This is a genomic window from Pseudomonas prosekii, assembly GCF_900105155.1.
Taxonomy (GTDB): domain Bacteria; phylum Pseudomonadota; class Gammaproteobacteria; order Pseudomonadales; family Pseudomonadaceae; genus Aquipseudomonas; species Aquipseudomonas prosekii.
This window is the reverse complement of sequence record NZ_LT629762.1, coordinates 114779-170725: the sequence shown is the minus strand read 5'-3', so window position 1 is coordinate 170725 and position 55947 is coordinate 114779. Positions and strand designations below refer to the sequence as shown.

Annotated in this window: 55 protein-coding genes (2 of these 55 only partly in view); 27 read left to right on the top strand and 28 right to left on the bottom strand. The window is 60.7% G+C overall.

Annotation, left to right across the window (positions count from 1 at the left end):
• The 3 genes from BLU01_RS00785 to BLU01_RS27715 form a co-directional block, all read left to right on the top strand.
• Positions 1-520 carry the 3' portion of an AzlC family ABC transporter permease gene (locus tag BLU01_RS00785; protein WP_092269484.1) on the top strand. 179 nt of this gene lie to the left of the window's left edge, so 520 of the gene's 699 nt are visible here — the last part of the coding sequence; its start codon lies beyond the left edge, outside the window; it ends in the stop codon at positions 518-520.
• Positions 517-831 carry an AzlD domain-containing protein gene (locus BLU01_RS00780; protein ID WP_092269481.1) on the top strand — a complete coding sequence of 105 codons (315 nt, stop codon included), beginning with the start codon at positions 517-519 and terminating at the stop codon, positions 829-831. Before BLU01_RS00785 ends, BLU01_RS00780 begins: the two co-directional genes overlap by 4 nt.
• Positions 832-895: 64 nt before the next feature.
• Complete coding sequence (locus BLU01_RS27715) at positions 896-1054, top strand: hypothetical protein (RefSeq protein WP_167370413.1); 159 nt, start codon at positions 896-898, stop codon at positions 1052-1054.
• Positions 1055-1474: 420 nt separating this feature from the next.
• Here BLU01_RS27715 and BLU01_RS00775 read toward each other — a convergent pair whose 3' ends face one another.
• From BLU01_RS00775 to BLU01_RS00755, 5 genes are all read right to left on the bottom strand, one after another.
• The gene (locus BLU01_RS00775) at positions 1475-1747 is read right to left on the bottom strand and encodes a hypothetical protein (RefSeq protein ID WP_092269478.1); all 273 of its coding nucleotides are present in this window, start codon (positions 1745-1747) and stop codon (positions 1475-1477) included.
• Between the two features lie 274 nt (positions 1748-2021).
• Positions 2022-2702 (bottom strand): SOS response-associated peptidase family protein, encoded by a 681-nt coding sequence (locus BLU01_RS00770; protein ID WP_092269475.1) that lies wholly within the window; start codon positions 2700-2702, stop codon positions 2022-2024.
• Positions 2703-2731: 29 nt separating this feature from the next.
• Positions 2732-3490: an ABC transporter ATP-binding protein gene (locus BLU01_RS00765; protein WP_092269473.1), complete on the bottom strand. Its 759-nt coding sequence runs from the start codon at positions 3488-3490 to the stop codon at positions 2732-2734.
• A 3-nt stretch (positions 3491-3493) separates the two neighbouring features.
• Positions 3494-4330, bottom strand: a complete 837-nt coding sequence (locus BLU01_RS00760) for an ABC transporter permease (protein WP_092269470.1) — start codon at positions 4328-4330, stop codon at positions 3494-3496.
• A gap of 132 nt (positions 4331-4462) precedes the next feature.
• On the bottom strand, positions 4463-5449 hold the full coding sequence (locus tag BLU01_RS00755; RefSeq protein WP_092269467.1) for an aliphatic sulfonate ABC transporter substrate-binding protein: 987 nt from the start codon (positions 5447-5449) through the stop codon (positions 4463-4465).
• Positions 5450-5746: 297 nt separating this feature from the next.
• Here BLU01_RS00755 and BLU01_RS00750 point away from each other — a divergent pair, with 297 nt between their 5' ends.
• Both BLU01_RS00750 and BLU01_RS00745 read left to right on the top strand, forming a co-directional pair.
• A complete protein-coding gene (locus BLU01_RS00750) occupies positions 5747-6706 on the top strand; it encodes an ABC transporter substrate-binding protein (RefSeq protein WP_092269464.1) in 960 nt (319 codons plus the stop codon).
• Positions 6707-6845: 139 nt separating this feature from the next.
• On the top strand, positions 6846-7745 hold the full coding sequence (locus BLU01_RS00745) for a polysaccharide deacetylase family protein (protein WP_092269462.1): 900 nt from the start codon (positions 6846-6848) through the stop codon (positions 7743-7745).
• 120 nt (positions 7746-7865) lie between these two features.
• On the opposite strand, the gene BLU01_RS00740 is transcribed toward BLU01_RS00745, so the two are convergent.
• On the bottom strand, positions 7866-8750 hold the full coding sequence (locus tag BLU01_RS00740; protein ID WP_092269459.1) for a LysR family transcriptional regulator: 885 nt from the start codon (positions 8748-8750) through the stop codon (positions 7866-7868).
• A gap of 219 nt (positions 8751-8969) precedes the next feature.
• Here BLU01_RS00740 and catA point away from each other — a divergent pair, with 219 nt between their 5' ends.
• The 6 genes from catA (at position 8970) to BLU01_RS00705 (ending at position 15038) form a co-directional block, all read left to right on the top strand.
• The gene (gene catA, locus BLU01_RS00730) at positions 8970-9899 is read left to right on the top strand and encodes a catechol 1,2-dioxygenase (protein ID WP_092269453.1); all 930 of its coding nucleotides are present in this window, start codon (positions 8970-8972) and stop codon (positions 9897-9899) included.
• Between the two features lie 168 nt (positions 9900-10067).
• Positions 10068-11024, top strand: coding sequence for an AraC family transcriptional regulator (locus BLU01_RS00725; protein WP_092269450.1), 957 nt, complete (start codon positions 10068-10070; stop codon positions 11022-11024).
• Positions 11025-11219: 195 nt separating this feature from the next.
• The gene (gene benA, locus BLU01_RS00720) at positions 11220-12581 is read left to right on the top strand and encodes a benzoate 1,2-dioxygenase large subunit (RefSeq protein WP_092269447.1); all 1362 of its coding nucleotides are present in this window, start codon (positions 11220-11222) and stop codon (positions 12579-12581) included.
• Entirely contained in the window at positions 12581-13069 is a 489-nt protein-coding gene (gene benB, locus BLU01_RS00715; protein ID WP_092269444.1) for a benzoate 1,2-dioxygenase small subunit, read from the top strand. Before benA ends, benB begins: the two co-directional genes overlap by 1 nt.
• A gap of 10 nt (positions 13070-13079) precedes the next feature.
• Complete coding sequence (benC, locus tag BLU01_RS00710; protein WP_092269441.1) at positions 13080-14093, top strand: benzoate 1,2-dioxygenase electron transfer component BenC; 1014 nt, start codon at positions 13080-13082, stop codon at positions 14091-14093.
• A gap of 171 nt (positions 14094-14264) precedes the next feature.
• The gene (locus BLU01_RS00705; protein ID WP_092269438.1) at positions 14265-15038 is read left to right on the top strand and encodes a 1,6-dihydroxycyclohexa-2,4-diene-1-carboxylate dehydrogenase; all 774 of its coding nucleotides are present in this window, start codon (positions 14265-14267) and stop codon (positions 15036-15038) included.
• A gap of 6 nt (positions 15039-15044) precedes the next feature.
• On the opposite strand, the gene BLU01_RS00700 is transcribed toward BLU01_RS00705, so the two are convergent.
• Positions 15045-15407, bottom strand: a complete 363-nt coding sequence (locus tag BLU01_RS00700) for an NUDIX hydrolase (protein WP_092269435.1) — start codon at positions 15405-15407, stop codon at positions 15045-15047.
• A gap of 223 nt (positions 15408-15630) precedes the next feature.
• On the opposite strand from BLU01_RS00700, the gene BLU01_RS00695 reads away from it, so the two are divergent.
• Together BLU01_RS00695 and BLU01_RS00690 are read left to right on the top strand one after the other, a co-directional pair.
• Positions 15631-15822: a DUF2188 domain-containing protein gene (locus BLU01_RS00695; protein WP_092269432.1), complete on the top strand. Its 192-nt coding sequence runs from the start codon at positions 15631-15633 to the stop codon at positions 15820-15822.
• A gap of 174 nt (positions 15823-15996) precedes the next feature.
• Positions 15997-16332 carry a hypothetical protein gene (locus BLU01_RS00690; RefSeq protein ID WP_092269429.1) on the top strand — a complete coding sequence of 112 codons (336 nt, stop codon included), beginning with the start codon at positions 15997-15999 and terminating at the stop codon, positions 16330-16332.
• A gap of 76 nt (positions 16333-16408) precedes the next feature.
• Here BLU01_RS00690 and BLU01_RS00685 read toward each other — a convergent pair whose 3' ends face one another.
• The gene (locus tag BLU01_RS00685) at positions 16409-16966 is read right to left on the bottom strand and encodes an RrF2 family transcriptional regulator (protein ID WP_092269426.1); all 558 of its coding nucleotides are present in this window, start codon (positions 16964-16966) and stop codon (positions 16409-16411) included.
• A gap of 275 nt (positions 16967-17241) precedes the next feature.
• Here BLU01_RS00685 and BLU01_RS00680 point away from each other — a divergent pair, with 275 nt between their 5' ends.
• Positions 17242-18444, top strand: coding sequence for an NAD(P)/FAD-dependent oxidoreductase (locus tag BLU01_RS00680; protein WP_092269423.1), 1203 nt, complete (start codon positions 17242-17244; stop codon positions 18442-18444).
• 342 nt (positions 18445-18786) lie between these two features.
• Positions 18787-19002 (top strand): TOBE domain-containing protein, encoded by a 216-nt coding sequence (locus tag BLU01_RS00675; RefSeq protein WP_059404251.1) that lies wholly within the window; start codon positions 18787-18789, stop codon positions 19000-19002.
• A 15-nt stretch (positions 19003-19017) separates the two neighbouring features.
• On the opposite strand, the gene BLU01_RS00670 is transcribed toward BLU01_RS00675, so the two are convergent.
• The gene (locus BLU01_RS00670; RefSeq protein ID WP_092269420.1) at positions 19018-19650 is read right to left on the bottom strand and encodes a response regulator; all 633 of its coding nucleotides are present in this window, start codon (positions 19648-19650) and stop codon (positions 19018-19020) included.
• Positions 19651-19689: 39 nt separating this feature from the next.
• Positions 19690-21045, bottom strand: coding sequence for a cache domain-containing protein (locus tag BLU01_RS00665; protein WP_092269417.1), 1356 nt, complete (start codon positions 21043-21045; stop codon positions 19690-19692).
• A 270-nt stretch (positions 21046-21315) separates the two neighbouring features.
• Here BLU01_RS00665 and BLU01_RS00660 point away from each other — a divergent pair, with 270 nt between their 5' ends.
• From BLU01_RS00660 to BLU01_RS00635, 6 genes are all read left to right on the top strand, one after another.
• Positions 21316-23373 carry a carbon starvation CstA family protein gene (locus BLU01_RS00660; RefSeq protein WP_092269414.1) on the top strand — a complete coding sequence of 686 codons (2058 nt, stop codon included), beginning with the start codon at positions 21316-21318 and terminating at the stop codon, positions 23371-23373.
• 15 nt (positions 23374-23388) lie between these two features.
• Positions 23389-23586: a YbdD/YjiX family protein gene (locus tag BLU01_RS00655; protein WP_092269411.1), complete on the top strand. Its 198-nt coding sequence runs from the start codon at positions 23389-23391 to the stop codon at positions 23584-23586.
• A 255-nt stretch (positions 23587-23841) separates the two neighbouring features.
• Entirely contained in the window at positions 23842-24459 is a 618-nt protein-coding gene (gene lexA / locus BLU01_RS00650; RefSeq protein WP_092269407.1) for a transcriptional repressor LexA, read from the top strand.
• Positions 24459-25076, top strand: coding sequence for a translesion DNA synthesis-associated protein ImuA (gene imuA / locus BLU01_RS00645; RefSeq protein WP_092269404.1), 618 nt, complete (start codon positions 24459-24461; stop codon positions 25074-25076). Before lexA ends, imuA begins: the two co-directional genes overlap by 1 nt.
• Before the next feature lie 7 nt (positions 25077-25083).
• The gene (locus BLU01_RS00640) at positions 25084-26499 is read left to right on the top strand and encodes a Y-family DNA polymerase (RefSeq protein ID WP_092269402.1); all 1416 of its coding nucleotides are present in this window, start codon (positions 25084-25086) and stop codon (positions 26497-26499) included.
• On the top strand, positions 26496-29600 hold the full coding sequence (locus BLU01_RS00635; RefSeq protein ID WP_092269399.1) for an error-prone DNA polymerase: 3105 nt from the start codon (positions 26496-26498) through the stop codon (positions 29598-29600). The genes BLU01_RS00640 and BLU01_RS00635 overlap by 4 nt, the downstream gene beginning before the upstream one ends.
• A gap of 42 nt (positions 29601-29642) precedes the next feature.
• On the opposite strand, the gene BLU01_RS00630 is transcribed toward BLU01_RS00635, so the two are convergent.
• From BLU01_RS00630 to BLU01_RS00600, 7 genes are all read right to left on the bottom strand, one after another.
• Complete coding sequence (locus BLU01_RS00630) at positions 29643-30305, bottom strand: flavin reductase family protein (protein ID WP_092269396.1); 663 nt, start codon at positions 30303-30305, stop codon at positions 29643-29645.
• Between the two features lie 56 nt (positions 30306-30361).
• Positions 30362-31849 carry an amidohydrolase family protein gene (locus tag BLU01_RS00625; protein ID WP_092269393.1) on the bottom strand — a complete coding sequence of 496 codons (1488 nt, stop codon included), beginning with the start codon at positions 31847-31849 and terminating at the stop codon, positions 30362-30364.
• Positions 31846-33033 (bottom strand): amidohydrolase family protein, encoded by a 1188-nt coding sequence (locus BLU01_RS00620; protein ID WP_092269390.1) that lies wholly within the window; start codon positions 33031-33033, stop codon positions 31846-31848. The genes BLU01_RS00625 and BLU01_RS00620 overlap by 4 nt, the downstream gene beginning before the upstream one ends.
• 280 nt (positions 33034-33313) lie before the next feature.
• A complete protein-coding gene (locus BLU01_RS00615) occupies positions 33314-34366 on the bottom strand; it encodes an extracellular solute-binding protein (protein WP_092269387.1) in 1053 nt (350 codons plus the stop codon).
• A 17-nt stretch (positions 34367-34383) separates the two neighbouring features.
• Positions 34384-35172, bottom strand: coding sequence for an ABC transporter permease (locus BLU01_RS00610; RefSeq protein ID WP_092269384.1), 789 nt, complete (start codon positions 35170-35172; stop codon positions 34384-34386).
• Entirely contained in the window at positions 35169-36086 is a 918-nt protein-coding gene (locus BLU01_RS00605) for an ABC transporter permease (RefSeq protein WP_092269382.1), read from the bottom strand. The genes BLU01_RS00610 and BLU01_RS00605 overlap by 4 nt, the downstream gene beginning before the upstream one ends.
• A gap of 1 nt (position 36087) precedes the next feature.
• Entirely contained in the window at positions 36088-37173 is a 1086-nt protein-coding gene (locus BLU01_RS00600) for an ABC transporter ATP-binding protein (RefSeq protein WP_092269379.1), read from the bottom strand.
• A gap of 140 nt (positions 37174-37313) precedes the next feature.
• Here BLU01_RS00600 and BLU01_RS00595 point away from each other — a divergent pair, with 140 nt between their 5' ends.
• The 3 genes from BLU01_RS00595 to BLU01_RS00585 all read left to right on the top strand — a co-directional run bounded on the left by BLU01_RS00595 (position 37314) and on the right by BLU01_RS00585 (position 43155).
• A complete protein-coding gene (locus BLU01_RS00595) occupies positions 37314-38003 on the top strand; it encodes a GntR family transcriptional regulator (protein ID WP_092269376.1) in 690 nt (229 codons plus the stop codon).
• 181 nt (positions 38004-38184) lie between these two features.
• Positions 38185-40296 carry a hybrid sensor histidine kinase/response regulator gene (locus tag BLU01_RS00590; protein ID WP_092269373.1) on the top strand — a complete coding sequence of 704 codons (2112 nt, stop codon included), beginning with the start codon at positions 38185-38187 and terminating at the stop codon, positions 40294-40296.
• Between the two features lie 228 nt (positions 40297-40524).
• Complete coding sequence (locus BLU01_RS00585; RefSeq protein WP_092269370.1) at positions 40525-43155, top strand: excinuclease ABC subunit UvrA; 2631 nt, start codon at positions 40525-40527, stop codon at positions 43153-43155.
• A gap of 410 nt (positions 43156-43565) precedes the next feature.
• Here BLU01_RS00585 and BLU01_RS00580 read toward each other — a convergent pair whose 3' ends face one another.
• From BLU01_RS00580 to BLU01_RS00555, 6 genes are read right to left on the bottom strand one after another with little or no spacing between them, the layout of a single operon-like run.
• Positions 43566-45509, bottom strand: a complete 1944-nt coding sequence (locus BLU01_RS00580; protein WP_092269367.1) for a response regulator — start codon at positions 45507-45509, stop codon at positions 43566-43568.
• Complete coding sequence (locus tag BLU01_RS00575; RefSeq protein ID WP_092269364.1) at positions 45499-46386, bottom strand: sensor histidine kinase; 888 nt, start codon at positions 46384-46386, stop codon at positions 45499-45501. The genes BLU01_RS00580 and BLU01_RS00575 overlap by 11 nt, the downstream gene beginning before the upstream one ends.
• Complete coding sequence (locus BLU01_RS00570) at positions 46379-47383, bottom strand: ATP-binding protein (protein WP_092281396.1); 1005 nt, start codon at positions 47381-47383, stop codon at positions 46379-46381. Before BLU01_RS00570 ends, BLU01_RS00575 begins: the two co-directional genes overlap by 8 nt.
• Positions 47380-47784, bottom strand: a complete 405-nt coding sequence (locus BLU01_RS00565; RefSeq protein ID WP_092269361.1) for an anti-sigma regulatory factor — start codon at positions 47782-47784, stop codon at positions 47380-47382. Before BLU01_RS00565 ends, BLU01_RS00570 begins: the two co-directional genes overlap by 4 nt.
• Positions 47781-48143 (bottom strand): STAS domain-containing protein, encoded by a 363-nt coding sequence (locus BLU01_RS00560; protein WP_092269358.1) that lies wholly within the window; start codon positions 48141-48143, stop codon positions 47781-47783. Before BLU01_RS00560 ends, BLU01_RS00565 begins: the two co-directional genes overlap by 4 nt.
• 4 nt (positions 48144-48147) lie before the next feature.
• Complete coding sequence (locus BLU01_RS00555) at positions 48148-48999, bottom strand: STAS domain-containing protein (protein ID WP_092269354.1); 852 nt, start codon at positions 48997-48999, stop codon at positions 48148-48150.
• 266 nt (positions 49000-49265) lie between these two features.
• On the opposite strand from BLU01_RS00555, the gene BLU01_RS00550 reads away from it, so the two are divergent.
• The gene (locus BLU01_RS00550; protein ID WP_092269351.1) at positions 49266-49577 is read left to right on the top strand and encodes a hypothetical protein; all 312 of its coding nucleotides are present in this window, start codon (positions 49266-49268) and stop codon (positions 49575-49577) included.
• 73 nt (positions 49578-49650) lie between these two features.
• Here BLU01_RS00550 and BLU01_RS00545 read toward each other — a convergent pair whose 3' ends face one another.
• The gene (locus BLU01_RS00545) at positions 49651-50172 is read right to left on the bottom strand and encodes a DUF4142 domain-containing protein (protein WP_092269348.1); all 522 of its coding nucleotides are present in this window, start codon (positions 50170-50172) and stop codon (positions 49651-49653) included.
• A 216-nt stretch (positions 50173-50388) separates the two neighbouring features.
• Between BLU01_RS00545 and BLU01_RS00540 the strand changes: the two genes are divergently transcribed.
• Together BLU01_RS00540 and BLU01_RS00535 are read left to right on the top strand one after the other, a co-directional pair.
• On the top strand, positions 50389-50631 hold the full coding sequence (locus BLU01_RS00540) for a DUF465 domain-containing protein (RefSeq protein ID WP_092269345.1): 243 nt from the start codon (positions 50389-50391) through the stop codon (positions 50629-50631).
• 103 nt (positions 50632-50734) lie between these two features.
• Positions 50735-50992, top strand: coding sequence for a hypothetical protein (locus BLU01_RS00535; protein ID WP_092269342.1), 258 nt, complete (start codon positions 50735-50737; stop codon positions 50990-50992).
• Between the two features lie 162 nt (positions 50993-51154).
• Here the strand turns inward: BLU01_RS00535 and BLU01_RS00530 are convergent, their stop codons facing one another.
• The 4 genes from BLU01_RS00530 to BLU01_RS00515 all read right to left on the bottom strand — a co-directional run.
• On the bottom strand, positions 51155-52234 hold the full coding sequence (locus BLU01_RS00530) for an SMP-30/gluconolactonase/LRE family protein (RefSeq protein ID WP_092269340.1): 1080 nt from the start codon (positions 52232-52234) through the stop codon (positions 51155-51157).
• Positions 52231-53376, bottom strand: coding sequence for a sterol desaturase/SRPBCC family protein (locus BLU01_RS00525; protein ID WP_092269337.1), 1146 nt, complete (start codon positions 53374-53376; stop codon positions 52231-52233). Before BLU01_RS00525 ends, BLU01_RS00530 begins: the two co-directional genes overlap by 4 nt.
• 116 nt (positions 53377-53492) lie before the next feature.
• Complete coding sequence (locus tag BLU01_RS00520) at positions 53493-54356, bottom strand: LysR family transcriptional regulator (protein ID WP_092269334.1); 864 nt, start codon at positions 54354-54356, stop codon at positions 53493-53495.
• 527 nt (positions 54357-54883) lie between these two features.
• Positions 54884-55947, bottom strand: the 3' portion of a protein-coding gene (locus tag BLU01_RS00515; RefSeq protein ID WP_092269331.1) for a hydrogenase maturation protein. The gene runs 655 nt beyond the window's last position; only the last 1064 of its 1719 coding nucleotides appear in the window; its start codon lies off the right edge, out of view; the stop codon is at positions 54884-54886.

Below are 55947 nucleotides of genomic sequence, written 5' to 3'. Positions count from 1 at the left end.
GGTCGCGATCGGCATGCTCAAGGGCGGCGCCGGGGTCTTTTCGATTCTGCTGACGACGTTGCTACTGACCTCGCAGCATTTGCTCTACGGCATGAGCATGCGTTCAGTGATTTCGCCGCTGCCGGGGCGCTGGCGGGTGGGATTGGGCTTTTTGCTCACTGATGAGTTGTTTGCGTTGACCAGTCAGCACGACAAACAGCAGTTCAATCGCTGGTATGCGCTGGGCGTCGGCCTGACGTTTTATATCGCCTGGAACCTCTTCACCCTGGCCGGGATCGTCCTCGGCAGCAGCATTCCGGGGCTTGAACATCTGGGCCTGGATTTCTCGATTGCCGCGACGTTTATCGCGCTGATCACGCCGGTGGTGCGCAACGTGCCAACGGTGGTCTGCGTGGCGGTGTCGCTGTTCTGCTCGGTGTTGTTCAGTTATTGGCAATGGGGCTCGGCGCTGGTGCTGTCAGGGCTGGCCGGGATGACCGCCGGGTTTATCTGCAACAAACTGTATTTGGAGCGCACATGATGGTCTGGGCGGTGATTATCGGCATGGGCGTGTTGGTATTTCTCAACCGCTACGTGTTCCTCGAACCACGCTTGCCGCTGCGCTTGAGCAGCAACGCGCGGCAATTTCTCGGTTTCGCGGTGCCGGGCATGCTCACGGCGATTTGCGGGCCGATTGTGTTTATGCCGGAGAAACAGCTGAACTTGCAGTGGGACAACCCGTATTTGCTCAGCTCGCTGGTGGCCGTGGGCCTGGTGATCTGGACCCGCAGTACGCTGATCAGCATGTTGCTGAGCATGGGATTCTTCTTTTTGCTGCGCTGGTGGCTGTGAGCCGCAAGCGCGCCGGTGAACTACGCTTGGAGGAGATTTGATCCCTTGAACAAGCGAGGTGCGCATGGCCAATGAACCCGGGCAACCGGATCTGCAAGAAGACACCGACCAACCCAGCCACGAAGAAATCGAGCGCCAGCGCCGTTCGAGGCCAGACTGGAAACACCCCGATGACGGCAAAGAACTGTCCGACCGCGACATCGAAATCCCGCTGAAACCCTGAGCACCACAAATCCCCTGTGGGAGCCGAGCTTGCTCGCGATAGCGGTCGTTCAGTCGCTGAAGATGTCGCGTCAACCGGCCCCTTCGCGAGCAAGCTCAGCTCCTACAGTTCCGGTGGCGTGCCCGGATGTTGTGACCACCACAACTCCCCTGTGGGAGCCGAGCTTGCTCGCGATAGCGGTCGTCCAGGCGTGAAGATGTCGCGGCTGCTGGCCTCTTCGCGAGCAAGCTCAGCTCCTACAGTTTCGGGGGCGTGCCCGGATGTTGTGATCACCACAACTCCCCTGTGGGAGCCGAGCTTGCTCGCGATAGCGGTCGTCCAGGCGTGAAGATGTCGCGGCTGCCGGCCCCATCGCGAGCAAGCTCAGCTCCCACAGTTTCGGGGGCGTGCCCGGATGTTGTGACCACCACAACACGTCTTTCAGGCATCTTCCATCTGCGGGAAATCCGGATGCGCGGTGCGGTAGCCGAGGGTCTTGTCGATCCACGCGTTGACTTCATTGACCATCACTGGCGCTTTGCCCGGATAGTTTTTCAGCGTGGCCCGCAGAACATTCTCGATATCCGCGACTGAGTGCAGGTTTCGGGTTTTTATGTAATTGCCGATAAAACAATTGAGTTGCAAGTGTTCTGTCATTGAAAGATAGACACACTCCAGCCCATCGACTTGATTGTTTGCAAAATCGTCGCGCAACTTAGTTCTCTGCAGGTGTGTAAAAGTTGTAGGAATTTCCTTGATTGTTGACTCATCGGTCAACTGGGAATGCTTATGGAAATGCGGCGCGCATGCTAGCTGTAGCGGGGCGAAATGTATGTATGACGATCGGAATGTCAGACAAGCGGTTGTGCGGCAAACAGCCGCACTAAAATAAGTGTCTCGCGCTTGAAACACTGTATGTAACGTTTGCGCGGTGAAGTTGTATAGGCAACTTGTTGATGTGGGTAATAGTTAAATCAGGGCGCGCGCGTCAAAGTAAGGGCTCAATAATACTGGCACCTTGGTTTCGGACATTTCCTACAGCTTTGCCTACTTTGTACCACTCAAAACATTCGCTGCTTTCGCCCTCAAACAAAACCATTTGCTCGGCGCGCTCCTTGGGCGTCGCCGGGTCGAGCCATTCGCGGGCCAACTCCGCCGACAGCACCACCGGCCGCCGATCATGCACATCAAGCAAGCCTCCGGCAGCGTCCGCGGTAATGATCACAAAACCATCACCGTCCCGTGGCTCGCCACCCGCCACAGGAAATTGCCCAATCGCCGCGCAATAAATCGGCGTGTGATCGCGGTGCCGAATCAGCCACGGCTGGCGCGTCGAATCGCCGGCGTCGACCCATTCAAACCAATTATCGACAGGACAGATCGCCCGGTTCGGCCATATCGAGCGGAAAAAAGCCCCCTGCGCGACTTTCTCGACCCGCGCATTGATCGGCGCTGCGCGATCCTTGGCCCAGTGCGGTCGCCAGCCCCACCGCACGTTGTCGGCATGCAAGCCGTCATTTTGCTGATGAAACAGCGCCAGTTGCGTAGTCGGCGCGGCGTTGTAGCGGGCCAACGTCTGATCGCCAACGTGATTGATCAGCGCGTCGGGAATGCTCAACACCGCGACAAAATCGTGAATACCCCGGTACTGCGTCAGTCGTCCACACATTGGCGAAATCTCCCACAAGAGATTTCAGCTTAGATGACATGTGCGCGTTGCAATTCGGTCAGCGACAAAGCCTTGAGTCGCGCGAGCAACGGATCGCGGCGATCGCGCGGATGCGCCAGTTGCACCGCCAATTCCTGGCGAATGCTGCTCGGGCGGTTGTCCATTACCAGCACGCGGTCGCTGAGGTACAGCGCTTCATCGACATCGTGGGTGACCAGCAGTAATGCGATTGCGTGGCGCTCGGCCAGTTGCAGCAACAAGTCCTGGAGTTTCATCCGTGTGAAGGCGTCCACCGCGCTGAACGGTTCATCGAGCAGCAACACCTGCGGCCGCGAATATAAACCGCGCGCAATCGCCACCCGTTGCGCCATGCCGCCGGACAAGGCTTTCGGCAGCGCCTGGGCAAAACCGCCGAGGCCAACTTCGTCGATCAATTGCGCGACCCAGTCCTTGTCGTACTGCTTGTCGGCGCTGAAACCGATGTTTTGCTCGACCGTCAGCCACGGCATCAGGCGCGGTTCCTGAAACACAAACGCGACTTCGCCGGCATGGTTGTTCAGTTCGCCCTGAAAGTCCTTTTCCAGCCCGGCGACAATTCGCAGCAAGGTGCTTTTGCCACAACCGCTGGGGCCGAGCAGGCTCACGGTTTCGCGGGGTTTGAGCTGCAGATGAATGTTGTTGAGAACAACGTTGTTGAGGGCAGTGTTGTTGAGAGCACTGTTGTTGAGGTCGGTGGCGCTGGCGAAGCTTTTGCGCTCCACGCGGATGTCCAGCAAGTGTGCGGTCATGGCTTATTCCCCTGTATTTTGGCCGTTGAAGGTGTCGCGCCAGGCGAGGAAACGTCTTTCCAGGCTGGCGAGAATGCCGTCGCTGAATTTGCCGAGAATCGCCAGCACGATGATCGCCGCCAACACGATGTCCGGACGCGAAGTCTCGCGGCCGTCGCTGAGCAAATAGCCGAGGCCTTTGGTGGCGGCGATGAGTTCGGCGGCCACCAGAAACATCCACGCCAGGCTCATGCCGCTGCGCAGCCCGGTGAACAGGCCGGGCAGGGCGGCGGGCAGGAGGATGCGGCGGACCAGCCGCGCTCGGCTGAATCCGTACATTTGCCCGACTTCCACCAGTTTGCGGTCGATGTCACGAATCGCCGCGACGCCGTTGAGGTACACCGGGAAAAACGCGCCGATGGCAATCAGGACGATTTTCGAGGTTTCGTCGATGCCCAGCCACAGCAGCAATAGCGGCACCCACGCCAGGCTCGGGATCGAGCGCAGGCCGGCGAATGTCGGTTCCAGATAGGCTTCGGCCTCCCGGCTCAAACCGACCCACGCGGCGAATACCAGCGCCAGGCTGGCGCCGATGGCAAAACCGAGCAAAACCCGCAACAGACTGGCGCTGATGTGTTTCCACAGCGCGCCGTCGGCCAGTTCGCCGAGGGTCAGCGCCACTTCGCTGGGGGCGGGCATTTGGTAGGACGGCAGCCAGCCGATGCGTACGACAAATTCCAGCACGAGGACGATCGCAAGCGGCAGGGCCAGGCCTTTGAGGCGCAATTTCCAGGCATTGCTCAGGCGTTTGGGCGCGGGGAGTGCGAGGTGGGCGGGCAGGGATTTGCTTTTGCTGGTCATGAGTCCTCCACATCAATGCCCCTTTTGTGTAGGAGCGAGGCTTGCCCGCGAAGAACGATTACATGGTCTTTCAGCAAGACCGATCTGAATTCTTCGCGGGCGAGCCTCGCTCCTACGGGGGTGTGGTGTTTGTTATTGACGGGCGACGGTTTGTTTAAAGCCGGTGTCGATCAGTTGATCGATCACCTGATCGACATTCACCCCGCGCCGCACCAGTTCTTCGGACACCAGGATCGGCGCCGCAGCCTTGGACGCGAGCACGTCCTTGGCGCTCAATTGCGGGGTGCTGAGGTCAGTGCGCGACAATTGCAGCTTGGCCACTTCGAGCGGCAAGCCGGATTCGGTGGCGAGCAGTTTTGCCAGTTCTTCCGGGTTCTTCACCGCCCATTCCCGCGCCTGTTCGTAGGCGTTGAGCACGGTTTCGATGGTTTTCGGATGCTCCTTGGCATAGCTGTCGGTGACGCTGACCACGCCGTAGCTGTTGAAATCGGTGTTGCGGTAAAGCAAACGCGAACCGGCCTGGACCTGGCTCGCCGCCATGTGCGGATCCAGTCCGGCCCAGGCATCGACATCACCTTTTTCCAGCGCGGTGCGGCCGTCCGGGTGTTGCAGGTGCACCAGTTCGACGTCGTCCTTGCTCAGGCCGGCCTGTTGCAGACTACGCAAAGTAAACAGGTACGGATCGGTGCCTTTGGTCGCGGCGATTTTCTTGCCCTTCAGGTCGGCCACGGTTTTGTACGGTGAATCCTTGCGCACGACCAACGCGGTCCATTCGGCGCGGCTGTAGACGTAAACGGACTTGATCGGGCTGCCATTGGCGCGGCTCAGCACCGCGGCGAGGCTGGCGGAAGAGGCAAAATCGACGCCGCCACTGTTCAGGTATTCCAGCGAGCGGTTGCTGCCCTGGCTCAACACCCAGCCGACTTTCGTCTGCGGCAGGGCTTTTTCGAGGAAGCCGAAATGCTTGAGCACCAGGCTCACCGGCGAGTAATAGGCGTAATCCAGATGCACTTCGGCCGGCGCGGTGTCGGCGGCATGGGCCAAGGGTTGCAGGCTGAAAGCGATGGCGACGGCGCTGAGCAAGTGCCTGACGTTAGGAAAACGGAAGAAGGATTTCATGAGCACAGCTCCAGGCAAGGCGATTAGATTCTTATGTCCTGATGAATGGTTGTTAACGATGCGTCCTGCATAAAAGGAATATTGCAGGCTCTGTGCCATGTCCGCTGAATCCAGCGTTTTCCACACTTCAGGCCTTTGGAAAACGGATGCCGATGAACACAGACAAACAGTCTGTTGAACCGCTGTTGCCAAGCAAACAGTGACCGCAGCCGATCATTAGCTTATGCATAAAAAGAATTTAAAAGCTGTCCAGTAAGAGCGTTATGGTCTATCGAAATAACACCCCCGGAGCTTTCGATGAACCTGTCCCGATCCCTGCGCAGTCTGCTGAGCTGCGCCTTGTTTTCTGCGACGTTGCTTGCACCCTTCGCCTACGCGGCTGAATCGGTAGTCCTGCACGTTGGCGATCAGAATTACTACAACGTGCGCGCCTCGGTGGAAGCGTCGGGCGTGCTCGAAGGCGCGCCTTACACCGTCGACTGGAAACACTTCCAGGCCGCCGCGCCATTGGCCGAAGCGCTGAATACGGGCGCACTGGATTTGGGTTTTCTCGGCGATTCGGGTTTTCTGTTCCTCGCCGCCAAGCAGGCGCCGGTGAAGCTGGTCGGCGTGTCGCGGCAAAACCCCGACACCATTGCGTTGCTGGTGCCCAAGGATTCACCGGTGAAAACCATTGCCGATTTGCAGGGTAAAAAGGTCGCTTACTGGCCCGGTGCATGGAGTCAGCAATTGACCTTGCGTGCATTGGAGCAGGCCGGGTTGCCGGAGGACTACGTCGACTTCATCAAGTTGATGCCGATTGATGCTGCGGCGGCCTTACCGCAGGGCAGCATCGACGCGTTCCCGGTGTGGGAACCGTACATCTCGCAACAAATCCTCTTTTCCGGCGCCCGACCGATTCTTACCGCGAAGAACCTGATGCCTGGTCTCAGCGCGATTGCTGCTTCAACGCCGGCAATCGACAGCAAACGTGAAGCCATCGCCGACTTTCTCGGGCGCCTTAAAAAGGCCCGCGCCTGGGTCGATACCCACACCGATGAATACGCCGACCTCTGGGCGAAGAAGGCCAACCTCGATCAGAATGTTTCGCGCCACTGGTTGCGCCAGGCGCACATGACCGTCGGCCCGGTGGATCAGCAAGCCGCCGCCGATCTGCAAAGCACTGCGGATTTCCTGTTCAAGGTCAAGGCACTGCCGGCGGCGTTGGCCACCGCGCCGATCATCGATCACTCGTTCGAACAGGCGCTGACACACTAATCCGGGAGCGCGCGACGCCAACACTGTGTAACCTTGCCCGACTTTGCGCGCGCAACGACATGCGGGCCGAGTGGAGGATCACCGGGCGAGGGTTTTGCCATTAACGTGATGACCGCAATGGTCGGGCCCAAGGCAAAACATGACACAGCTGTTCAGGATTCTCTCGCTGCTCGCGGTGACTATCGGACTGACCGGTTGCATCTCGGCGCCGATCGAAATGACCGCGCAGACCCAGCAACGCTTGCAGGCACAGGCGCCGATTCGGTTTCTGCTGACGTTCGACGACGGCCCCAGTGCCTCAAGTTTCTGGAACCCGACCGAGACCGTGCTGGACGGCCTTGCCGAGAATCCGCTGCAAGCGAACATCAAAGCGGTATTTTTCGTCCAGACCGGCGCGCCGCGTGCCGGCGACAGCGACATTGGCCGGCGCGTCATGCAGCGCGAGCATGCCGAGGGCCACATCCTCGGTTTTCACACCGCCACCCATTGGCACACCAACCATCGCTGGCTCAGCCCGCAAGACCTCGAACAGACTTTAAGCCAAGGCGCGGCGGCTATCGCCGCGATCAGTGGCACGCCGCCGACTCTGCTGCGGCCGCCGTTCTGGAATTACGACGCGCGCACTTTCGCCGCGTATAAGCGCCACGGCATGCACGTGCTGCTGACCGACGTCAGCGCCAATGACGGCAAGATCTGGGGTTTCAACGCCAGTCCACGACGCCGGGCCAACATGTTGCTGCAATTATCGGAAGTCCGCGAACGCATCGCCCGCGGCGAATTACCCACGGTCGACGGCGTGATTCCGGTGGTGGTGACCTTCCACGACCTCAATCGCTACACCGCCCGGCACACCCGCGAATACCTGCAAATCCTCCTCGACAGCGCCCGCGAGACCGGGGTCAAAACTGCGCCAAAGCCGTTTTACGACGATCAGCAGCAATTGATTAAAGCGGCGCTGGCCCGCACCGTCAGCGAAAGCGCGGAGCCGGTGCAATTGCCGGGGATCTGGAACTGGCTGTGGGATGGCGATTCCCACTGACTGAAACACAAAACCTGTGGAAGCGAGCCTGCTCGTGATGGTTGTTCAGCATCCAATATCAGCGTTGGCTGACAGTGCGCAATCGCGAGCAGGCTCACTCCTGCAAGGGCTGCGGCGTGATCATGCGTGAGGCAGCAACTCTTCAATCATCCGCAAACAATGGCTCAACCCCGGCGACACATCGCCGACCCGGCGGCTGAGGATGATCGGCGAAGTGGCGTTTTCTTCCAGCAGCGGGGTGAAACCGATGTCGTCGCGGTGCAGCAGTTGCACCGAGGCTGGCACCAGGGTGACGCCGATGCCGGCGCCGACCAGACCGATCGCGGTTTGCAGTTCGTTGGTCCACTGCGCGACATGGATGCTCACGCCGCAGGATTCGAACAGCGCAATAACGTGGTCGGCGTAGCTCGGGCGCGGGTTGCCGGGGTACAGCACAAAAGGCTCTTTCGCCAGTTCACGCAGGCTGATCGGCCCGGCCAGCAGCGGATGCCCGGCGGGCAGGGCGGCGACCAGGCGGTCCTCGGTCAAAACTGTCTGGATGATCGCCGGGTCGTCGATGCGAATGCGCCCGAACCCGATATCGATGCGTCCGGCCTTCAACGCTTGCACTTGTTGCAGCGTGGTCATTTCCGACAAGCCCAGTTCCAGCTCAAGGTGTTCGGGATTGCGTAAACGGCGGATCAGTTCCGGCAGCACGCCGTACAGCGTCGACGGCGCAAAACCGATGCCGAGCCAGGTCTTTTCGCCGAGGCCGATGCGGCGGGTGTTGTCGCAGACCTTGGCCAGTTGCTCGAGCAGCGCGCTCGAATGCTCATGAAAAAACCGTCCGGCCTCGGTCAACTTCAGCGGCCGCCCGCGTTCCAGTAACTGCACGCCGAGTTCGTCTTCCAATTGCTGGATCTGCCGACTCAGCGGCGGCTGCGCAATGTGCAGTTGTTCAGCGGCACGGGTGAAGTTGAGGGTGCGGGCCACTACCTGAAAATAACGCAGGTGACGCAGTTCCATGAAACCTCCAGATACTGATTCGGTAGATACCTTTAAGGTATCAAGCCAGACCAATTCTATATTGGCCGCCCGGAAAAAGCCGTATGAGAATCGGTTGCAGAAGTTCAAGAACCTGAGGGGTATCGACAGGCGTGAATTATGGCTTCGATTCGCGAGGATGACCGCTGAACCCAGCCTGTCCAGTTCGCCACCATAATAAAGACAAGATGAGGAAACCTGATGAACGTGAAAATTTCCCACACTGCCAGCGCCCAGAAGTTTCTCGAAGAGGCCAGCGGCCTGCTCAACGAGGCCGGTGATCCACGGGTCAAGTCGCTGGTTTACCGGATCCTGCGTGATTCGGTGAACATCATCGAAGACCTCGCGGTAACCCCGGAAGAGTTCTGGAAAGCGGTGAATTATTTGAACGTGCTCGGCGCGCGTCAGGAAGCCGGATTGCTGGTTGCCGGGATCGGCCTGGAACATTATCTCGACCTGTTGATGGACGCCGAAGACGAGCAGGCCGGCAAGGCTGAAGGCACGCCGCGGACCATCGAAGGGCCGCTGTACGTGGCGGGCGCGCCGCTGGTTGAAGGCGAGGCGCGACTCGATGATGGCGTTGATCCGGGCGTGGTGCTGTTCATGCAGGGCCAGGTGCGCAACACCGCCGGCGAGCCACTCGCCGGGGCGGTGGTGGATGTCTGGCACGCCAATACCGGCGGCACTTATTCGTATTTCGATACCACGCAATCGGAGTTCAACCTGCGTCGGCGCATTGTCACCGATGCCGATGGCCGTTACCGCTTCCGCAGCATTGTGCCGTCGGGCTACGGTTGCCCGCCGGATGGTCCGACCCAGCAACTGCTCGATCAGCTCGGCCGTCACGGTCAGCGCCCGGCGCATATTCACTTCTTCATTTCGGCGGCGGATCATCGGCACCTGACCACGCAGATCAACCTCGACGGCGACCAATACCTGCACGACGATTTCGCCTACGCGACTCGCGACGAACTGATCGCCCACATCACTTTCAGCGACGACCAGCAGCGCGCGGCGGCGCACGGCGTCAGCGGCCGGTTTGCCGAAATCGACTTCGATTTCACCCTGCAAACTTCCGCGCAACCGCAAGAGCAAGAGCGCCCCGAGCGCGTTCGCGCCCTCGAAGACTGATCCACATCACCCTGTAGGAGTGAGCCTGCTCGCGATGACGTATTCAGCTTCAACATCACCGCTGACTGACACACCGCTATCGCGAGCAAGCTCACTCCTACAAGGGTTGTGGTGGGTCAGGGTTTTGCCATGATGTGACCCCATAAAAACAATGAGAGTGACGCGACCATGCAAGCGCAACTGTTGAGTCAGCGCAGCCGAGTGTTCGAGCAGGCCGACCCTTACGCGGTGTCGGGCTACGTCAATCAGCATGTCGGCAATCATTGCCTGCTGATGCCGCGCGCCGGGCGGCCGCTGGCCAGTCTCGACCACCGCAAATTCGCCAGCCTCGACCTGTGCCGGATCAGTTACGGCGCCAGCGTGCGCGTGACCTCCGGCGCGCTGGAAAGCGTTTATCACCTGCAAGTGCTGCTGCGCGGCCACTGCCTGTGGCGCGGGCACGGCGATGAACATTACTTCGAGCCCGGCGAGCTGCTGCTGATCAATCCTGACGATCCGGTGGACCTGACGTATTCCGACGATTGCGAAAAATTCATCCTCAAAGTCCCCAGCCGTTTGCTTGAGTCGGTGTGTGACGAGCAGCGCTGGCGCTATCCGGGGCAGGGCGTGCGGTTTCTGCAAAACCGTTATCAGCTCAATCAACTTGAAGGGTTTGTCAGCCTGTTGGCGATGATTTGCCAGGAGGCGGAAGCCGCCGAGCCGATACCCAAGGTCCATGAGCATTACGCGCAAATCATCGTCAGCAAAATGCTTGGGTTGATGCAGACCAACGTCAGCCGCAGCAGCCACGGTGCGCCGGCGGCGAAGTTCGAGGTGATTGCCGATTACATCGCGCGCCACCTCAAGCAAGACATCGACAGCGAAGAACTGGCGCGTCAGGCACGGATGAGCCTGCGTTCGCTGTACGCTCTGTTCGAACGCCACGCCGGGGCCTCACCGCTGCATTACATCCGGCGCAAACGCCTGGAACGGGTCTACGCCTGCCTCAGCGACCCGACCTGCAACGTGCGCAACGTCACCGAGGTGGCGATGGATTATGGCTTCCTGCACCTCGGGCGATTCTCCGACAGCTACCGCAAACAGTTCGGCGAACTGCCGTCGGACACCCTCAAGCGCCGACACTGAACCTGCGCAGCCCCGTAGCAACCCCCGTAGAAGCCCCCGTAGCAGCTGCTACAAAACCTGGCTGCGACAAATCTGGCTGCTGCATGCATAACCTGCTGCACTAAACGGACAAAGGTCTGCAGCCAGCGGATAGTCCGCCACACAGCCCCGTCCTACATTGGCCCTGCCTGAATAAAAACAATGGAGGCGGCGGCCATGTCCCTGCGACCCGAATACCTTCACTCCCTGCTCGAAGACGACAAAGACACCGGCATCTATCGCTGCAAACGCGAGATGTTCACCGACCCGCGCCTGTTCGACCTGGAGATGCAGCACATCTTCGAAGGCAACTGGCTGTACCTGGCCCACGAAAGCCAGATCCCCAATATCAACGACTTCTACACCACCACCATGGGCCGCCAGTCGATCTTCATCGCGCGCAACAAGGCCGGTGAACTCAACGCGTTCCTCAATGCCTGCAGCCATCGCGGCGCCATGTTGTGCCGGCACAAGACTGGCAACAAAAGCTCCTACACCTGTCCATTCCACGGCTGGACGTTCAACAACTCCGGCAAGCTGCTCAAGGTCAAAGACCCGGCCGCAGCCGGTTATCCGCCGAGTTTCAATTGCGACGGCTCCCACGACCTGACCAAAGTCGCGCGATTCGAGTCCTATCGCGGCTTTCTGTTCGGCAGCCTCAAGGCTGATGTGCTGCCGCTGGTTGAGCACCTCGGCGAGTCGGCAAAAATCATCGACATGATCGTCGACCAGTCCGCCGATGGCCTGGAAGTGTTGCGCGGCTCCTCCAGCTACATCTACGAAGGCAACTGGAAACTCACCGCCGAAAATGGCGCCGACGGTTACCACGTCAGCTCGGTGCACTGGAACTACGCCGCGACCCAGAACCAGCGCAAGCAACGCGAGGCCGGTGACAGCAACCCGACCATGAGCGCCGGCACCTGGGCCAAACAGGGCGGCGGTTTCTACTCGTTCGACAAGGGCCACATGCTGCTCTGGACGCGCTGGTCGAACCCCGAGGACCGGCCACTCTACGAGCGCCGCGACGAGTTGGCCCGCGACTTCGGCCAGGCCCGTGCCGACTGGATGATCGAGAATTCGCGCAACCTGTGCCTGTACCCCAACGTGTACCTGATGGACCAGTTCAGCTCGCAAATCCGCATCGCCCGGCCGATCTCGGTCAACCGCACCGAAATCACTATTTACTGCATCGCCCCCAAAGGTGAAAGCGACCACGCGCGGTCGAGCCGGATTCGTCAGTACGAGGACTTCTTCAACGTCAGCGGCATGGCGACGCCGGACGATCTCGAAGAGTTTCGCTCGTGCCAGACCAGCTATCAGGGCAGCGTCACGACGTGGAACGACATGTCCCGTGGCGCCGAACACTGGGTCGAGGGCGCCGATGAAGCGGCACGGGAAATCGACCTGCATCCGCTGCTCAGCGGCGTGCGCACCGAGGACGAAGGCCTGTTCGTGCTGCAACACAAATACTGGCAGCAGACCATGCTCAAGGCGCTGGCCGCCGAGCAGTCCGAACTGATTGCCGTGGAGGCCGTGTGATGACCATTACCTATGACGCCGTGCGCGATTTTCTCTACCGCGAAGCGCGCTTCCTCGACGACAAACAGTGGGACCAATGGCTGGAACTGTACGCCCCGAACGCGACGTTCTGGATGCCATCGTGGGACGACAACGACGAGCTCACCGAAGACCCGCAACGGGAAATCTCGCTGATCTGGTACGGCAACCGCACCGGCCTTCAAGACCGCATCTTCCGGATCAAGACCGAGCGCTCCAGCGCCAGCGTGCCGGACACTCGCACTTCGCACAATTTGAGCAACATCGAGCTGCTGGAACAGGCCGGCGGCGTGTGCAAGGTGCGTTTCAACTGGCACACCCTGAGCTTTCGCTACAAGACCGTCGACAGCTACTTCGGCAGCAGTTTCTACACCCTCGATGTGCGCGGCGAGACCCCGCTGATCACCTCCAAAAAAGTCATCCTGAAGAACGACTACGTTCGCCAGGTCATCGACGTTTATCACTTGTGAGGTGGCCGTCATGACCCATTCCATTGCATTCAATTTCGAAGACGGCGTCACCCGTTTCATCGACGCCAATGTCGGCGAAACCGTGGCCGATGCCGCGTACCGCCAAGGCATCAATATTCCGCTGGATTGCCGCGACGGCGCCTGCGGCACGTGCAAATGTTTTGCCGAAGCCGGGCGCTACGAGCTGGGCGAGGAATACATCGAAGACGCGCTCAGCGCGGACGAAGCCGCGCAAGGTTTTGTCCTGACCTGCCAGATGCGCGCGCAAAGCGATTGCGTGGTCCGCGTGCCGACGTCGTCGCAGGTGTGCCGCACGCAGCAAGCCAGCTTCGAGGCCAACATCAGCGCCGTGCGCCAGTTGTCCGACAGCACCATTGCGCTGTCGATCAAAGGTGAAGCGTTGAGCAAATTGGCCTTTCTGCCGGGGCAATACGTCAACCTCGGCGTGCCCGGCAGCGAGCAGACCCGCGCCTATTCGTTCAGCTCATTGCAGCGCGATGGCGAGGTCAGTTTTCTGATTCGCAACGTCCCCGGCGGCTTGATGAGCAGCTTCCTCACTGGCATGGCGAAGACCGGCGACAGCATTACTCTAGCCGGGCCGCTGGGTAGCTTTTACCTGCGTGATATCCGTCGGCCGCTGTTGTTGCTGGCGGGTGGCACCGGACTGGCGCCGTTCACCGCCATGCTCGAGAAAATTGCCGAGCAGGGCAGCGAGCAGCCGTTGCATTTGATCTACGGCGTGACCAACGATTTTGACCTGGTCGAAATCGATCGCCTCGAAGGCTTTGCCGCGCGCATTCCCAACTTCAGTTTCAGCGCCTGCGTGGCCAACCCGGACAGCCAACATCCGCTCAAGGGCTACGTCACCCAGCACATCGAGCCACGCCACTTGAACGATGGCGACGTCGACGTCTACCTGTGCGGCCCGCCGCCGATGGTCGAAGCGGTCAGCCACTACATTCGCGAGCAAGGCATTGCCCCGGCGAATTTCTACTACGAGAAGTTTGCGGCCAGCGCGGGGTAAACCTTCGTTTGCACAGACAGCCGTCCATTGTGGGGGCGAGCTTGCTAGTGAAGAGGTCGGGACATTCAACATTGATGTTGTCTGGCAGGGCGCTTTCGCGAGCAGGCTCACGCCTACGGGGATTGGGTCCCGGCAGATACGCCGTATCTGGCCATTGGTCACGAGGTTGGTATGAACAGATTTAAAGACAAAATCGCGCTGATCACCGGCGCCGCGCAGGGCATCGGCCGGCGCGTCGCCGAACGGATGGCGGCGGAAGGGGCGCAATTGATTCTGGTTGATCGCTCTGAATGGGTGTTCGAGGTGCAGAAAGATTTGGCCGCGTTTAGCGAGGTGCTGGCCCTGACCGCCGACCTCGAGGACTACAGCGAATGCACTCGCGTGATGAGCACCGCTGTCGCGCGTTTCGGGCGTCTGGATGTGTTGGTGAATAACGTCGGCGGGACGATCTGGGCCAAGCCGTTCGAGCATTATCAGCCTGAGCAAATCGAAGCCGAGGTGCGCCGCTCGTTGTTCCCGACCTTGTGGTGTTGCCATGCTGCGCTGCCATTAATGCTCGAGCAGGGCAGTGGCGCGATCGTCAATGTTTCCTCGATTGCCACGCGCAGTGTCAATCGAGTGCCGTACGGCGCGGCGAAGGGCGGGGTCAACGCGCTGACCGCGTGCCTGGCGTTTGAAACGGCCGGGCGCGGGGTTCGGGTCAACGCCACGGCGCCGGGCGGCACCGAGGCGCCGCCACGGCTGATCCCGCGCAACACTGCCGAGCAGAGCGCGCAGGAGGAAGTCTGGTATCAGCAGATCGTCGATCAGACGCTCGACAGCAGTTTGATGAAGCGCTACGGCACGCTGGATGAGCAGGCCAGCGCCATCCTGTTTCTGGCCAGCGACGAAGCGTCGTACATCACTGGGATGATCATGCCGGTCGGCGGTGGCGATCAGGGCTGAGGCGCATTACAAACGCCGCTGAAACGCCCGCACGATGCGCAGCGTGGCGTCGCTGATGTTGAGGTTTTGCACGGCGTCCAGCGGATGCCACAGGCAATCGGTGATTTCATTGAGCGGCCGCACATCGTCCAGATTGATCACCGACGCTTCATAAACGTGGTGGCGGGTGCTGCCTGCTTCCAGCTCCATCAGGTAGAGCATGCCGTCGACGCCAAGGCCGGTTTCTTCGGCCAGTTCACGGGTTGCCGCGTTCATGGTGGTTTCGCCGCGCTCGACTTTACCGCCGGGCAAGGTCCAGCGACACCGGGGCTTGCGCACCAGAAGGACGTGTCGGTCTTGCTCGCAAATAACGGTGGCGCGTACTTTCATGTGTTACCCAATTGCCGGTTGTCACAAAACAGTCATAAAAATGCAATATTCGGGCCGAGGCCCCGTGTTTCGTCGCCTTCAGGTGTTCGACTGCTGGCGATTGCGGAAAGTGCAACCTGTAAGGGAATAGGCTCGCGCGACGTCTGGTCGGCACCTTGGCGGGCGTCGGGTGTAAGGTAAGCGCGTCGATTGTGGTTTTTCACTGCCCAGACAGGAGGTGACCATGAGCATTGAAATGCTGACCAAACTGCACATCAACGGTTATGACGTACTCAGCGTTAACCACGGCCCGTGGCGGGTGTGCACCAAAGGTGACCGGTTGGGCGCGTTCGCCAGCCGCGAAGAAGCCCTGGCATTCGCCGCAGCGTTGCCGGTGTACAAGGCGCGGGCGAGCCGGCCGGCGAATAGCCGGTAGGCAATGATGAGCAAAAGCAGCCCCGGCATTTGTCGGGGCTTTTTCATGGGGGAGCAATAATGCAGCGTCCAGCGGCGCAGGGCGGCGGTCGGTTAGCTGGGTTTCGCTGATCGTTTACTGGATGTCTGCGCGTCTACGCGCTACATTCGCCGTTTTTCAGGATGAGGAAGCGTCATGCGGATGTTGATTGCGGGGGTAGCGGTGGCTATGTCGGCGGGTTGTTCATTGCCTGCGTCTTTGGTGCCCGGTGAGCCCAATGTCAGCAAGTACAGCGCCAAACCGCCTAAAGAGTACGCCGCGTGCGTGCTGCCGTTGTGGCAGGCGCAAGTGTCGAAGACCCATCAGATGGGCATTTCCAACGGCTACCGGTTGACTGCGCCGAGCATCATCACGGCGGACGAGATCCTCGACATCGTCAAGTCCAAGGACGGCAGCCGGGTTTCGCTGTATCAAGGGCCGCCGTGGGCGAAATCGGCAGCGATGCGCCAAGCGGTGCGCGACTGCCTGTAAGGTTTGATTGCAGGACAGAACGGATAAAAAAGCAGAAACGAGCGTTTCTGCTTTTTTTTGCTTTTCGGCGGACAGGCTAGTCGGTGATGTCGGTCACGGCGATGGAGTGCTCGGTGGTTGCCGAGGTTTTCTTCTCGCGCCGATCGGTCAGCCAATCATCGACTTGCCCGGAAAACTCTGGCGGTGCCTTGCGTCCGACCTTTCTCGCCAGGTCGATAATCGTCGTCTGCGCAAGCGCGTCTTCCATGCGTTTCTGCGCCGTCATCATCGCTCCATGCACTGCGCAGCGGCCGTCCAGCGCCCATTCCGGCGCCGAGCCTTCGAACAGCGCGCAACGCCCGCGAATCTCGCGGCAATCAAAAATCAGCTTCTGGCCATCGATCGCGTTGACGATGTCGAGCAGGGTAATTTCATCTGCCGGCCTGGCCAGTTTGAAGCCGCCGCGCACGCCTTCAGTGGCTACCACCAATTTTGATTTGGCGAGTTTGGTGAAGATTTTCGCCAGATAGTCCAACGGCACGCCTTGCAGTTCTGCGAGGTCGCGCACGCTCGCTTCCCGCGAATCGCCGCCATGGCCCACCAGAAACAGCAGGCAGTGAATGCCGTACTCGACACCTGCACTGTAAAGAGACATATCAATCTCCGACTAAAGTTGTCGCAAATATTAGCAGCGAGGCAGGAGGGTGGCAACGCGGTTTATTGTGCTGCTTTGCTTTTTCTCTGATCGCCGCGAGCTAGCTAGCCCCGGTTTATGCGGGTTGCGTAGATGGATCGAAAAATCAGATGGGAATGATCAGTAAAGTTGACTTGTGCGGATGATGGGCGACCAATAGAGTCGTAGTTATCGGCGACAAGCCGTCGCGGTTTCCAAACAGATTCATCACCTGGTTTTCCTCTCGGAGCACAACAATGAAAAAGCAGATTCTGGTTATCGGCGCAGGTTTTGGCGGAATGTGGACAGCCTTGAGCGCCACCCGTTTGTTCGATATTCATCAGCACGACGGCGTCGAAGTGACCGTATTGGCCCCGCAGGCCGAGCTGCGGGTGCGTCCGCGCTTCTACGAGCCGAACGCACATCAACTCGCCGCGCCAATCGGCAAACTGTTCGACGCCGTGGGTGTGAAGTTCGTCCAGGGCGCTGCTGAAACCATCGATGTCGCGGAAAAATGCGTGGCGTATCTCGATGCCTTCGGCGCAAAAAAGGTGCTCAGCTACGACAAACTCGTTCTGGCCACCGGCAGCCGTCTCGCTTCGCCGAACACGCCCGGTGTGGTGCAACACGCATTTGATGTCGATCAGATCGAACAAGCCGTGCGCCTGGAAAATCATTTGAAAGCCCTCGCAGACCTGCCGCAAAGCAATGCGCGCAACACCGTGGTCGTTGCCGGTGGCGGTTTTACCGGGATCGAAACTGCGACAGAAATGCCCGCCCGTTTGCGCGCAATTCTGGGCGAGCGTGCTGACATCAACGTCATCATCGTTGATCGCGGCGACAAGGTTGGCGCCTCCATGGGCGAAGAAATCAGCCAGTCAATCGCCGAGGCGAGCACTGAGCTCGGCGTGAAGTGGCAGTTGAAATCGTCGGTGGTCGCGGTTGATGAAAACGGCGTGACACTCGACGATGGTCAGCGCATCGAGGCTAAAACCGTGATCTGGACCACCGGCGTGCGTGCCAGCACCTTGACCGAACAGATCCCCGGCCAGCGCGATGGCCTCGGCCGTTTGCACGTCGATGCACATCTGAAAGTGATCGGCCAGGACGACATTTTCGCCACCGGTGATGTGGCTTACGCGGCGAGCGACGAAATCGGCAATCACGCGCTGATGACCTGCCAGCACGCCATCGTCCTTGGCCGGCATGCGGGCAACAACGTCGCGGCGCAGTTGCTCGGCGTCGAACCAACACCTTACAGCCAACCGAAATATGTCACGTGCCTGGATCTCGGCGCGTGGGGCGCGGTCTACACCGAGGGTTGGGATCGCCAGGTCAAGCTGGTCAAACAGGAAGGCAAGGCGCTTAAAACCACGATTAATACCGTTTGGATTTACCCGCCCGAAGCCAATCGCGAGGCCGCTTGGGCCGCAGCTGATCCGCTGATTCCGATTGCATGAGGCCTAAAATTCCGCACAAATAGTGTTGATATATAAGGGCTTACGGAGCTAATTAACTGAACGGTGCGTAGAAATATCTTGTTTCAAAGTGTTTTAGTAGGTTAATATCGCCCCGCGTTCACCACCACGGTTTATGCATTTTTAAGTCCCAGGCGTCCATCAGCTGCCTGGGATTTTTTTTTGCCTGCGATTTGAGATTCACAGCAATTAACGCCTATCTCTTATATTCATTTAAAGAATAACCAAATCGTTATTTATTCCTTTTGTTGTTTCGCTAGGCGGTGCATGTTGGAGGCCTGCACTCAGTGCCCACTTGCCAAACAACAGACAGGAAGCCGCCACATGACCATCAAAGCGATCAACGTGCGTAACCAGTTCAAAGGCGTCATCAAGGAAATCGTCGAAGGCGAAGTGGTTTCCGAAATCGATGTGCAAACCGCGTCCGGCATCGTCACGTCGGTGATTACCACGCGCTCGGTGCGCGACCTGGAATTGAAGATCGGCAGCGAAGTGATCGCGTTTGTGAAATCCACCGAAGTGTCGATTGCCAAGCTCTGATCGCGGCGATGCCGTTCAGCGTGAGATCAACCCGCGTTCGATCGCGTAGTTGAGCAGCGCCGCAGGCTTGTCGATGTTGAGTTTGCGGCGAATGCTCAGGCGATGGGTTTCCACCGTGCGCACGCTGATGTCGAGCTCGCGGGCCATTTCCTTGTTGTTCAAGCCCAAGACCATTTTGCACAGGACCTCGCTTTCACGCGGGGTCAGCTCGTTGTCGGTCGGGCGTTCGGCGGCGAGTTTCTGCGCGATTTCAGCGCTGTAGAACGTGCCGCCGCTGGCAATCGCTTCGATCGCCGCAATGATCTCCCGCGAAGGTGAATTCTTCAGCACATAACCGCTGGCGCCGGAGCGCACCGACTCGCTGATGTACTCGTTGTTGTCGTACATGCTGAGGATCAGGATTTTGATCGATGGGTAGTCGCGGCGCAAAACCCGGGTCAATTCCAGGCCGTTGATGTCCTTGAGGCCAATGTCCACCAGCAGCAAATCCGGCTGGGTCCGGGCGACCATTTCCAGCGCGCTCGCGCCACTGTCGGCTTCACCGACAATCGCCAGAAAATCCACGACCGCGAGCAACGCGCGAATGCCTTCGCGGACCAGCGAATGATCGTCGACCAGAGCGACGCGGATCGGGAAGGGCAGGCTCATCGGTTCTCTTCTCTTATAGTCGTTTGACGCAAAGCGGCTTCAACCGGCCGGCGCAGTCATGGGCAGCAGCACGTTCAGTTCGCTGCGGCCCGGCGTTGAATGCAGGTCGAGGCGGCCGCCAAAATGCTCGACGCGCTCGCGAATATTGCGCAGGCCGATGCCGGCGTTCAAGCGGTCGATGCGATTCACATTAAAACCGACGCCGTCATCCACCACGATCAGGCGCAATGCCTGCGCCGAGCCCTGCAAGGTAATCGAAACCGTGCTCGCCTGGGCGTGGCGTTCGATGTTGGTCAAGCCTTCCTGGGCGATGCGAAACACCGCCACTGCGGCGCCGTCGACCAGATCGCAGTCGAACAGGTCGCTTTCATAATTGACCTGCAAACCGCTGCGCTGCTGGAACTCGGCGGCCAGTTGGCCGATGGCGGCGGGCAGACCGAGGGTGTCGAGCAGCGACGAACGCAAGTCATGGGAAATGCTCCGGACCTCGCCGATGGCGCTGCCGAGTCGCTCCGTTGCCTCACGCAAAATCGCCAGGCCATTGTCGCGCCCGGCCTCGATCAGATGGCTGGCCAATTCGAATTGAAACTTGATCGACACCAGCAATTGGCTGATGCCGTCATGCAATTCCCGCGAAACCCGTGAGCGTTCTTCTTCCTGCAAACTGACGATGCGCTGGTTGAGGCGCTGGAGTTTTTTGTCCGCCAGTCGATGCTCGCTGACGTTCAACGTCATGCCGCTGACAAACACCAGCAACACCGCAATCAGCGCGACGGCGGTGATTGCCAGCATCGTCCCGTGGATGCCTTGCGCGACTTCATCGCGCGCCTGTTGCGTGGCTTGTTCGACGTCTTCGAGGTAGATGCCGGTGCCGAGCATCCAGCCCCAGCGCTCGAGCATGACCACGTAAGCGAGCTTCTCGGTGACGGCGCCGGTCGAGGGTTTTTTCCATGCATAACGCTGGAACCCGGCACCGGATTCGGCGCTTTTCAGCAGTGCCTGAATCACCGGCAAACCGTGCGGATCGGTCATGTTCCACAAGTCCTGGCCGACCAGGTCGGACTGGCGCGGGTGCATCAGGCTGCGGCCCTGGCGGTCGTAGACAAAAAAGTAACCGTCGAGACCGAAGCTGAGTTTGCGCAGTTCTTCGAGCACGCGCTGCTGCGCCGTCTCATCGCCGGTGCCGTCGGCGTACAGCGGCTCGATCAGACTTTTGGCCATCTCCACGTAGTTTTTCAACTCCGCGCGTTTGCTCGCCAGAATGCTGTCCTCGATCAACTGCGCCTGTTGCTCGCCGAGTTGCCGGTTCTGGAACATCACCAACGCGCAAATGACCGCAATCGCGAGGATCAGCGGCAAGATACCGAGGGCGACGATTTTGTGTTTGAGCTGCATGTTCCCTCCTGTCGAGACCGGACGGGTGACGGATGGCGGGCATCATAGGGCAAAAACCGTTGCGCTTGGCCAGCCTTGCGCGCCGCCGGACTGACGGAAGAATCGTTCTGCGTAGAACTACGTAGACGAGCCTTACGTAGTTCTGCGGATTCCGCTGCTGGCGACATGCGCGGATATTAGGCGGCCTCGCGCCCGACTGTCCGTTGTGGAGCGGGGACCCATTATAAAAATTTCGCCGCGGCCTATCGGACTGCCGGCAGGAGACACGCAATGACCCGTCTGGTTAAACACCTCGCCTGGTTTGTCGTGGCTGTCATTGGAGCGATTGCGCTGAGTGTCGTGGCCCTGCGCCGCGGCGAAGCGATCAACGCCCTCTGGATCGTCGTCGCGGCCATCGCCATCTACCTCGTTGCCTACCGCTATTACAGCCTGTTCATCGCCAACAGGGTGATGCAACTCGATCCCACTCGTGCCACGCCCGCCGTCATCAACAATGATGGCCTGGACTACGTGCCGACCAACAAACACATTCTGTTCGGTCACCACTTCGCTGCCATTGCTGGCGCGGGGCCTTTGGTCGGTCCGGTGCTGGCAGCGCAAATGGGTTACTTGCCCGGCACGCTGTGGCTGATTGCCGGCGTGGTGTTTGCCGGCGCGGTGCAGGACTTCATGGTGCTGTTCCTGTCGACGCGGCGTAATGGCCGTTCGCTCGGCGATATGGTCCGTGAAGAAATGGGCCGTATCCCCGGAACCATCGCGCTGTTTGGCTGCTTCCTGATCATGATCATCATCCTCGCGGTGTTGGCGCTGATCGTCGTTAAAGCCTTGGCTGACAGCCCGTGGGGCATGTTCACGGTGATGGCGACCATTCCGATCGCGATGTTTATGGGCATTTACATGCGCTACATCCGTCCGGGGCGCATTGGCGAAATCTCGTTGATCGGCGTGGCGTTGCTGCTCGGTTCGATTTTCGTCGGTGGGCAGATTGCGGCTGATCCGCAGTGGGCCAAAGTCTTCAGTTTCACCGGGGTGCAGATCACCTGGATGCTGATTGGTTACGGGTTTGTCGCGGCGGTGCTGCCGGTCTGGCTGATTCTGGCGCCGCGCGATTACCTGTCGACGTTCCTCAAGATCGGCACCATTCTCGCGTTGGCAGTTGGCATTCTGATCACCATGCCCGAGCTGAAAATGCCGGCGCTGACGCAATTCATCGACGGCACCGGGCCGGTGTGGAAGGGCGGTTTGTTCCCGTTCCTGTTCATCACCATTGCCTGTGGCGCGGTTTCGGGTTTCCACGCACTGATTGCTTCCGGCACCACGCCGAAACTGCTCGCCAGTGAGGGCCACGCGCGGTACATCGGTTACGGCGGCATGCTCATGGAATCCTTCGTCGCGATCATGGCCATGGTCGCCGCTTCGGTGATTGAGCCGGGCGTGTACTTCGCCATGAACAGCCCGGCCGCTGTGGTCGGTGCCGACGTGGTAACCGTCGCGCAAACCGTCAGCAGTTGGGGTTTTGCGATTACCCCGGAAGCGCTGCAAGCGGTCGCGCATGACATCGGCGAGACGACGATTCTGGCGCGTGCCGGTGGTGCGCCGACGCTGGCGGTCGGGATCGCGCAGATCCTGCACAGCGTGCTGCCGGGTGAAAACACCATGGCGTTCTGGTACCACTTCGCGATTCTGTTCGAGGCGTTGTTTATCCTGACGGCGGTGGACGCGGGTACGCGTGCCGGACGGTTCATGCTTCAGGATTTGCTGGGTTCGTTCGTTCCGGCGCTGAAACGCACTGAATCCTGGACCGCCAACCTGATCGCCACCGCCGGTTGTGTGGCGATGTGGGGCTGGTTGTTGTATCAGGGTGTGATCGATCCGCTGGGCGGGATCAATACCTTGTGGCCGCTGTTCGGCATCTCTAACCAGATGCTCGCCGGCATCGCGCTGATGCTTGCCACGGTTGTGCTGATCAAAATGAAACGCCAACGCTACATCTGGGTGACCATGCTGCCAGCGGTCTGGCTGCTGATCTGCACCACCACGGCGGGTTTCATCAAGCTGTTCGACGCGAATCCGGCGATCGGCTTCCTGTCGCTGGCGCGTAAATACAGCGATGCTTTGGCCAATGGCCAGATCCTCGCTCCGGCCAAGGACATTACGCAGATGAACCACGTCATCTTCAATGCCTACACCAACGCGACGCTGACGGCACTGTTCCTGTTTGTGGTGTTCAGCATTCTGTTCTACGCGCTCAAAGTCGGGATTGCCGCTTGGGGCACCAAGGAACGCACGGATAAGGAAGCGCCATTCCAGGCGCTGCCGGATGCTTGATCGAGGATTGCAACGATGTTCAATGACCTGAGTCGCCTCGGTAAATACCTCGGTCAGGCCGCGCGCCTGATGGTCGGCATGCCCGACTACGACAACTACGTCGAGCACATGCAAACCAACCACCCGGACAAACCGGTGATGACCTACGAAATGTTCTTCCGCGAACGTCAGGAAGCACGTTACGGCGGCAAATCCGGGCCGAAGTGTTGTTAAACGGCTGTCATTGAAGCAACGCAAAACCCTGTGGGAGCCGAGCTTGCTCGCGATAGCGGTCTGACATTCAGCAACGGTGTTGAAGGTTCAATCGCCATCGCGAGCAAGCTCGGCTCCTACATTTGATTTGCGGTGCACACAAATCTGCGCACAACAGAAATCCCCTGTAGGGGCCGAGCTCTTGGGGAAAGCCTTGCTTCCCCAAGGCCTCACCTGACTGGCGGTTATTGCCAGGAAAATGCCGAAAGAGTACAAATGTACTCCATGACGACTCTCACTCCCCGCCGTACCGCCATCCTGACTTTTATCCGTGATCGAATCGCGGAGCACGGTCAGTCTCCGAGCCTTGCTGAAATCAGCGAGGCTTTTGGTTTTGCCTCGCGCAGCGTGGCGCGCAAGCATGTGCTGGCGCTGACCGAAGCCGGTTTTATCGAGGTCAACCCGAATCAGGCGCGGGGCATTCGCTTGCTCGGGCAACCGCCGCGCCCCGAACTGCTGGACATCCCGGTGCTCGGTCGCGTAGCAGCGGGGGCACCGATTGGTGCCGATGCCGAGGTCCACAGCCGTTTGCTGTTCGACCCGGCAATCTTCTCCCGCGTCCCGGATTACATGCTGCGGGTCCAGGGCGACTCGATGATCGAGGACGGCATCCTCGACGGTGATCTGGTAGGCGTGCACCGCAATCCCGAGGCCTACAACGGGCAGATCGTGGTCGCGCGGCTTGACGGCGAAGTCACCATCAAGCGTTTCGAACGGGTCGGCGACAGCGTGCGACTGCTGCCGCGCAACCCGGCCTATAAGCCGATCATCGTCGATGCCGATCAGGACCTGGCCATCGAAGGCGTGTTCTGCGGTCTGGTGAGGCAAGGATGATGGGCGCCGTCGTTGCGTTGGATACGCTGTTCAATGGCGGCCAGGTCTGGAAGGGCCGTCCTGCGCCACCGGCCGTCAGCCCGCAACCCACCGGGCACGCGGCGCTGGATGCGGCGCTGCCGAGCGGTGGCTGGCCGGAAGCGGCGCTGACCGAAATCCTCCTGAGCGGGCAGGGCGTCGGCGAATTGCAATTGGTGTGGCCGGCGCTGGCGCGGCTGGCGGCGGCGGGCGAGCGCATCGTGCTGATCGCGCCGCCCTACGTACCGTATCCGCAAGCCTGGCAGAACGCCGGAGTCGATCTGCGCCAGTTGTCGATCATTCAGGCCAGTGAACGCGATGCCCTGTGGGCGGCGGAACAATGCCTGCGCTCGGGAAGTTGCGGCGCGGTCCTGTGTTGGCCGCACAAGGCCGATGACCGCGCGTTGCGGCGCTTGCAGGTAGCGGCGGAAACCGGCTCGACCCTGGCGTTTGCCTACCGCTCGATGGCCGAAGCGGTAAACCCCTCGCCGGCAGCGCTGCGCATTGCTATCGACGCCAAACCTGCGCAATTGCGAGTGCTCAAGTGCCGGGGCGGATTGGCGCGCACGGCGCCGATTGCTTTCGCGATGGGACATTGAGGTTGCCATGCGCTGGGTGTGCATTCTTTTCCCGCAATTGGCGCTGGACGCGGTACTGCGTCAGCGTCCCGACCCCCATGAGCCGCTGGCGTTGCTGACCGGCCCGGCCCAGCGTCGGGTGTTGCAAGCGGTCAACGCCTCGGCCCGCGCGCTCGGTTTGCGCCCCGGCCAGTCAATGACCGCCGCTCAAGCATTGAGCAAAGGTTTTGTCACGGCGGAATACGACGCCGCCGAAATCGAACACTGGCAACAATTTCTCGCCGCGTGGGCCTATCGCTTCAGTTCCCAGGTCAGCGTGCATTACCCGCGTGCCGTGGTATTTGAAATCGAGTCGAGCCTGGGCCTGTTCGGCGCGTGGCCACAATTTGAAGCGCGATTGCGCAGCGAACTCGCCGAACTGGGCTTTCGTCATCGCATCGTCGCCGCACCCAATCCCGTGGCGGCGCGGGTGCTGGCCAATGTCTATGACGGGCTGGTGGTGCCGGACGATCAGGCCTTGCGTTATCACCTGGGGCAATTGCCGGTCGACCGCATCGCCCTCGAATCCTCGGTGGCCACGGCGTTGTCGCGCATGGGGCTGCGCACTTTGAGCCAGGTTCAGGCATTGCCGCGCCATACCCTGGCCCGGCGTTTCGAGGCCCAGGCGCTCAAGCATCTGGACGCCTTGCTCGGCTTGCGCCACTTGGCCCTGGCGTTTTACCTGCCGCCGGATCGGTTTGATGTGCGCATCGAACTCAATTTCGACGTGCAATCCCATCAGGCACTGCTGTTCCCCTTGCGTCGCTTGACCGGCGATCTGTCGGCATTCCTTTGCGGTCGGGACAGCGGCGTGCAGCGTTTCGACCTGCATCTGGAGCACGCCGGGTTGCCGGACACAGTGATCAAGGTCGGCCTGCTCAGCGCCGAGCGCGATCCGGCGATGCTCTTCGAACTGGCGCGCGGGCGCTTGGAGCAAGTGCAGGTCGAAGCCCCGGTACGCGGTTTTCGCTTGTCTGCCGAAGACCTGCCGAGTTTCGTGCCGCAGCGCCAGGAACTGTTCGACGACCGCCCGCAGCAGTCCTTGCCCTGGGAGCAATTACGCGAACGCCTGCGGGCGCGGTTGGGCGACGAAGCGGTGCAGGGTTTGCGTTTTCAGGCCGATCACCGACCCGAATGCACGTGGCAAACCAGCGTCGACAACCAGCCCTGCGGCGGGCTGCCGGGGGTGCAGCGGCCGGGCTGGCTGCTGACCGAACCGATGGCCGTGCACGAAGGCTCGGCGCGTATTCTCATGGGCCCGGAACGCATCGAATCCGGTTGGTGGGACGGCGCCGATGTGCGCCGCGATTATTACTTGATCCAGACCCGCGCCGGCCAACAGGGCTGGGCTTATCGCGCGGTGGGTGAGGGCGGTCCGCTGTGGCTGCAAGGCTGGTTCGCATGAGCATCGACGGTGCCAAATATGCTGACTGTAGCGGCTATGCCGAACTGCATTGCCTGTCGAACTTCAGCTTCCAGCGCGGCGCATCCAGTGCGCTGGAATTGTTTCAACGGGCGAAACGCCAGGGTTATCAGGCCTTGGCGATCACCGATGAATGCACCTTGTCCGGGATTGTCCGGGCCTGGCAATCGGCGAAATCCGTCGAACTGCCGCTGATCATCGGCAGCGAAATTCGCATCGAGGATGGTCCGAAACTGGTGCTGCTGGTGGAAAACCTCGAGGGTTATCAGGCGTTGTGCCGTTTGATCACCCGCGCCCGCCGCCGCACGCAAAAAGGCCAGTACCAAGTGCTGCGCGAGGATTTCAGCGAGCCGTTGCCGGGGCTGTTGGCGTTGTGGGTGCCGGACGCGGTCGATGATTTTGCCAGCGGTGATTGGCTCAAGCAGACCTTTGCCGAACGCCTGTGGCTGGCGGTCCAGTTGCATTGCGGGCAGGACGACAGCCGCCGCTTGAACGATTTGTTGCTGCTGGCCAGGGAGTTGCGCATCCCGGCGGTGGCCAGCGGCGATGTGCACATGCACGCCCGTGGCCGGCGCGCGTTGCAGGACACCATGACCGCGATCCGCCATCACCTGCCGGTGGCGGCGGCGGGTTTGCGTTTGCACCCCAACGGCGAGCGGCATTTGCGCAGCCTCGACGCGCTGCAATCGATTTATCCGCAAGCGCTGCTCGATGAAACGCGGGTGATTGCCCGGCGCTGCACGTTCGACCTGGGGCAATTGCGCTACCAATACCCCCGCGAGTTGGTGCCGCACGGCCAGACGGCGACTTCATGGCTGCGACATTTGACCGAAGAAGGCATCAAGTGGCGCTGGCCCAAGGCGCCGCAAGCCAAGGTGCTGGCGCAGATTGATAAAGAGCTGGAGCTGATTGCCGAGCTGGGCTACGAGAGCTATTTCCTCACGGTTCACGACATCGTCCGTTACGCCCGCGAACAGAAAATCCTTTGTCAGGGCCGTGGTTCGGCAGCCAACTCGGCCGTGTGTTTTGCCTTGGGCATTACCGAAATCGATCCGGATCGCACCACGTTGCTGTTCGAGCGCTTTCTGTCGAAGGAGCGCAACGAGCCGCCAGACATCGACGTCGATTTCGAGCACGAGCGCCGCGAAGAAGTTTTGCAGTATGTGTTCCAGCGTTACGGCCGCAGCCGCGCAGCGTTGACCGCGGTGGTCAGCACTTACCACGCGGCTGGCGCGGTGCGCGATGTCGCCAAGGCATTGGGTTTGCCGCCGGACCAAGTGAATGCGCTGGCCGATTGCTGCGGTCACTGGAGCGACAAGACGCCGCCCGTCGAGCGCTTGCGTGAAGGCGGTTTTGACCCCGAGAGCCCGGTCCTGCATCGGGTGTTGAGCCTGACTGCGCAGTTGATCGGTTTTCCCCGTCACCTGTCCCAGCATCCCGGAGGCTTCGTTATTTCCGAGCAGCCGCTGGACACGCTGGTGCCAGTGGAAAACGCGGCGATGGCCGAGCGCACGATTATCCAGTGGGACAAGGATGACCTCGACGCGGTCGGCCTGCTCAAGGTCGATATCCTCGCGCTGGGCATGCTCAGCGCAATCCGCCGCTGCTTCGATCTGCTGCGCCGGCACCGCAATCTGGACTTGAGCCTGGCGACGGTGCCCGCCGAAGACTCGCTGACCTACGACATGATTGGCCGGGCGGACACGGTCGGCGTCTTTCAGATTGAATCCCGGGCGCAGATGTCGATGCTGCCGCGGCTCAAACCGCGCGAATTCTATGACTTGGTGATCGAGGTGGCGATCGTCCGTCCGGGGCCGATCCAGGGCGGCATGGTGCACCCGTACCTGCGCCGTCGAAACAAGCAGGAATCCGAGGTCTATCCATCGCCAGCTCTGGAAGTGGTGCTCAAACGCACCTTGGGCGTGCCGCTGTTTCAGGAGCAGGTGATGCAGATCGCCATCGTCGCCGCCGACTACAGCCCCGGCGAGGCCGATCAGTTGCGCCGCTCCATGGCGGCGTGGAAACGTCACGGCGGACTGGAACCACACAAGGAACGCCTCGCCGCCGGGATGAAAAAGAACGGCTACACCGCAGAATTCGCCGCGCAGCTTTTCGAACAGATCAAAGGCTTCGGCAGCTACGGTTTTCCCGAGTCCCACGCCGCCAGTTTTGCCCTGCTGACCTACGCCAGTTGCTGGCTCAAATGCCACGAACCTGCGGCGTTCGCCTGTGCGCTGATCAATAGCTGGCCGATGGGTTTTTACAACCCGGACCAGATTCTGCAGGACGCCCGCCGGCATCATTTGCAGATTCGCCCGGTGGACGTGCGCGCCAGCGACTGGGATTGCAGCCTGGAACCGATCAGCGGCGCGCAACCGGCGATTCGCATGGGTTTGCGGATGATCAAGGGGTTTCGCGAAGACGATGCCCGACGCATCGAGGCGGCGCGGTCGAGGGGCGCGTTTGTCGATGTCGCCGACCTGGGCGAACGTGCGCAACTCGACGCCCGCGCCCAGGAGCAATTGGCGGATGCCGGGGCCCTGCGCGGGTTGGCCGGGGATCGTCATCGGGCGCGCTGGGAAGTGGCGGGGGTGCAGAAACAGCTCGGGTTGTTTGCCGGTTTACCGAGTCAGGAAGAGGTGGAGGTCTCGTTGCCCAAACCGACCGTGGGCGAGGATTTGCACGCCGATTACGCGACGGTCGGCACCACGCTCGGCCCGCACCCGCTGGCGTTGCTGCGCGCCGAACTCAAGGCCCGACGTTGTCGCAGCTCCCGGGAATTACTCGACGTCGAGCACGGGCGCCCGGTCAGCGTCGCCGGGCTGGTGACCGGGCGCCAACGACCGGGCACTGCCAGCGGCGTGACTTTCGTGACCCTTGAAGACGAATTCGGCAACGTCAACGTGGTGGTCTGGCGCGACTTGGCCGAACGCCAACGCCAGGTGCTGGTCGGCGCGCAATTGCTCAAGGTCGATGGGCGCTGGGAAAGGGAAGGCGAGGTGCGGCACCTGATCGCCGGACGCATGAGCGATTTGAGCCCGCTGCTGGACGGCATCCACGTGCGCAGTCGGGATTTTCATTGAGTGCCGATCATTCCCACGCGGAGCATGGGAACGACCAAACGATTACTTACCAACCGGCCAAAACCGTTCACCGCCCCCCGGCGCCTCGGTCCACGCCTGCAACGAGCGGGTTGGCAAGTCGAAATAATCGCGGGTTCGTGCATAACCGTGGCCGCCCATGCGCCCGATCGCGTCCAGGCCCAATTGGTCGATGTACAGGGTTTTCGGGTCGATCAATTCGTCGCGCACATGCGCCATCAAGACCTCGCCAAAAATGATCTCCCGCGATTGGCCAATCGACAGCGCCATCATTCGTCGACACTCCAGCGCCACCGGGGCTTCGCCGATGCGTGGGCATTTGACCGTGGTGCCGGGGATCGCGGTGAGGCCGGCGGCGGTCAGTTCGTCAAATCCCGGCGCGAACGGCACGGCGCAGACGTTCATCGCTTCCACCAGCGCATCGCTGACGATATTCACGGTGAATTCCTGATTGAGCTGGATGTTGCGCGTGGTGTCCTTGGGGCTCTGGTCGCCGTAGTTTTCCACGCCGAGCGCGAGGATCGGCGGGTCGGCCGACAACGCATTGAAGAAACTGAACGGCGCGGCGTTGATCCGGCCTTCGCCATCAATGGTGGTGACCAGCGCAATCGGCCGAGGCACGACGCTGCCGATCAGGATCTTGTATTTGTCGCGTGGGCTCAGTTGGCTGAAATCGAAACTTTGCATGGCAGCTCTCTATGAAAAAATGCGCTATGAAAAAAACGCTCTAGGGCGAAAACGCTTTAAAGAAGGGGATCAATCGCGCTCAGCGGCGCGTCTGCGCTGTAGTCATCGGCGAACGGGATCGCCGGTTTGAACAGGGTTTTCCAGTCCGGTTGGCCAAACGCGCGAGTACTGTGGCTGCGCATCAGTTTTTCGAATTGGCGTTGCGCCTGACGCTGTAACGCCGGGTAATCGACGCCCTGCACCTGACCGTCCTGCATCACGCAGCGACCGTCGATGTAACTGGCGATGCAGTCGTCACCACGCCCGGCGAGCACGAGGTTTTTCAGTGAATCGAACAGCGGCCCGAGGTGCTGGCCGCGCAGGCTGAAGACGGTGATATCAGCCTTGGCCCCCGGCGCCAGGCGTCCGAGGTCGTCGCGGCGCAAAGCCTTGGCGCCGCCGAGCGTGGCGGCGTTGTACAGGTCCAGCGTGCTGGTCAGGGCGTTGCCGCCCTCCATCAACCGGGCGATGTTCAAGCCGTGGCGCATGTTCTCCAGCAAATCCGCCGGCCAGGTGTCAGTGCCCAGCGCGAAGTTGATGCCCTTGGCGCGATAACGGCCGAAAGAGTTCAACGCCTCGCCGTCGCGGGCGAACACCAGCGGGCAATGCACCAGGCTCGCGCCGCCGTTCACCACGCGCTGAAGATCTGCGTCGCCGTCGGTGTAAATGCCGTGGGGCAGCAGGCTGCGCGGGGTCAGCAAGTCCAGTTGCTCGAGCCAGGCCAGCGGTGAAACGCCGCGCAATTGCTTGACCATCGCCACTTCGTCCAAGCCCTGGCAGCAGTGCAAACGCACCGGTGCATCCAGTTCGCGGCTCAGCGCGGCGGTGCGTTGCAGCAGCGCCGGGGTGCAGGTCTGGATGCGATCCGGGAGCAGGGCGCCACGAATCAAGCCGTCGTGGGCACCGTCGAAGTCCTGAAAAAACCGCGCCGCTGCTTGCAATCCGGCGAGGCCGCGAGCTTCGTCCCAGTGATGACCCAGACTGCCGTCGGCGCGCCAATAACTCATGCCGCTCATGTAGCAAGGCCCGAGGTAAGTGCGCAGGCCCAACTCGCCCGCGACAGCAGCGACTGCCGCGAACTCGTCATAAGTTTCTGCCCATTCGCGGTAGTACATCGAGGTGATCGGCATCGCCGTGGTGATGCCGTTGCGGATCAGTTGCGTGAAGGCGTAACGATACTTGAAGCGCTCTTCGTCGGCGGTGTAACTCTCGCGCGGACCGGCCGCCAGATAGTCTTCAGACCACATGCGGCCCATGCCGCGCTCGTCACCGTTGTCGAGGGTCAGCACCGTCGAATCGAGATCGCCGAGAGCGTCGAGGTCGATGAAACCGGGGCCAATCATCGCGTTGCCGTAGTCGATCCATTGATCCACCGGGCCGGGGTAATTGCGCCCGACAAACTCGATGCGCGAACCGCGAAACACCACTTCGCCGTCGCGCCACAGCACATGCTGCGTACCATCGAAACCGACCACGCAAGCGGCTTTCAGGCCAATGCGTTTCACAGGCGACTGTCCAGCAAACGGCCGGCCGTGGCGATCAGCCGACCGCCGCGATAGACCTCGCGCAGCGGACGTGAAACCACCGCTTCGCCCAAGGTCTGCACGGGCATCAGCAGAAAGTCTGCCGGGCAGCCGATGTCCACGCCATACGCCTCGCAGCCCAATGCGCGCGCACCGTTCACCGTCGCTGCATCAAAGGCTGCAGCGAGTTCTTCGTCCTTGTTCAGGTCAAACCGGAACGCCAGGAGCATCGCGCGTTCGAGCATGTCGCCGTTGCCCATCGGCGACCAGGCATCGCGGATGCCGTCCGACCCCAGGCACACATTGACCCCGACCGCGCGCAAAGCGAGGTACGGCGGCACCGCGCAATCGGCTGGCGCTGAACTCATCAGTGAAACGCGTAGCGCTGCGAGGCGTTCGGCCACCGGTTGCACCTGGCTCCACGGCAACATGCCGAGGCAATAGGCGTGACTGATCATCACCCGGCCCTGAAGCCCGAAACGTTCGGTGTAGTCGGCGATCAATTTGATTTGCCACAGGCCCAATTCACCTTTGTCGTGCAGGTGAATGTCGACCCCGCGCTGGAATTCGCTGGCGAGTTTGAAGACAAAATCGAGCTGGGCGATGGGGTCATTGTCGATGCCGCACGGGTCGAGGCCGCCGACGTTTTCGACGCCGAGCGCCATGGCGTCGCGCATCAGTTCGGCGGTGCCGGGGCGGCTGATCAGCCCGGTTTGCGGGAACACCACCAGTTGCAGGTCGATGAGGTCGCGATAGCGCTCGCGCAGTTGTTGCAGGGCTTCGACGTGGCGCAGGCCGAATTCCGGGTCGATGTCGACGTGGCAACGCAGGGTCAGCGAGCCACGGGCGATGCAGTTTTCCAGCAGGGCGCCGGCGCGTTGGGCGATGGGCGTTTCGACTTCGCGCAGGACGTTGCGCTCGTTGGCGATGTAATCCTTGAGCGTCGGCCCCGCGCTATTCGGCCGCCAGGGTTGGCCCCAGAGGGTTTTGTCGAGGTGAACGTGGCTTTCCACCAGCGCCGGGGTCAGGAGTTGGTGTTGGCCGTCGATATCAGTGGCGGCCAGCGGTGCAGCGGATGCCGGGCGGCGGTCCTTGAACAGGCCGTTTTCGATCAGTAGATCCTCGGCAGGGGCGCCGTAGGGGCGGACGTTGCGGAGCCAGGTCATTTTTTACCTCTGAATATTTGGTGTTTGGGCGGGCCTCTTCGCGGGCAAGCCTCGCTCCTACAGGGGGTTTGTGTTGATCATGGGCTGTGTGAACAACCCAATACCCTGTAGGAGTGAGCCTGCTCGCGATGGCCGTTATGCGGTGTCCGTTCGGGCCTCTTCGCGGGCAAGCCTCGCTCCTACAGGGGGTTTGTGTTGCCCATGGACTGTGTGAACAACTCAATACCCTGTAGGAGTGAGCTTGCTCGCGATGGCCGCACCTCGGTTCAAAGTCAGCCGATCAACCCTTGAGCTTCGACCAGATCCGGTCTTGCAGCTCGCGCGCCTTGTTGCTGCATTCTTTTTCCGGGCGCAGGCGCGAGGCGAATTCGTCGGGCATGTTGATCGCGTCCATGACTTTCCATTTGGCATCGAGCAACTGGTCGCTCTGAATCCCGTTGGCGTAGGCAATCGCGTTCGACACCGCGGCTGCGTTTTCCGGCTTCATCATCCAGTCGATGAAAATCTTCGCGTTGCCAGGGTGCGGCGCGCTTTTCGGTACGGCGAAATTGTCCTGGAACATCGCCACGCCTTCACGCGGATACACGTACTTGATGCTGCTCTTTTGCAACGTCGCGCGGGCGGTCGAACCGTTCCAGTTCTGCATCATGATCACCTCGCCGGACGCCATGCGGTCCACGGTGTTGTCCGAGCTGTACATCTTCAGATGCGGTTTCTGCTTTTGCAGCAGCTCCAGAATGCGCTTGGCGTCCTGCGGGTTTTCCGTGCATTCGTCGACGTTCAAATAATGGCTGGCGGCGTTGATCACACTGCTGGACGTGTCCAGCGCGGCGAGTTGCCCTTCGAGCTCTTTGCGCGGCTCGAAAAACTCCTTCCACGAATCATCAAGCTTGCCGCCCGGGACCCGCGCACTGTCATAGGAAAACCCGGTAGTGCCCCACAGATACGGCGCCGAAAACTTGCGGCCAGGGTCGAAACTCGGGTCGCGGAACGCCGGTTTCACGTACTGGAAATTCGCCAGCGAAGGCGCGTCTATTTCCAGCAGCAGATCCTGCTTGATCAAGGTTTGCATGATCGATTGCGACGGCACGATCACGTCATACGCAGCGCCGCCGGCCTGCAATTTCGCGAGCAGGGTTTCGTTGCTGTCGTAGCCGTCCATGGTGACTTTTATCCCGGTTTCCTTTTCAAACTTGGCCAGCAAATCCACCGGGTAATAGTCGGTCCAGTTGTAGAAAAACAGTTCTTTGGGTTCGGCAGCCTGGACGCTGAATACGGTGAAGCAACTCAGGGCCAGACCAGAAATAGCCAAACGCAGGGTTTTCACTTTCATAAAAGAGCTCCAGATTTTTATTGGTTTTTGCCGCGCTGTCCCAGCCAGAAGGCCAGCACCACCAGCACAATGGAAATCACCAGCATCAGGGTCGAGATCGCGTTGATCTCCGGGGTCACGCCAGCCTTGATCGCCGAGAAGATGTACACCGGCAACGTCGTCGAGCCGGGGCCGGCGACGAAGAACGTCATGATGAAATCGTCGAGGCTGACCACAAACGCCAGCACCGAACCGGACAACACCGCCGGCCACAGCAGCGGCAGCGTCACCCGGCGAAACACCTGCCACGGATTGGCGTACAGGTCGTTCGCCGCTTCCAGCAGACTTTTGTCCAGATCATTCAGGCGCGCGCGGATCGGCAGGTAAGCGAAGGGAATGCAGAAGCCGATGTGCGCGACGATCACCGTCAGCAAACCGAGCTTGATCCCCAGCGCCATGAACAGCAGCAAGGTCGCCACCGCCGTGACGATTTCCGGCAGGATCAGCGGCAGGTTGATCCCGCCCTCGACCATCTTCTGCCCATAAAACGGCCGGTAAGTCGCCAGTGCCGCGAGCAGCGCAATCGCCGTGGCACAGACCGTGGCGATGCTGGCGACGATGATCGAATTCAACGCAGCGGTCTGGATCGACGGGTTGGCCAGAATCCTCCCGTACCAGGCAAACGAGAACTCGGTCCATACCGTCGCCGAGCGATTGGCGTTGAAGCTGTAGGCGATCAGCACAAAGATCGGCACGTACAGGTAGGCGAGGATCAACAGGCTGACTTCACGCGTCAGCGGCAGTTTTTTCAGGTGCAGAGCGATCATGCGGTGGCTCCTCGACGAAGTGTCTTGCTAGCGCGGCGGCTATACAGTGCGTAGAACACCAGCGACGCCAGCAGAATCCCGAGCAACAGGAACGACAGCGAACTGCCCAGCGGCCAGTTGCGTGCGGTGCCGAATTGCTGCTGGATCAGGTTGCCGATCATCAGCGTCTTGCCGCCGCCAAGAATCGCCGGGGTGATGAAGGCGCCGAGGCTCGGCACAAATACCAGCAGCGCGCCGGCAATCACGCCGGGCATCGACAGCGGCAAAATGATCCGCTTCAGCGCGTGCCAGCGATTGGCGCCGAGGTCGTAGGCGGCTTCCACCAGACGCCAGTCGAGTTTTTCCAGGGTCGAGTAAATCGGCAGAATCATGAACGGCAGAAAGCTGTAGACCAGCCCGACACTGACCGCGAAGTCGTTGTAGAGCAGGGTGATGCCACCGGCCTGCGGCAACAGCGCATTCAGGCTCTGCGCGACCCAGCCCTGTTCGCGGAGGATGATCAGCCAGGCGTAGTTGCGGATCAGCAGGTTGGTCCAGAACGGAATGGTGATCAGCAACACCATCAAATTGCGTCGGCGCGGGGTCAGGCTGCTCATCCATAACGCCACCGGAAAACCGAACAGGAAACACAGCAGCGTCGTGCCGCCAGCCTGAAACACCGAGCGCAACAGGGCTTGGGCATAAACCCAATTCAGCTCCAGTTCACCGTCGAAACCTTCCTGGAAAAAAAGCTGCACGTAACTGTGCAATTGCCAATCGGCCTGCCAGTCGACACCACCGTAAACGTTGCGCGGCAGCAGGCTGATGTAACCCATGATGCCCAGCGGAATGGCGATCAACGCGAGCAAAGTCAGAACCACCGGGCTGAGCAACAGCGCGCGGTTGAGGGCGGGAGAAGTGCTGCTGACGCTCATCTCAGGCCTCCATCAACAGGCAGGCGTGCGGCGGCAGATTGACCGCAACCCGATCGCCGACGACACGGCCACGGTTCAGGCCTTCGTTGTTTTCGCGCAGCATGACTTTGATGTCGTTGTTCAAACGGCATTGATAGAGCGTCGCGGTGCCGACGTACAACACCGCTTCGATCACCCCGCGCAGGTGATGCGGCTGCGTCGGGTCAACCAGTTGCGAACGCTCCGGGCGAAACGCCAATTGCACCGCCGCGCCGTCAAAACCGTGGGCCGGGCAGGGGATTTCCACCGGCATGCCATTCGGCACAAAGAGTTTTTCGTTGTGCTGACCGCGTTTGAGGTGGCCGGGGAGGAAATTGATGTCGCCGATAAACTGCGCGACGAACTGATGGTTGGGGCGTTCGTAGATGTCGTTCGGCGTGCCGATCTGCAGAATCTTGCCGGCGGACATCACCGCGATGCGATCGGAAAGCGTCAGCGCCTCTTCCTGATCGTGGGTGACAAAAATGAAGGTGATCCCGGCTTCCTTCTGCACGCGCTTGAGTTCGACCTGCATTTCTTTGCGCAACTTGAGGTCGAGCGCTGACAGCGGTTCATCCAGCAACAGCACTTTCGGTTTCGGCGCCAAGGCCCGAGCCAACGCCACGCGTTGCTGCTGACCGCCGGACAGTTCCGCCGGTTTGCGCCGGGCCAAGTGTTGCATTTGCACCAGTGCGAGCATTTCATCGACCCGTTGCGGTATCGACTTGTGATCAAGACCCTGCATCTCGAGGCCGAAGGCGATATTCTGCGCGACACTCATGTGCGGAAACAGCGCGTAACTCTGGAACACCGTGTTGACCCGCCGCTTGAACGGCGGCAAGTGGTTGACCGGTTCACCCGCCAGACGGATCTCGCCATCGCTGACGTGTTCGAAACCGGCGATGGTGCGCAGCAAGGTGGTTTTGCCGCAGCCGGATGGGCCGAGCAGGGTGAAGAATTCGTTGTCGGCAATGTCTACGGACACATTGTCGAGGGCGGGCGCCAGCCCCGGGTCGTCGGAATAGCGCTTGGAAACGTTACGCACTTCAATGGCTATCGGCTGAACCATAATGGTGCAATCCTCTAATTATTGTATGCAATGTCTGGATGCAATTTAGAAATAGCCGGATTAATCTGCTCTTGAAAGCCCCTTTTTCAATGGCTGATCAACGCCAGGGGTGGATTGCACTGGGCCAAAGGAGCGGGGAAATGGTCGAGAAAAAACTGGAAACCACGGTCGACCGTGTCTACCAAGGGGTTTACGAGGCGATCAGCAAGCGTTCGTTGCGACCGGGGATGAAACTCGGCGAGGCGTCGCTGGCGCAGTTATTTAATGTCAGCCGCACGTCGGTTCGTGCCGCACTCAAGCAATTGGAGGCCGATGGACTGGTCACCACCGAGCCCAATAAAGGTGCGTCGGTGTCGTTGCCCAGTGATGAAGAGATTCGGTCGCTGTTTGAAACCCGGCGTCTGATCGAGATCGGCATCGTCAGCGAATTGTGCCGTCGCCGCGATACCGCAGTGACCCAGGACCTGCGCGATCACCTGTTGCTGGAAGATCAGGCGCACCGCAGCGGCGATCATGAACGGCTGATTCATCTGCTCGGCGAGTTCCACATCAAACTGGCGCGCAGCCTGAATAATCCAGTGTTGCTCGACTGGTTCCAGAAGCTGATTTCGCGCGCCTCGCTGTACGCCGCAGCGCTGGACGACGACAGCCACGAGGTGTGCCGCGACGACGAGCACTTGCGCTTGATCGAGTACATCGAGGCCGGCAATCAGAGCGCCGCCATCGAACTGACCTGCATGCATTTGAATGGCATCGAGAAAGCCATTCTGGATGTCGCCGCCACATTGAAAACTGGCTACCATCCGCTCAAACATTTGATTGAGGTTTAGCCCGCAGGCGCCGCCAGACCTGTAGCAGCTGCCGAGCTCCAGCGAGGCTGCGTCCACAGTCACCGCCACTCGATGACCGACAGCCGCTGCGAAATCTTCGCTCAGCTATAACTCTATGAAACCAATGGCACTCAGCGTGCTCGAAACCAACGGGCGTCACCACAGGACACAGAGTCAGTCGATGCAGTTTCTTTCCGATAACCACGGTTGTGTTGGCTGGAACGGCGAAATGGCCGGGCGCATCTGTGCGTTCGACTGGAGCCAGACTGAGCTTGGACACATTGATCAATGGCCGCGCAGCCTGAGCAGTACCGTGCAGTTGATGCTGGCGTCGCCATTGCCGATGGTGATGCTCTGGGGTCCGCTCGGCTACATGATCTACAACGATGCGTACTCGGTGTTTGCTGGCGGGCGCCACCCTTATCTGTTGGGCTCGCCAGTTGAACTGGGCTGGCCGGAAGTCGCCGACTTCAACCGGCACGTGGTCGATACCTGCCTGGCGGGCGGCACGTTGTCCTACCGCAGTAAAGAGCTGGAATTGCTCCGCGACGGCATTCCGGAACAAGTCTGGATGGACCTCTATTACAGCCCGGTCGCCAACGATGAAGGGCGGCCCGGCGGGGTCATGGCGATGGTGGTCGAGACCACCGCGCATGTGATTTCCGAGCGCCGCCGCCAAGCCGCCGAGGATGCTTATCGCGCCGACAACGAGCGCGTGCGCCTGGCGCTGAATGCCGGGGCGTTGATCGGCTCGTTCGTCTGGGACCTCGAAGCCAATGTGCTGTCCGGCGACGAGCGTTTTGCCCGAACCTTTTCTTATCCTGCCGGATGCAATCTGGCCGACCTGCCAGCGCGCATCGCTGAATCGCGGATTCATCCTGATGACCACAGCTGGGTGCAGGAACGGGTCGAGCAAGCGGTGAAAACCGGCGCGCCGTACAACGCGGAATATCGGGTAATGCGCCCCGACGGCAGTTACCTGTGGGTGCTCGCCAGCGGTTGTTGCGAGTTCAATGAACAGGGCCGGGCGTTTCGTTTTCCCGGCGTGTTGATCGACATTCACGAACGCAAGATCGCCGAAGAATCGTTGCTCAAGTTCACCCGCAATCTCGAAGAGCGTGTGGCCAATGAAGTCGGCGCGCGGCTGGCGGCCGAAGAACAGCTGCGCCAGTCGCAGAAACTGGAAGCGATTGGCGGCCTCACCGGTGGCGTCGCCCATGACTTCAATAATCTGCTGCAAGTGATTGCCGGCAACCTGCACTTGCTCGCCCGGCATGAACCGGACAATGCCAACGTGCAGCGTCGGGTCAAAGCCTCGATTGCTGCGGTCGAGCGCGGGGCCAAGCTGTCCTCGCAGCTGCTCGCGTTCGCCCGCCGCCAACCGCTGTCGCCGGCGGTGTGTGACCCACGGAAAATCTTCGACGGCCTCGAAGAATTGATGCAACGCGCGCTTGGCGAAACCATCCAGATCAATGTGAATATCCCCGATGAGTCGTGGCGTCTGCACGTCGATCGCAACCAACTGGAAAACGCCATCCTCAATCTGGCGATCAATGCCCGCGACGCCATGCGCGGCGAGGGCACGATTGACTTGAGCGCCGAAAACATCGCCCTCGACCGGCGGTTTTGCGCCGGTAAAGGCATTGTCGCCGGCGATTATGTGCGCGTGGCGGTGCAAGACACCGGCAGCGGCATGTCGCCGGAGGTGTTGGCGCAGGCCTTCGAACCGTTCTTCACTACCAAGGCTGACGGCCAGGGCACCGGGCTCGGCTTGAGCATGGTTTTCGGTTTCGTCAAACAGAGCGGCGGTCACATCGAGATGTCCAGCGTGCCCGGCGAAGGCACGCGCGTGCAGATGTACTTCCCGCGCAGTTTGCGCGCGTTGCCGGGTGAACCGGCATTGCCGACCGCACAGCAGCGCGGTGGGCATGAAACGGTTCTGGTGGTCGAGGACAACGAAGCGGTGCGCGTCTCGGTGGTCGAATTGCTGCGCGAGGAGGGTTATCAGGTGCTCACCGCGAGCAACGGCGACATCGCGATGCAAATGTTGCTGGAAGGTTTGGTCGTCGACCTGATTTTCACCGACGTGGTCATGCCCGGGCTGATCAAGAGTTCCGACCTGGCGGCGTGGGCCAAAGTGCAAAACCCGCAAGTGGCGGTGCTGTTCACCTCCGGGCATACGCGCGACATCATTTCGCGCAATCACCAATTGAGCCCGGACACGCACCTGCTCAGCAAACCCTACGGCCCCGAAGCGCTGACGCAGATGGTTCGCGCCGTCCTCAATGGCTGACACATAACTCTGTAGGAGCATGGCTTGCCCGCGAAGGCGTCATTTCAGTCGACATCCATGGTGACTGTGAAGACGCCTTCGCGGGCAAGCCTCGCTCCTACAGGTTTTTGTGCATGTGCTTTGGGGTGATGTCTGTGCGCAACGTCGATTTCAATCGCACGATCGCGGCCGAGCCCTGTCCGTATCGTTATCGCGTTCAAAAAATACACCTGTAATTAAGGCTGGCCCATGACTTCAAAGCGCACCGCAACCCCTTCCTCCGGCATGGTCAGGGTGCGTGGCGCCCGGGAGCACAACCTCAAGAACGTCGACGTGGACATCCCGCGTGACGCCTTGGTGGTGTTTACCGGGGTGTCCGGTTCGGGCAAATCGTCGCTGGCCTTTTCGACCCTGTACGCCGAGGCGCAGCGGCGCTATTTCGAATCGGTGGCGCCGTATGCGCGGCGCCTGATCGATCAGGTCGGCGTGCCGGATGTCGATTCCATTGAAGGCTTGCCGCCGGCCGTGGCCCTGCAACAGCAGCGCGGTACGCCGAGTACACGTTCTTCGGTGGGCAGCGTCACCACGTTGTCCAGCCTGATCCGCATGCTGTATTCGCGCGCCGGCAGTTATCCGCCGGGGCAGGCGATGTTGTACGCCGAGGACTTCTCGCCGAACACCCCGCAAGGCGCCTGCCCCGAATGTCATGGTTTGGGCCGCGTCTATGAAGTGACCGAAGCGCTGATGGTCCCGGACCCGAACCTGACTATCCGCCAACGCGCCATCGCTTCCTGGCCGCTGGCGTGGCAAGGGCAAAACCTGCGCGACATCCTCGTGACCATGGGCATCGACGTCGATATCCCGTGGCGCAAACTGCCGAAAAAGCAGCGCGACTGGATTCTCTTCACCGAAGAGTCGCCAACGGTGCCGGTGTACGCCGGGCTCACCCCGGAAGAAACCAAAGTCGCCCTGCAGCGCAAAATGGAGCCGAGTTACCAAGGCACCTTTACCGGCGCTCGGCGCTACATCCTGCACACCTTCAGCCATTCGCAAAGCGCGTTGATGAAGAAGCGCGTTTCGCAGTTCATGCTCGGCAGCCCGTGCCCGTTGTGCGAGGGCAAACGCCTGAAGCGTGAAGCGTTGGCGGTGACGTTTGCCGGTTTCGACATCGGCGAGCTGTCGCAAATGACTTTGCTGCAAGTCGCCGAAGTGCTGCGGCCCGTGGCGGCGCAGAGTTATCTCGAACAGGCTGATGAATCCGGTGAGGTGCTCAGCCACAGCCAGACTCGCGAGGCCCGCGAGCAGCGCGTCGCCCAAGGTGGCAGTGGCCACGCGAACGCCCCGGACGTGCGCCATACGCCGAACCTGTCGGTGGAGAAACGTCTGGCGGCGCAACGCATTGCCCAGGACTTGCTCGAGCGGGTCAGCACCTTGACCGACCTCGGTCTCGGTTACCTGGCGCTGGAGCGCAGCACGCCGACGCTGTCGTCCGGCGAGTTGCAGCGCTTGCGCCTGGCAACGCAATTGGGTTCGCAGTTGTTCGGCGTGATTTATGTGTTGGACGAACCGTCGGCCGGTCTGCATCCGGCGGATGGCGAGGCGCTGTTCGAAGCCTTGCAACGTTTGAAAGCGGCGGGCAACACGCTGTTTGTGGTCGAGCATGATCTGGAAACCATGCGCCGCGCCGATTGGCTGATTGATGTCGGGCCGGCGGCTGGCGAGCACGGTGGGCGGATTCTGTATAGCGGACCGCCGCCGGGTTTGGCGGATATTTCTGACTCGCAAACCCGCGCCTATTTGTTCGTTGAAGAGGTGAGTAAAAAACGCGTTATACGCAAGCCGACTGGCTGGCTGAAGCTTGAAGGGATTACGCGCAACAACTTGAATAATTTAAGCGCCGAGTTTCCCTTGGGTTGTTTCACCTCGGTGACCGGTGTTTCCGGTTCCGGCAAGTCGAGTCTGGTCAGCCAGGCGTTGCTGGAGCTGGTCGGCGCGCATCTGGGGCGGTCGGCGAATGCTGGCGAAACCGAGGAGTTGAGCCTCGAAGATGACGCGCCACAGGTCAGTGGCGGTCAGGTGACGGCGGGGCTGGAGTCGATCAAGCGTCTGGTGCAAGTCGATCAGAAACCGATCGGCCGTACGCCGCGCTCGAATCTGGCGACCTACACCGGGCTGTTCGACAACGTGCGCAAGCTGTATGCGGCGACGCCAGAGGCGCAGGCCGAGGGGTACGACGCCGGGCAGTTCTCCTTCAACGTCGCCAAGGGTCGTTGCCCGACGTGTGAGGGCGAGGGTTTTGTCAGTGTCGAGTTGCTGTTTATGCCGAGCGTTTATGCGCCTTGCCCGACGTGTCACGGCGCCCGTTATAACCCGCAGACGCTGGCGATTACCTGGCAGGGCTTGAGTATTGCGCAGGTGCTGCAGTTGACTGTGGATGAGGCGGTAACGGTGTTTGCCGAGCAGGCGGGTATTCGCCGTTCGCTGGAAGTGCTGCGCGATATTGGTTTGGGTTATTTGCGCCTCGGGCAACCGGCGACGGAGCTCTCGGGCGGTGAAGCGCAGCGGATCAAACTGGCGACTGAGCTGCAACGCAGTCAGCGTGGCGCGACGTTGTATGTGCTGGATGAGCCGACCACCGGGCTGCATCCGCGTGACGTCGATCGGTTGCTGGAACAGCTGGATACGCTGGTCACGGGCGGGCACACGGTGATCGTCGTCGAACACGAAATGCGCGTGGTTGCGCAGAGCGACTGGGTGATCGACATCGGGCCGGGGGCAGGGGATCAGGGCGGCAAAATCGTCGTGGCAGGCACTCCGCAAACCGTCGCAAAAAACAAGAAAAGCCGCACCGCACCGTTCCTGGCCAAAGTGCTTGGATGATCAATGGCGCCCGCGCGGGCCCCATCGCGAGCAGGCTCACTCCTACAGGGGATTTGTGTTGGGCACAAATGCTGTGTCTGACGCCAATCCCTGTAGGAGTGAGCCTGCTCGCGATGAGGCCGTGTCAGCCAGATCATTTCTCAATGACCCACCGCCATCGCGAGCAAGCTCGGCTCCCACAGGGATTTGGGTTGGGCACAAATGCTTGGGTAAACAGGGATCCCACAGGTTTTTGGATTGGGCACTAATGCTGTGTTGGGCGCGAATCCCTGTGGGAGCAAGGCTTGCCCGCGATGAGGCCGTGTCAGCCAGATCATTTCTTAATGACCCACCGCTTTCGCGAGCAAGCTCAGCTCCTACAGGTCTTGGGTTGATCCCGTGTGGGAGTGAGCTCGCTCGCGATGGCGCCGTCAGGTGCCGTCGAGGCTGCGGCGGACTTTTTCCAGGAGTTCGCTGATCTGGAAGGGTTTGACCAGCATGTCCATGCCTTCGCCGAGGAAGACTTGGCGGTTGAGGGCGTTTTCGGCGTAGCCGGTCATGAACAGGATCGGCAAGGCTTCGCGCCAGCCGCGGGCGACGTCTGCCAGCTCGCGGCCGGTCATGCGGGGCAGGCCGACATCGGTGAGCATCAGGTCGATGGTCAAGTCGTTCTGCAAGCGTTCCAGCGCTGTTTCGATATCGCCCGCCTGGGTGCAGCGGTAACCGGCATCGGTCAGCACCTCGGCGACGAACATACGCACCGAGGGCATGTCTTCGACAATCAACACATGCTCGCCTGCGCCTTGGGAATCGACCACCACCGGCTCGACTACCTCCATCAGCGGCTCAGCACTCGCCGGCAACATGATCGTCACTTCCGTGCCGCGCCGTGCGACGCTGCGGATGTGCGCATCGCCGCCGGACTGGCGGGCGAAACCGTAAATGGTCGAGAGCCCCAACCCGGTGCCCTGGCCCAGCGGTTTGGTGGTGAAAAACGGGTCGAACACCTTATCGATCACGTTGTGTTCAATGCCAGTGCCGTCGTCGCGCACGGCCAGCGCGATGTACGCGCCGTCGGTCATGTTCGGGTCGCCGTGCGAGTACGCGGCGTACGTGCTGACCCAGATATTGCCGCCCTGAGGCAACGCATCGCGGGCGTTGATCACCAGATTGAGCACCGCGCTTTCCAGCTGAATCGGATCGACCAAGGCAATCGCCGCTTTGTTGGTCAATTCCAGCTTCAGCGCAATCCGTTCACCAATCGTGCGCACTAGCAATTCTTCCAGCGAACGCACATGTTCGTTGATGTCCACCGGGCGCGTGTCCAACGGTTGTTGACGAGCAAACGCCAACAGACGATGGGTCAGCGCGGCGGCGCTCATCGCCGAATTCAGCGCCGCTTCGGCGTAAAACTGCACCTTGTCCAGACGTGAATCGCTGACCCGTTTCTGAATCAATTCCAGGCTGGTAATGATGCCAGTGAGCAAATTATTGAAATCGTGAGCAATGCCCCCAGTCAACTTGCCCAGCGCGTCCATTTTCTGCACTTGCAGCAGTTGCGCCTCGGTGCGCGCGCGTTCAGCGACTTCCTTGGCCAATTGCGTGGTGACGTCGTCGAGACGCGCCAGGTGCGAGCGTTCGCGATGGCGGTGTTCGGTGACGTCTTCGACAAACACCAGGCTCAATTCCGGCGTGCGATACGGCGAAATCTGCCACTCGGTCTCGCGCTCCTGACCTTCGACGCGCATGTTCAGCGTGCCTTTCCAGCGCTCGCCGTAAGCCAGGCGCAGGCGCAGTTCATCAATTACTGCGCCCTGATCGTCGGCGAAACATTCACGTAACGTGTCCGGGTCGAGGTTTTCCTGAATCAGCTGAGCAAACGCATGGTTGCATTCGTGGACTTTCAGCGTCGCGTCCATCACCGCGATAGGCGCCGAGACATTGGTAAAAATCTCGCGAAAGCGCGCCTCACTCTCACGCAGCGCGTTCTCGGTATCGCGCACCCGCATAAGCGTGCGCAAGGTCGCCAACAGCACGTCCGGGTCCACCGGGTGAATCAGGTAAGCGTCGGCGCCCGCGTCGAGGCCGGTGATGATGTCGCCGGTCTGGATCGAGGCCGCCGACACGTGAATCACCGGGAGCAGGGCGGTGGCCACTTCGGCGCGCAGTTTGCGCACGATGTCGAAGCCGCTCATGTCCGGCAGGTTGACGTCGAGGATCAGCGCATCGATCCGTTCGCTGTCGATCAGCGCCAAGCCATCGCCACCGGTGCCGGCTTCGAGAATCGCATAGCCGTGGCTTTCCAGGCGCCGGCGCAGGGCGTAGCGAGTGGCGACGTTGTCATCGACGATCAACAAGCGGATGTCACGTTTCATCGGCGGGCTCCACAGGAATGGCCAGCGGGATGATCACAAAAAAGGTCGAGCCAGTGCCCGGCGTGCTCTGCACCCCGACCTCGCCACCGAGGAGCGCGGCGAAGCGTTTGCACAGCGACAAGCCTAGCCCGGTGCCGCGCAAGCGTTTCTGCAAAGGTGAGTCGACCTGCGAAAAGTCCTCGAACAATGCGCCATGTAGCTCCGGGGCGATACCTATTCCGGTATCGGTGACGGCGAAGCGGATGCAATCGCCGTCTTCGAGCCGCGCCGAAACCCGCACTTCACCGCGTGTGGTGAACTTCAGCGAGTTGGAAATGAAGTTGCGCAGGATCTGCGCGAGTTTCTTGTCATCGGTAAACAGCCGTGGAATGCCCACCGGTTCTTCGAAAATCAGATCCACCGCGCCGCCATCGACAATCGGCCGGAACATCCCGCGCAACGCCGAGAACAGGTCGAACATGTCGAACCAGCCCGGCGAGATGGTGATGCGCCCGGCTTCGATCTTCGCCAGGTCTAGCAGGTCGTCGACCATGTCGCTCAACTCGCGTGCGGCACCGCTGACGAACGCCACTTGTTTGTGCTGTTCGCTGCTCAGCGGCCCGTCGAGTTCATCGGTCAGCAGCCCGGTGATGCTCAGGATCGAGCCCAGCGGGGTGCGGAATTCATGGCTCATGTACGACAGGAAACGGCTTTTCAGGTCCGACGCCTGGCGCAATTGATCGGCCTGCTGATCCAGCTCGGCGTACAACGCCAGGACGCCCTGATTGGTCTCGTCCAGCTCTTCACGCAGGGCGTTGGCTTCGCTCTGCAACTGCGCGATCAGCGCCGCTTGTTCATCGGGCGTCAGGTTCGGCGTCAGGTTCAGTGAATCAGCCATGGGCGGCCTCCAGAGCCACGACCAGCACCGTGACGTCGTCGCGCCCACGGCAGAAGTCGCGGTGCAAAATGGCGGCAATCACGGCGGGATGGCGGTGCACCAGGCCGGGGTAATCTTGCAGATTCCAACGAGACTGCAGGCCGTCGCTGTACATGATCAATAACTGTCCATTCACGTGAGCATAGTCAAAGGGTTGGGCTTTCCGATATTGGCCACCGACGATTCCGGGATGCGAGGCCAGGCCACGGGACTTGTCCGGGGCAATCAGGCAGGCGCCGATGTTACCGATGCCGACGAATCTCAGCGAGTCGCCGTCGAATTGGGCGATTGCCAATGCGCCGCCACGCGAACCGATCATCGCCCGATGAATGTCTTCCAGCAGCAATACCGGTGAGGCGAACGGCGTCAGCGCGTAAGTCTGCTCGCCGGCCCGCGCACCGCGTTCGGCTTCTTCGCCATGGCCCAAACCGTCGATGACCAACGCGCTGATGCTGGCGCCATCAAACGCCAGGTGGAACACGTCGCCACACGACGGGTCATCGTGCAAAGAGTGCTGGCTGATGCCGACGCGGCGGTCCGGTGCCTTGTCGTTACGCGGATAGAAACGCGTCAACAGCACGGTGCCGCGCGAGTCGGCGTGCACGTCGAACACGTCAGCCTGGCGCGACATGGCGCCGAGGCCGATGCCTTGGGTGCCACGGGTGGAGAAGCCGTCGGTCAGGCACGCTTGCACGTCGAAACCGCCCGCGCGATCAATCGCGAGGATTTCGATCCCGGCGCCCACGGCGCGCGGCAAGACTCGCAGGTGCAATTCGCCACGCGCCGCGTGTTTGAGAATGTTGCTGGCGAGTTCCGTCACCACCAGTGCGACGCGTCCGGCGTCGGTGGCGTCGAAGCCATGCTGCTCGGCGAGCTGTTGCGCGGTGCGGCGGGCGTGGCCGATCTGGCTGCTGTCCTCGATCGGCAAAACCTGCGTCAGGGTGCCCCCAATATTCATGTCCATCGGGTAATCGTTATGCGCGTGCCTTTGCCGGGCTCGGTTTCCAGTTCGAACTCTTCCACCAGACGCCGGGCGCCGGTCAGGCCCAAGCCGAGACCACCGCCGGAGGTCCAGCCGTCGGTCATCGCCAGTTTCAGGTCGGGGATGCCCGGCCCTTCGTCACGAAACACCAGACGCAAACCGGTACGGCCGCTCTCATCGAGAATTTCCCAATCCATGTCGCCGCCACCGCCATAGACCATGGTGTTACGCGCCAGCTCGCTGACCGCCGTAACCATTTTGGTCAGATCGATCAGGCGCATGCCGCATTCCTGGGCAAGCTTGCGCGCGGTCTGGCGGGCCAGGACCACGTCTTGCTCAATCTGAATCGGTTGGCTGCCGCTGCTGCGCACGCTCATTGTTCGCGCACTCGTTCCTGCAGCAGTTTCATCCCCCGCTCGACGTTCAGCGCAGTGCTGACGCCGGGCAAGGTCATGCCGAGTTCGACCAGGGTAATTGCCACGGCGGGCTGCATGCCGACCAATACCGTCTCGGCGTCCATGATCCTCGACAGGCCGGAAATGGTGCCGATCATCCGGCCGATAAACGAATCGACCATGTCCAGCGCAGAAATGTCGATCAGCACGCCGCGCGCGGAGGTGCGGCTGATGCGTTCGGACAGGTCGTCCTGAAGGGTCAGGGCCAACTGGTCATGCATGTCGACCTGGATGGTCACCAGCAGAAAGTCGCCCATTTGCAGAATCGGTATGCGTTCCATGGCCTCATCCCGCCTTGCTGACGGTAATTCCCAAGCGGGTCAGGGCCAGTTTCAGGGCGTCGGCCAGATTGGCCTTGGTCACCACGCCTTGCAGGTCGAGGCCCAGGTGCACGATGGTTTGCGCGATTTGCGGACGCACGCCGCTGATGATGCAGTCAGCGCCCATCAGGCGAATCGCGGTCACGGTTTTCAGCAGGTGTTGCGCGACCAGGGTATCGACGGTCGGCACGCCAGTGATGTCGATAATGGCGATTTCCGAACCGGTGTCGACGATGCGTTGCAGCAGTGATTCCATGACCACTTGGGTGCGTTGCGAATCCAGTGTGCCGATCATCGGCAGCGCCAGCACGCCGTCCCACAACTTGACCACCGGGGTCGACAGCTCCAGCAGTTCTTCCTGCTGACGCTTGATCACCGCTTCACGGGATTTCTGGAAGGTGCGGATGGTGTGCATGCCGAGCGCATCGAGCAGCTCGGAAACTTCCCAGAGTTGTTCGCCGAGCTGCGCTGGATTATTGCTGTAGAGGTTTTGCAGCAGGCTGAATACCGGACCCTTGAGGGAGAAAATGAAGCTGGCAGTCTGCTGCGAATCCTGGCCGAGCAGGGCGCGGCTGTGGGAGAGTTTTTCGAGAAACTGACGAATCTCGTCCCAGGCCGGCGCGGCGATGTTCTGGCCATTGCCTTGCTCAAGGCCGGAAATCACCAACTGGAGAAACTCGGACATCTGTTGCTTGAGGTCCTGTTCCTTGAGGTTGCGCGTCGCGCCGTTGGCTTCGAGGCCTTTGGTCCATTCGGCAAGCAGTTGCGATTGTTGTGTTTTCATCGCTTCAAGCGTGCTGGTTTGCAGTGCTGCCATGTGTGTCGACTCCCAAAAGGTCTGCACCGATTCCCCAAATTACGATCGGCGCAAATCAGTGACATTTGTGGTGTGAATTAGTTGTTAGCGGGCGCAAGGATATTTTTATCCTGAGCAGAACTCTAGTAGTCACTGCACAAGGCTGTGATCTTTTATCAGCGAGCATGGCACTGTCCATTCAATTTGAACCCTGCGCCAACAATGGCTTCCTATTTTCAAGGCCTGACTGTTTTGGCCGCGCATGTGAATTGACGAGCGAGGTACTTATGAAAGACCAGTCTCAGCAACAGGATCCGGGCGGGGCACCGATTGACCGCAATGACCCGGCAATCGACCCGCAAGTGCCGGGGGACGGGGCTCCGGGCAACGATCAGAGCCGCGATCAAGGCGTCGCCCAGAACCGCGATCAAAGCCGCGATGAAAATACTGCCGAACCGGAAAGCGCCGACAGCGAAGTCGATCAGAAAAACGTTCACGACGATAACGACAACGAATTCAGTCCCGGTTTCAAACCCGAGCCCGATCGGCCATCGCCGGGTGAAGACACCGATGCCGATATTGATACTGATGGCGGCTGATAACAGACACAAAAACCGCATCCAATGGATGCGGTTTTTTTATGCGGTTGTTTATTCAACTGTTTAAACGGCGTTACTTGCTTGGGTGTTTGGCTTGCAATTCTTTCGCTGCGGTCAGATGTTTTTCCAGCGCCGGCAGCATTTTCTGTGCAAAACCTTTCAACTCGGTGGCACCGGCCTTTTTATCGTCGGTGACTGTTTCAGCTTCTTTCTTAAACAGCGCGATGGTTTCTTCGTGGGCCTTTACCTGATTATTGGCATAGGCCGCATCGAACGATTCGTCGCGCATGTCGAGGATTTTTTCCTTGGCTTGCTTGACCAGCGTGGTGTCGTCCGGCACCTCGATGTCATGCTTGTTCGCCAGGGCTTTGAGTTCTGCGTTCGCCTCGGTGTGATCTTTGATCATCATGTTGGCGAAGGCTTTGATGTCTGCCGATGAACTCTTTTCCAGAGCCAATTTGCTGGTTTCGATCTCGGCGATGCCGCCAGCGGCCGCGTTGTCGACAAAATCATTGGAAGTGGCAGCAAAAGCAGTGCTCATACCGGTGCTCAGGGCAACGGCGAGGGCGAGGTGGCGCAGGTTAAATCCGTCCATTGGTTCATCTCCACACGGGTTTTATAAGCGATCAGGTGATCGTTATGTAATGGAGGCTTGCGGGCGACGAAAGGTTTTATCGCAAATGCAAAACGACGACGAACGGACACCGCTGGTCTGACAGCAGGTCGACAGAAGCGGGTAACCGAGGCCATTCTGATGGTTGGCGAACGCAAGTGACCGCGTTTGCTGCCGATCAATAAACGGAGGTGTTCCATGCCGGTGCCACACGATCTTTATCAGGATTTGAATATTTCCAAGGAAGATATCCAGCAAAAACGCACCAAGGATCCGTTACTGGATTCACTGATCAACAAGTACTCGCAGGCTGATGCCGAGGTGGTCAAGGCTGAAACCGCACAGTCGGACGCGCCAAGTGACGACGCTTTGAAAAAACTCAAGGAGCGGCGTTTCCAGGTCAAAGAGAAAATTGTTCAGCAGCTTCAGGCCTCGTCCTGACCACCGACGACTGGTGACTGAATAATTGGAACGGCGCTCAAGCCCGGCACCTCGAAAGTACAGAGTCTTCCATCCCCGACTCACTTTTCAGAGGTGCCAACCAATGTCTGATACACGGTTTTCCAACGAAAAATTTCCCAGCGAACAGCAGGGCGGGTACGACCCGATTCCGACCCATCCAGAACCGCTGAGCCCTGGCCGCACCACCGTCAACCCCGAGGACGAGCCGGGGATCGACGAGCTGCCGAACAACGAAGGCGCCAAGCCGCTGGAGCAAAGCGACGGCACCGACATCGATCCGGAACGCGTGCGCGAAGAAACCGACAACGCCGAGCGCGATAACCAGATCAATCCGCGCTGATCGCAAAACACCGGGAGCCCCACCCCCGAAAAGGCCCAAACCCCTTCGATACTGTAGGAGCGAGGCTTGCCCGCGAAGGCGTCTTTTCAGTCGACCTCTATGGCGACTATGAAGACGCCTTCGCGGGCAAGCCCGCTCCTACAAGGGCGGGGTTGGGGGGGGTTATTGAAGTGCTTTGCTTAGCGGCAAGCGCACCATGTGCTGCGCTTTCAGCGAACCGAAATACAACCACTCGCCATACTCGCGCACCGTGGTAATCGGCGAGTAATTGCCGTCGCTCGCGTCCTGCAGATTGGCAATGACCTTGCCGTCCAGATCCAACCCCAAAGCAAACCCACGCTTTTCAACCGGTTTAGGCAATACGGTCATCGCCCGCGCGATCATCTTGCGCACAAACGGGTGCGGCGCCGTCGCATCGAGTAGCGCATTGCGCGGCGCATACAGCGCCACCCAGAACCGATCACGACCATTGAACGCGAGGTTGTCCGGCATCCCCGGCAAGTTATCGATGAAAACATCGTGCGTCCCGGCCTTCGGTCCGCTCAGCCAATACCGGCTGATGCGATAAGCCCCGGTTTCGTTGACCAGCACATACGCATCGTCCGGCCCCAGCGTCACGCCGTTGGCGAACTCGAGTTTTTCCAGCAGCACCTCGGTTTTGCCGCTCTGGAAGTCATAACGCAGCAAACGCCCGTCGCCGCCGTGCTCGATGATCGCCGCGCCGTCCTTGCCGTAACCCCAGCGGCTCGACGCATCGCTGAAGTAGGCGTAATGCCCGGACTTGTCGATGGCCACGTCGTCGGTAAACCCGAAAGGCACGCCGTTTGCCTCGGTGGTCAATGGAATTACCTGGCCCAGCGCGTCCAGCGACAGCAAACCCTTGAGCCCGTCAGCGATCACCAGCATGCCGTTGGGATGCCGCGCGAGGCCCAGCGGCCGGCCACCGGTGTCGGTCAGCACGGTGCGGGTTTTGCCATCGAGGCTGCTGCGGATCACTCGGCCATCGTGCAGGCCGGTGATCAGCGCACCCTCTTCGAGCAGCAACGCCTCCGGCCCGTCGATATCCGCTGCGCCAATGCGCTCGACGTCCTTGAGGCGTTGATTGTCGGCGTAGACGCCGCTGACCATCGACGGCGCCGGTGCCGGCGTCCACGCCAGCGGATGGACCTTGGTCGGCATCAGCAATAAAAAACCGCCAGTGACGACGATCAGCACCACTGCAAATCTGAGGACTGATCTCACGCGCTCACTCCCGCAGCAGCGACGTGCGCTTGTGCACGGTCGCGCAACGCCGCCAGCGACGCTGCCGATTCTCGTTCGATACGGCGCTTGAGCACTAGTTGATTGGCGATGCGCATGCCCAGGCTGCTGAACTGATAATCCAGCGTGCGCACAAACCGCGTGCCGTCGCCCTCGGCGTCGCACTGATAAGTCAGCATCAGCGACAACCCGTGATCGCCCCGCGCCCGCGCGCTCCAGCGGCGCCCCGGCAGGTATTCTTCGACGTCCCAGCTCAGATGGCCGTCGCGGCCACCGGCGCGAATATCCTCCTCGAAACGCGCGCCGGCATGCAGCGGGCCGGCGTCGCCGTCGACCTTCAGCGACGACGGATGCCACTCCGGCCAACGGCTCACGGTGCTGGCGTAGGCGAGCACGGCAATCGGATTGGCGGCAATCACGATCTGATGTTGCATGCGGGTCATGGGCGTTCTCGTCGGGTGCGGGTGGGCGTGCTCCGGTTCCCAGTAAAGGGTGCCGAACAGGTAATCCATCAGGGGAAAGACGATATTGAAATTACGTTCCTGCATCAGCTCACGGCGGTGATGCAGTTCATGCAGGCGGCGCATCTGCCGAATCCACGGCAACCGCGTGACCGGATTGCGCGGCGGCAAATGCTCGCAAGCATGGAACACTTCGTATAGCAGGTAACCAAGAACCATGCAGCCACCAGACAGGCCGGCGACGTTGGCGTTGAGCAGCGACAACAGCCACCACAGCGGCAGGGTGAAGACCAGCGTGTGCACCACGATCAGCCACGCCGGGAACAGAATCACTCGCCAGTCGCGAGCGTTGTCGTAGGTCATGTGGCCGGGCGCGAAGAAGCTGTGATGGTCGCCGGCATGCCGCGCGTAGAACATCCGCGCAAAACTCTTTTTGTGATGCCCCAAGTGCCGATGCACGCTGTACACGGCGAAGTTGAACAACAGCAGCGTCAACGGCACTGCCAGCCATTCCAGTGGCTGAACCTGCTGCACGGTGCGCCAGAATCCGCCTATCGCCAGCACGCCGAACAGCAGCACAAACGCGCCGTGCAGCCACGGGTTATAGAAACGATGGATGTCGGCGCGGTAGCGGCTGCGAAACGCTTGGGTGGTCTGCCTCACTGCAATCACCTGTGATTTTTGTCCTCACAGCAGATTAGCCGATTCGCGGGCGCAGGCTTGGTCAACCTTGAGGACACAAACGCCAGGCTCCGGTGCAAATGCGCAGGTCGGCGGGGTCAGCCCAACGGGTTCCAGCGTTGCGACCAGTCGTCGTCGGTCTTGATCACCTCGCGCAGCAGGTCGAACGCCTGTTGCAGCGTCGCCGAATCGCGGTCGCGGGAATAAACCAGGTAGGTCGGGTAACTGAATTCCGGCGCTTTCGGCACGGCTTCCAGCACGCCGCTTTGCAGGTAACTTTGCACCACGCGCGTGCGGAAATAACCGCTGCCGCCGTGTTCGAGCAAGTACTGCAAGGCCAGCGGGCCGAGGTTGAAACTCAGCGCAGCCTTGGCTTTTTCCGGCAGCGCGGCGTCGTGTTGGCGCCGGAAGTCCGGGCCCCAGTCGATGTAGACATACGGGTCGGGTTTGCCGGCCAGGCGCACGAGGATCAGCTTTTCTTCCAACACTTGCTCGACTTGCAGGCGCGGCCAGTATTCCGGTTGGTAGACCAGCGCGGCGTCGAGCACGCCCAGTTCCAACTGGCGCAGCAGGTTTTCCCCGTCGCGGATTTCCATGCGCAATGCGTGGCTGGGGATTTTCTCGCGCAGCTCGGCGGCCCAACTGAGCATCAGCGGATTGCACAGGCTGACCTCGCCACCGATGTGCAGGACGTCGCGATAACCTTCGGGCAACGGCAGGTCGCGGCGCGCGGCTTCCCAGGTTTGCACCAGTTGGTTGGCGTAGGTCACGAAGGCTTCGCCATTCGGCGTCAGGCGCGCACCGGCGCGATTGCGCACAAACAGCGTGCTGCCCAATTGGCTTTCGAGCTTCTGCACCCGCGCGGTGATCGCGGTTTGAGTAACGTGGAGCTTTTGCGCAGCGGCGGCGAGGCTGCCGTGACGGACAATTTCCAGAAAAGTGCGCGCGAGATCGATGTCCATGGGCTGGCCGCCAGTGTGGGTCGGCAATTGTAAGAGCGCCGGCAGTCGCTGCCTACCGCGCAAACAAAAATGCCCACGCAAAACCTGTAGCAGCTGCCGAGCCTGCGAGGCTGCGTTCGGCTGCGCAGCAGTCGTGATCCGGCTGTCCGGTGTTCCTGAAGACTCACGTGACTGGATTTACGACGGCTGCGCCGCCGGACGCAGCCTCGCAGGCTCGGCAGCTGCTACATAGAGCGGTGCGGGGGCGGTGGTTATTTTTGGGCGCAGGTTTGGGTGGGCAAATGTAGCAACGGCCGCAGTTTGTGCCTACCGCGCAAGCAAAAATGCCCACGCAAAACCTGTAGCAGCTGCCGAGCCTGCGAGGCTGCGTTCGGCTGCGCAGCAGTCGTGATCCGACTGCCCGGTGTTCCTGAAGACTCACGTGACTGGGTTTGCGACGGCTGCGCCGCCGGACGCAGCCTCGCAGGCTCGGCAGCTGCTACATAGAGCGTGGGTGGTTGTAAGGGAGAGCGAAGCGGCGTTGCGGGTTATTCGGTGAGTTCGGTCTCGAGCAGCTGCGCCCAGTCTGCGATCAGGCGCTGCGGGGTGCCGCAGGCCTTGCGTTTGTAGACGAAGTTGCGGCACTTCTCGGCGAATTGGTTGCGGTTTTGCACCATGTCCAGCTGCATCTGCGCCAGCTCTGCTGCTCGGCATTGCGCTATCAACAAACGGTCATCGCCGGTTTTGCGCTGGCGAATCGGCGCATACGCCGGATCGGTCAACACCCCATTCGCCCGTTGCAACAACCACAAACCGAACTCGTCGGGGCAGCGCGGACCGATCTCCTGAACCATGCCCCATTGCAGCGCCTGCTTGGCGCTCACCGGCAGGCAGTCTTGGGTGAGTTTTTCCGCCAGCACCGGGCCTACCGCGCGCGGCAGGCTGTAGGTCCAGTATTCCGAGCCATACAAACCCATGCTTTTGTAATGCGGATTAAGCACGGTTTCGGCGCGGGCCAACACGATGTCGGCGGCCAGTGCCAGCATCACACCGCCAGCCCCGGCGCTGCCGGTCATGCCGCACACCACCAGTTGCCGGGCGCTGAGCAGCTCCTCGCAGACATCGTCGATCGCCTGAATATTCGCCCACGCTTCCAGCCCCGGCACCTCGGCGGCCTGAATCACATTCAAATGCACGCCGTTGGAAAAACTCCCGCGCCCGCCCTTGATCAGCAACACCTGAGTCTCGCGCGCCTTGGCCCAGCGCAGTGCGGTGACCAGACGCTGACATTGTTCGGTGCTCATCGCGCCGTTGTAGAACTCGAACGTCAGCTCGCCGACATGCCCGGATTCGCGATAACGGATCGGTTGATAAGCTTCCTCGTTGAACGGCTGCGAAGCGATCGACCAGTCGAGCGTCGGCACTTCATGCAACTGCTGCGCGAGCATATGCCGGGCCGGGCGCTTGAACGTTTCTTCGCCGGGCAGCGGTTTGCGCCGCAACGCGCCGATCCACAGACTGTGATCGCCAGTCGCGACCAGCACTGCGTCGTCGTGCACCGCGAGAATCTGGCCCGGCGTGCCGCTGCGCGCGTCCAGATGCGCGTCATACA

Excerpts from the sequence above, each read along its gene's own strand:
- BLU01_RS00630 (WP_092269396.1), bottom strand. The coding sequence starts at position 30,305 with ATGCAAAGTTTCGATTTCAGCCAACTGAGCCCACGCGACAAATACAAG.
- BLU01_RS00670 (WP_092269420.1), bottom strand. The coding sequence starts at position 19,650 with ATGAGCCTGCCCTTCCCGATCCGCGTCGCTCTGGTCGACGATCATTCG.
- BLU01_RS00780 (WP_092269481.1), top strand. The coding sequence starts at position 517 with ATGATGGTCTGGGCGGTGATTATCGGCATGGGCGTGTTGGTATTTCTC.
- BLU01_RS00760 (WP_092269470.1), bottom strand. The coding sequence starts at position 4,330 with ATGACCAGCAAAAGCAAATCCCTGCCCGCCCACCTCGCACTCCCCGCG.
- BLU01_RS00660 (WP_092269414.1), top strand. The coding sequence starts at position 21,316 with ATGACCCGTCTGGTTAAACACCTCGCCTGGTTTGTCGTGGCTGTCATT.
- benA (WP_092269447.1), top strand. The coding sequence starts at position 11,220 with ATGTCCCTGCGACCCGAATACCTTCACTCCCTGCTCGAAGACGACAAA.
- lexA (WP_092269407.1), top strand. The coding sequence starts at position 23,842 with ATGTACTCCATGACGACTCTCACTCCCCGCCGTACCGCCATCCTGACT.
- BLU01_RS00520 (WP_092269334.1), bottom strand. The coding sequence starts at position 54,356 with ATGGACATCGATCTCGCGCGCACTTTTCTGGAAATTGTCCGTCACGGC.
- BLU01_RS00740 (WP_092269459.1), bottom strand. The coding sequence starts at position 8,750 with ATGGAACTGCGTCACCTGCGTTATTTTCAGGTAGTGGCCCGCACCCTC.
- BLU01_RS00695 (WP_092269432.1), top strand. The coding sequence starts at position 15,631 with ATGAGCATTGAAATGCTGACCAAACTGCACATCAACGGTTATGACGTA.
- BLU01_RS00585 (WP_092269370.1), top strand. The coding sequence starts at position 40,525 with ATGACTTCAAAGCGCACCGCAACCCCTTCCTCCGGCATGGTCAGGGTG.
- BLU01_RS00640 (WP_092269402.1), top strand. The coding sequence starts at position 25,084 with ATGCGCTGGGTGTGCATTCTTTTCCCGCAATTGGCGCTGGACGCGGTA.
- benB (WP_092269444.1), top strand. The coding sequence starts at position 12,581 with ATGACCATTACCTATGACGCCGTGCGCGATTTTCTCTACCGCGAAGCG.
- BLU01_RS00655 (WP_092269411.1), top strand. The coding sequence starts at position 23,389 with ATGTTCAATGACCTGAGTCGCCTCGGTAAATACCTCGGTCAGGCCGCG.
- imuA (WP_092269404.1), top strand. The coding sequence starts at position 24,459 with ATGGGCGCCGTCGTTGCGTTGGATACGCTGTTCAATGGCGGCCAGGTC.
- BLU01_RS00565 (WP_092269361.1), bottom strand. The coding sequence starts at position 47,784 with ATGAGCGTGCGCAGCAGCGGCAGCCAACCGATTCAGATTGAGCAAGAC.
- BLU01_RS00615 (WP_092269387.1), bottom strand. The coding sequence starts at position 34,366 with ATGAAAGTGAAAACCCTGCGTTTGGCTATTTCTGGTCTGGCCCTGAGT.
- BLU01_RS00570 (WP_092281396.1), bottom strand. The coding sequence starts at position 47,383 with ATGAATATTGGGGGCACCCTGACGCAGGTTTTGCCGATCGAGGACAGC.
- BLU01_RS00700 (WP_092269435.1), bottom strand. The coding sequence starts at position 15,407 with ATGAAAGTACGCGCCACCGTTATTTGCGAGCAAGACCGACACGTCCTT.
- BLU01_RS00580 (WP_092269367.1), bottom strand. The coding sequence starts at position 45,509 with ATGAAACGTGACATCCGCTTGTTGATCGTCGATGACAACGTCGCCACT.
- catA (WP_092269453.1), top strand. The coding sequence starts at position 8,970 with ATGAACGTGAAAATTTCCCACACTGCCAGCGCCCAGAAGTTTCTCGAA.
- BLU01_RS00575 (WP_092269364.1), bottom strand. The coding sequence starts at position 46,386 with ATGGCTGATTCACTGAACCTGACGCCGAACCTGACGCCCGATGAACAA.
- BLU01_RS00610 (WP_092269384.1), bottom strand. The coding sequence starts at position 35,172 with ATGATCGCTCTGCACCTGAAAAAACTGCCGCTGACGCGTGAAGTCAGC.
- benC (WP_092269441.1), top strand. The coding sequence starts at position 13,080 with ATGACCCATTCCATTGCATTCAATTTCGAAGACGGCGTCACCCGTTTC.
- BLU01_RS00745 (WP_092269462.1), top strand. The coding sequence starts at position 6,846 with ATGACACAGCTGTTCAGGATTCTCTCGCTGCTCGCGGTGACTATCGGA.
- BLU01_RS00605 (WP_092269382.1), bottom strand. The coding sequence starts at position 36,086 with ATGAGCGTCAGCAGCACTTCTCCCGCCCTCAACCGCGCGCTGTTGCTC.
- BLU01_RS00675 (WP_059404251.1), top strand. The coding sequence starts at position 18,787 with ATGACCATCAAAGCGATCAACGTGCGTAACCAGTTCAAAGGCGTCATC.
- BLU01_RS00550 (WP_092269351.1), top strand. The coding sequence starts at position 49,266 with ATGAAAGACCAGTCTCAGCAACAGGATCCGGGCGGGGCACCGATTGAC.
- BLU01_RS00685 (WP_092269426.1), bottom strand. The coding sequence starts at position 16,966 with ATGTCTCTTTACAGTGCAGGTGTCGAGTACGGCATTCACTGCCTGCTG.
- BLU01_RS00540 (WP_092269345.1), top strand. The coding sequence starts at position 50,389 with ATGCCGGTGCCACACGATCTTTATCAGGATTTGAATATTTCCAAGGAA.
- BLU01_RS00600 (WP_092269379.1), bottom strand. The coding sequence starts at position 37,173 with ATGGTTCAGCCGATAGCCATTGAAGTGCGTAACGTTTCCAAGCGCTAT.
- BLU01_RS00595 (WP_092269376.1), top strand. The coding sequence starts at position 37,314 with ATGGTCGAGAAAAAACTGGAAACCACGGTCGACCGTGTCTACCAAGGG.
- BLU01_RS00725 (WP_092269450.1), top strand. The coding sequence starts at position 10,068 with ATGCAAGCGCAACTGTTGAGTCAGCGCAGCCGAGTGTTCGAGCAGGCC.
- BLU01_RS00665 (WP_092269417.1), bottom strand. The coding sequence starts at position 21,045 with ATGCAGCTCAAACACAAAATCGTCGCCCTCGGTATCTTGCCGCTGATC.
- BLU01_RS00590 (WP_092269373.1), top strand. The coding sequence starts at position 38,185 with ATGCAGTTTCTTTCCGATAACCACGGTTGTGTTGGCTGGAACGGCGAA.
- BLU01_RS00765 (WP_092269473.1), bottom strand. The coding sequence starts at position 3,490 with ATGACCGCACACTTGCTGGACATCCGCGTGGAGCGCAAAAGCTTCGCC.
- BLU01_RS00545 (WP_092269348.1), bottom strand. The coding sequence starts at position 50,172 with ATGGACGGATTTAACCTGCGCCACCTCGCCCTCGCCGTTGCCCTGAGC.
- BLU01_RS00750 (WP_092269464.1), top strand. The coding sequence starts at position 5,747 with ATGAACCTGTCCCGATCCCTGCGCAGTCTGCTGAGCTGCGCCTTGTTT.
- BLU01_RS00705 (WP_092269438.1), top strand. The coding sequence starts at position 14,265 with ATGAACAGATTTAAAGACAAAATCGCGCTGATCACCGGCGCCGCGCAG.
- BLU01_RS00555 (WP_092269354.1), bottom strand. The coding sequence starts at position 48,999 with ATGGCAGCACTGCAAACCAGCACGCTTGAAGCGATGAAAACACAACAA.
- BLU01_RS00620 (WP_092269390.1), bottom strand. The coding sequence starts at position 33,033 with ATGACCTGGCTCCGCAACGTCCGCCCCTACGGCGCCCCTGCCGAGGAT.
- BLU01_RS00770 (WP_092269475.1), bottom strand. The coding sequence starts at position 2,702 with ATGTGTGGACGACTGACGCAGTACCGGGGTATTCACGATTTTGTCGCG.
- BLU01_RS00635 (WP_092269399.1), top strand. The coding sequence starts at position 26,496 with ATGAGCATCGACGGTGCCAAATATGCTGACTGTAGCGGCTATGCCGAA.
- BLU01_RS27715 (WP_167370413.1), top strand. The coding sequence starts at position 896 with ATGGCCAATGAACCCGGGCAACCGGATCTGCAAGAAGACACCGACCAA.
- BLU01_RS00755 (WP_092269467.1), bottom strand. The coding sequence starts at position 5,449 with ATGAAATCCTTCTTCCGTTTTCCTAACGTCAGGCACTTGCTCAGCGCC.
- BLU01_RS00535 (WP_092269342.1), top strand. The coding sequence starts at position 50,735 with ATGTCTGATACACGGTTTTCCAACGAAAAATTTCCCAGCGAACAGCAG.
- BLU01_RS00680 (WP_092269423.1), top strand. The coding sequence starts at position 17,242 with ATGAAAAAGCAGATTCTGGTTATCGGCGCAGGTTTTGGCGGAATGTGG.
- BLU01_RS00690 (WP_092269429.1), top strand. The coding sequence starts at position 15,997 with ATGCGGATGTTGATTGCGGGGGTAGCGGTGGCTATGTCGGCGGGTTGT.
- BLU01_RS00560 (WP_092269358.1), bottom strand. The coding sequence starts at position 48,143 with ATGGAACGCATACCGATTCTGCAAATGGGCGACTTTCTGCTGGTGACC.